48 protein-coding genes (1 of these 48 running past the window's edge) are annotated in these 57,671 nt (G+C 54.5%); 19 read left to right on the top strand and 29 right to left on the bottom strand.

What is annotated here, in order from left to right:
- The 6 genes from hsdR to QT231_RS14335 form a co-directional block, all read left to right on the top strand.
- Nucleotides 1-3,262, top strand: the 3' portion of a protein-coding gene (gene hsdR, locus QT231_RS14360; protein WP_308337536.1) for a type I restriction-modification system endonuclease. It extends 269 nt beyond the left edge of the window; 3,262 of the gene's 3,531 nt are visible here — the last part of the coding sequence; the start codon falls outside the window, past its left edge; the stop codon is at nucleotides 3,260-3,262.
- Nucleotides 3,263-3,327: 65 nt separating this feature from the next.
- Nucleotides 3,328-4,512: an ATP-binding protein gene (locus tag QT231_RS14355; RefSeq protein WP_308337535.1), complete on the top strand. Its 1,185-nt coding sequence runs from the start codon at nucleotides 3,328-3,330 to the stop codon at nucleotides 4,510-4,512.
- Nucleotides 4,513-4,518: 6 nt separating this feature from the next.
- On the top strand, nucleotides 4,519-5,055 hold the full coding sequence (locus tag QT231_RS14350; RefSeq protein ID WP_308337534.1) for a hypothetical protein: 537 nt from the start codon (nucleotides 4,519-4,521) through the stop codon (nucleotides 5,053-5,055).
- Nucleotides 5,056-5,096: 41 nt separating this feature from the next.
- Nucleotides 5,097-6,725, top strand: coding sequence for an N-6 DNA methylase (locus QT231_RS14345; RefSeq protein WP_308337533.1), 1,629 nt, complete (start codon nucleotides 5,097-5,099; stop codon nucleotides 6,723-6,725).
- Nucleotides 6,722-8,095 carry a restriction endonuclease subunit S gene (locus QT231_RS14340; RefSeq protein WP_308337532.1) on the top strand — a complete coding sequence of 458 codons (1,374 nt, stop codon included), beginning with the start codon at nucleotides 6,722-6,724 and terminating at the stop codon, nucleotides 8,093-8,095. The genes QT231_RS14345 and QT231_RS14340 overlap by 4 nt, the downstream gene beginning before the upstream one ends.
- Entirely contained in the window at nucleotides 8,092-11,643 is a 3,552-nt protein-coding gene (locus QT231_RS14335; protein ID WP_308337531.1) for an AAA domain-containing protein, read from the top strand. Before QT231_RS14340 ends, QT231_RS14335 begins: the two co-directional genes overlap by 4 nt.
- 102 nt (nucleotides 11,644-11,745) lie before the next feature.
- Here the strand turns inward: QT231_RS14335 and QT231_RS14330 are convergent, their stop codons facing one another.
- The 3 genes from QT231_RS14330 to QT231_RS14320 all read right to left on the bottom strand — a co-directional run bounded on the left by QT231_RS14330 (nucleotide 11,746) and on the right by QT231_RS14320 (nucleotide 14,614).
- Complete coding sequence (locus QT231_RS14330; protein ID WP_308337530.1) at nucleotides 11,746-12,603, bottom strand: DUF3883 domain-containing protein; 858 nt, start codon at nucleotides 12,601-12,603, stop codon at nucleotides 11,746-11,748.
- A 5-nt stretch (nucleotides 12,604-12,608) separates the two neighbouring features.
- On the bottom strand, nucleotides 12,609-13,487 hold the full coding sequence (locus QT231_RS14325; protein ID WP_308337529.1) for a YicC/YloC family endoribonuclease: 879 nt from the start codon (nucleotides 13,485-13,487) through the stop codon (nucleotides 12,609-12,611).
- 110 nt (nucleotides 13,488-13,597) lie between these two features.
- The gene (locus QT231_RS14320) at nucleotides 13,598-14,614 is read right to left on the bottom strand and encodes a substrate-binding domain-containing protein (RefSeq protein WP_308337528.1); all 1,017 of its coding nucleotides are present in this window, start codon (nucleotides 14,612-14,614) and stop codon (nucleotides 13,598-13,600) included.
- 298 nt (nucleotides 14,615-14,912) lie between these two features.
- On the opposite strand from QT231_RS14320, the gene QT231_RS14315 reads away from it, so the two are divergent.
- The 5 genes from QT231_RS14315 to QT231_RS14295 all read left to right on the top strand — a co-directional run bounded on the left by QT231_RS14315 (nucleotide 14,913) and on the right by QT231_RS14295 (nucleotide 21,006).
- Nucleotides 14,913-15,896 carry a substrate-binding domain-containing protein gene (locus tag QT231_RS14315; protein WP_308337527.1) on the top strand — a complete coding sequence of 328 codons (984 nt, stop codon included), beginning with the start codon at nucleotides 14,913-14,915 and terminating at the stop codon, nucleotides 15,894-15,896.
- A 76-nt stretch (nucleotides 15,897-15,972) separates the two neighbouring features.
- Complete coding sequence (locus QT231_RS14310; RefSeq protein ID WP_308337526.1) at nucleotides 15,973-17,460, top strand: sugar ABC transporter ATP-binding protein; 1,488 nt, start codon at nucleotides 15,973-15,975, stop codon at nucleotides 17,458-17,460.
- On the top strand, nucleotides 17,453-18,451 hold the full coding sequence (locus QT231_RS14305; RefSeq protein WP_308337525.1) for an ABC transporter permease: 999 nt from the start codon (nucleotides 17,453-17,455) through the stop codon (nucleotides 18,449-18,451). Before QT231_RS14310 ends, QT231_RS14305 begins: the two co-directional genes overlap by 8 nt.
- The gene (locus QT231_RS14300; RefSeq protein ID WP_308337524.1) at nucleotides 18,448-19,437 is read left to right on the top strand and encodes an ABC transporter permease; all 990 of its coding nucleotides are present in this window, start codon (nucleotides 18,448-18,450) and stop codon (nucleotides 19,435-19,437) included. The genes QT231_RS14305 and QT231_RS14300 overlap by 4 nt, the downstream gene beginning before the upstream one ends.
- 12 nt (nucleotides 19,438-19,449) lie before the next feature.
- Nucleotides 19,450-21,006, top strand: coding sequence for an FGGY family pentulose kinase (locus QT231_RS14295; RefSeq protein ID WP_308337523.1), 1,557 nt, complete (start codon nucleotides 19,450-19,452; stop codon nucleotides 21,004-21,006).
- Between the two features lie 118 nt (nucleotides 21,007-21,124).
- On the opposite strand, the gene QT231_RS14290 is transcribed toward QT231_RS14295, so the two are convergent.
- From QT231_RS14290 to QT231_RS14280, 3 genes are all read right to left on the bottom strand, one after another.
- The gene (locus tag QT231_RS14290) at nucleotides 21,125-22,018 is read right to left on the bottom strand and encodes a serine hydrolase (protein WP_308337522.1); all 894 of its coding nucleotides are present in this window, start codon (nucleotides 22,016-22,018) and stop codon (nucleotides 21,125-21,127) included.
- Nucleotides 22,019-22,050: 32 nt separating this feature from the next.
- On the bottom strand, nucleotides 22,051-23,763 hold the full coding sequence (locus QT231_RS14285) for a M10 family metallopeptidase C-terminal domain-containing protein (RefSeq protein ID WP_308337521.1): 1,713 nt from the start codon (nucleotides 23,761-23,763) through the stop codon (nucleotides 22,051-22,053).
- Between the two features lie 105 nt (nucleotides 23,764-23,868).
- Nucleotides 23,869-24,054, bottom strand: coding sequence for a hypothetical protein (locus QT231_RS14280; RefSeq protein ID WP_308337520.1), 186 nt, complete (start codon nucleotides 24,052-24,054; stop codon nucleotides 23,869-23,871).
- Nucleotides 24,055-24,433: 379 nt separating this feature from the next.
- On the opposite strand from QT231_RS14280, the gene QT231_RS14275 reads away from it, so the two are divergent.
- Together QT231_RS14275 and rph are read left to right on the top strand one after the other, a co-directional pair.
- On the top strand, nucleotides 24,434-24,760 hold the full coding sequence (locus QT231_RS14275; RefSeq protein ID WP_308337519.1) for a hypothetical protein: 327 nt from the start codon (nucleotides 24,434-24,436) through the stop codon (nucleotides 24,758-24,760).
- Nucleotides 24,761-25,057: 297 nt separating this feature from the next.
- The gene (rph, locus tag QT231_RS14270; protein WP_308337567.1) at nucleotides 25,058-25,780 is read left to right on the top strand and encodes a ribonuclease PH; all 723 of its coding nucleotides are present in this window, start codon (nucleotides 25,058-25,060) and stop codon (nucleotides 25,778-25,780) included.
- Nucleotides 25,781-25,884: 104 nt separating this feature from the next.
- Here rph and QT231_RS14265 read toward each other — a convergent pair whose 3' ends face one another.
- A complete protein-coding gene (locus QT231_RS14265) occupies nucleotides 25,885-26,652 on the bottom strand; it encodes an exodeoxyribonuclease III (RefSeq protein ID WP_088698281.1) in 768 nt (255 codons plus the stop codon).
- Between the two features lie 141 nt (nucleotides 26,653-26,793).
- On the opposite strand from QT231_RS14265, the gene pyrE reads away from it, so the two are divergent.
- The gene (gene pyrE / locus QT231_RS14260) at nucleotides 26,794-27,459 is read left to right on the top strand and encodes an orotate phosphoribosyltransferase (protein ID WP_308337518.1); all 666 of its coding nucleotides are present in this window, start codon (nucleotides 26,794-26,796) and stop codon (nucleotides 27,457-27,459) included.
- Here the strand turns inward: pyrE and QT231_RS14255 are convergent, their stop codons facing one another.
- Nucleotides 27,460-27,930 (bottom strand): tRNA (cytidine(34)-2'-O)-methyltransferase, encoded by a 471-nt coding sequence (locus QT231_RS14255; protein WP_308337517.1) that lies wholly within the window; start codon nucleotides 27,928-27,930, stop codon nucleotides 27,460-27,462.
- 79 nt (nucleotides 27,931-28,009) lie between these two features.
- Here QT231_RS14255 and rep point away from each other — a divergent pair, with 79 nt between their 5' ends.
- A complete protein-coding gene (rep, locus tag QT231_RS14250) occupies nucleotides 28,010-30,079 on the top strand; it encodes a DNA helicase Rep (RefSeq protein WP_308337516.1) in 2,070 nt (689 codons plus the stop codon).
- Between the two features lie 130 nt (nucleotides 30,080-30,209).
- Here the strand turns inward: rep and QT231_RS14245 are convergent, their stop codons facing one another.
- Together QT231_RS14245 and QT231_RS14240 are read right to left on the bottom strand one after the other, a co-directional pair.
- Nucleotides 30,210-31,091 (bottom strand): c-type cytochrome, encoded by an 882-nt coding sequence (locus tag QT231_RS14245; RefSeq protein WP_308337515.1) that lies wholly within the window; start codon nucleotides 31,089-31,091, stop codon nucleotides 30,210-30,212.
- Nucleotides 31,092-31,299: 208 nt separating this feature from the next.
- Nucleotides 31,300-32,229: a GNAT family N-acetyltransferase gene (locus QT231_RS14240; protein WP_308337514.1), complete on the bottom strand. Its 930-nt coding sequence runs from the start codon at nucleotides 32,227-32,229 to the stop codon at nucleotides 31,300-31,302.
- A 238-nt stretch (nucleotides 32,230-32,467) separates the two neighbouring features.
- Here QT231_RS14240 and QT231_RS14235 point away from each other — a divergent pair, with 238 nt between their 5' ends.
- The 3 genes from QT231_RS14235 (at nucleotide 32,468) to QT231_RS14225 (ending at nucleotide 35,262) form a co-directional block, all read left to right on the top strand.
- Nucleotides 32,468-33,148: a response regulator transcription factor gene (locus QT231_RS14235; RefSeq protein ID WP_308337513.1), complete on the top strand. Its 681-nt coding sequence runs from the start codon at nucleotides 32,468-32,470 to the stop codon at nucleotides 33,146-33,148.
- Nucleotides 33,145-34,530 (top strand): ATP-binding protein, encoded by a 1,386-nt coding sequence (locus tag QT231_RS14230; RefSeq protein WP_308337512.1) that lies wholly within the window; start codon nucleotides 33,145-33,147, stop codon nucleotides 34,528-34,530. Before QT231_RS14235 ends, QT231_RS14230 begins: the two co-directional genes overlap by 4 nt.
- Nucleotides 34,531-34,662: 132 nt before the next feature.
- Nucleotides 34,663-35,262 (top strand): CBS domain-containing protein, encoded by a 600-nt coding sequence (locus tag QT231_RS14225; protein WP_308337511.1) that lies wholly within the window; start codon nucleotides 34,663-34,665, stop codon nucleotides 35,260-35,262.
- Nucleotides 35,263-35,433: 171 nt separating this feature from the next.
- Here the strand turns inward: QT231_RS14225 and nhaD are convergent, their stop codons facing one another.
- The 5 genes from nhaD to QT231_RS14200 form a co-directional block, all read right to left on the bottom strand.
- Nucleotides 35,434-36,900 (bottom strand): sodium:proton antiporter NhaD, encoded by a 1,467-nt coding sequence (nhaD, locus tag QT231_RS14220; protein WP_308337510.1) that lies wholly within the window; start codon nucleotides 36,898-36,900, stop codon nucleotides 35,434-35,436.
- A 157-nt stretch (nucleotides 36,901-37,057) separates the two neighbouring features.
- Entirely contained in the window at nucleotides 37,058-38,884 is a 1,827-nt protein-coding gene (gene glmS, locus QT231_RS14215; protein ID WP_308337509.1) for a glutamine--fructose-6-phosphate transaminase (isomerizing), read from the bottom strand.
- 141 nt (nucleotides 38,885-39,025) lie between these two features.
- Nucleotides 39,026-40,396 (bottom strand): bifunctional UDP-N-acetylglucosamine diphosphorylase/glucosamine-1-phosphate N-acetyltransferase GlmU, encoded by a 1,371-nt coding sequence (gene glmU / locus QT231_RS14210; RefSeq protein WP_308337508.1) that lies wholly within the window; start codon nucleotides 40,394-40,396, stop codon nucleotides 39,026-39,028.
- A 1-nt stretch (nucleotide 40,397) separates the two neighbouring features.
- Nucleotides 40,398-41,501, bottom strand: a complete 1,104-nt coding sequence (locus tag QT231_RS14205; RefSeq protein ID WP_374694398.1) for an FAD:protein FMN transferase — start codon at nucleotides 41,499-41,501, stop codon at nucleotides 40,398-40,400.
- A gap of 108 nt (nucleotides 41,502-41,609) precedes the next feature.
- The gene (locus QT231_RS14200; RefSeq protein ID WP_308337507.1) at nucleotides 41,610-42,410 is read right to left on the bottom strand and encodes an undecaprenyl-diphosphate phosphatase; all 801 of its coding nucleotides are present in this window, start codon (nucleotides 42,408-42,410) and stop codon (nucleotides 41,610-41,612) included.
- A 249-nt stretch (nucleotides 42,411-42,659) separates the two neighbouring features.
- On the opposite strand from QT231_RS14200, the gene QT231_RS14195 reads away from it, so the two are divergent.
- Entirely contained in the window at nucleotides 42,660-43,853 is a 1,194-nt protein-coding gene (locus QT231_RS14195) for a cation diffusion facilitator family transporter (protein ID WP_308337506.1), read from the top strand.
- 14 nt (nucleotides 43,854-43,867) lie between these two features.
- Here the strand turns inward: QT231_RS14195 and mgtE are convergent, their stop codons facing one another.
- The 14 genes from mgtE to mnmG all read right to left on the bottom strand — a co-directional run bounded on the left by mgtE (nucleotide 43,868) and on the right by mnmG (nucleotide 57,043).
- Complete coding sequence (gene mgtE, locus QT231_RS14190) at nucleotides 43,868-45,250, bottom strand: magnesium transporter (protein WP_308337505.1); 1,383 nt, start codon at nucleotides 45,248-45,250, stop codon at nucleotides 43,868-43,870.
- Between the two features lie 159 nt (nucleotides 45,251-45,409).
- Nucleotides 45,410-45,838, bottom strand: coding sequence for a F0F1 ATP synthase subunit epsilon (locus QT231_RS14185; RefSeq protein WP_215095308.1), 429 nt, complete (start codon nucleotides 45,836-45,838; stop codon nucleotides 45,410-45,412).
- Nucleotides 45,839-45,862: 24 nt separating this feature from the next.
- Complete coding sequence (gene atpD / locus QT231_RS14180) at nucleotides 45,863-47,242, bottom strand: F0F1 ATP synthase subunit beta (protein WP_308337504.1); 1,380 nt, start codon at nucleotides 47,240-47,242, stop codon at nucleotides 45,863-45,865.
- A 73-nt stretch (nucleotides 47,243-47,315) separates the two neighbouring features.
- Complete coding sequence (gene atpG / locus QT231_RS14175) at nucleotides 47,316-48,203, bottom strand: F0F1 ATP synthase subunit gamma (RefSeq protein WP_186254312.1); 888 nt, start codon at nucleotides 48,201-48,203, stop codon at nucleotides 47,316-47,318.
- A gap of 65 nt (nucleotides 48,204-48,268) precedes the next feature.
- Nucleotides 48,269-49,813, bottom strand: a complete 1,545-nt coding sequence (atpA, locus tag QT231_RS14170; protein ID WP_308337503.1) for a F0F1 ATP synthase subunit alpha — start codon at nucleotides 49,811-49,813, stop codon at nucleotides 48,269-48,271.
- A 16-nt stretch (nucleotides 49,814-49,829) separates the two neighbouring features.
- Nucleotides 49,830-50,366: a F0F1 ATP synthase subunit delta gene (locus tag QT231_RS14165; protein ID WP_308337502.1), complete on the bottom strand. Its 537-nt coding sequence runs from the start codon at nucleotides 50,364-50,366 to the stop codon at nucleotides 49,830-49,832.
- Between the two features lie 11 nt (nucleotides 50,367-50,377).
- A complete protein-coding gene (locus tag QT231_RS14160; RefSeq protein ID WP_064232398.1) occupies nucleotides 50,378-50,848 on the bottom strand; it encodes a F0F1 ATP synthase subunit B in 471 nt (156 codons plus the stop codon).
- 77 nt (nucleotides 50,849-50,925) lie between these two features.
- The gene (atpE, locus tag QT231_RS14155; RefSeq protein ID WP_007112217.1) at nucleotides 50,926-51,153 is read right to left on the bottom strand and encodes a F0F1 ATP synthase subunit C; all 228 of its coding nucleotides are present in this window, start codon (nucleotides 51,151-51,153) and stop codon (nucleotides 50,926-50,928) included.
- 64 nt (nucleotides 51,154-51,217) lie between these two features.
- Complete coding sequence (gene atpB / locus QT231_RS14150) at nucleotides 51,218-52,045, bottom strand: F0F1 ATP synthase subunit A (protein WP_308337501.1); 828 nt, start codon at nucleotides 52,043-52,045, stop codon at nucleotides 51,218-51,220.
- 12 nt (nucleotides 52,046-52,057) lie between these two features.
- Nucleotides 52,058-52,453 (bottom strand): ATP synthase subunit I, encoded by a 396-nt coding sequence (locus tag QT231_RS14145; RefSeq protein WP_374694397.1) that lies wholly within the window; start codon nucleotides 52,451-52,453, stop codon nucleotides 52,058-52,060.
- Nucleotides 52,454-52,709: 256 nt separating this feature from the next.
- The gene (locus QT231_RS14140) at nucleotides 52,710-53,639 is read right to left on the bottom strand and encodes a ParB/RepB/Spo0J family partition protein (protein ID WP_308337500.1); all 930 of its coding nucleotides are present in this window, start codon (nucleotides 53,637-53,639) and stop codon (nucleotides 52,710-52,712) included.
- 15 nt (nucleotides 53,640-53,654) lie between these two features.
- Nucleotides 53,655-54,422 (bottom strand): AAA family ATPase, encoded by a 768-nt coding sequence (locus QT231_RS14135; protein ID WP_308337499.1) that lies wholly within the window; start codon nucleotides 54,420-54,422, stop codon nucleotides 53,655-53,657.
- Nucleotides 54,423-54,482: 60 nt separating this feature from the next.
- The gene (rsmG, locus tag QT231_RS14130; RefSeq protein WP_308337498.1) at nucleotides 54,483-55,142 is read right to left on the bottom strand and encodes a 16S rRNA (guanine(527)-N(7))-methyltransferase RsmG; all 660 of its coding nucleotides are present in this window, start codon (nucleotides 55,140-55,142) and stop codon (nucleotides 54,483-54,485) included.
- Nucleotides 55,139-57,043 (bottom strand): tRNA uridine-5-carboxymethylaminomethyl(34) synthesis enzyme MnmG, encoded by a 1,905-nt coding sequence (gene mnmG / locus QT231_RS14125; protein WP_308337497.1) that lies wholly within the window; start codon nucleotides 57,041-57,043, stop codon nucleotides 55,139-55,141. Before mnmG ends, rsmG begins: the two co-directional genes overlap by 4 nt.
- Nucleotides 57,044-57,671 lie beyond the last annotated feature (628 nt).

Below are 57,671 nucleotides of genomic sequence, written 5' to 3'. Positions count from 1 at the left end.
CCTGCGAGTTGAAGGCAACAAAGCCACTCACCAGTTCCGCACCCGCCATAAAGCAGCTATGGATGGCCTAAAGCTGGCTCGTGAACTGGCTATCTGGTTTCACCGCTCCTTTGGCAAGGCAGGCACCGCCTTCAAGCCCGGCCCCTTTGTCCCACCCGCTGATCCCAGCGCACAGCTGCGCCAGCTGCAGGCCGATATCGAAAAGCTCCGCCACGAACTTCAACACGCCAACAAGGCACTGGACAGTAGCCAGCAGCTTAGCCAGTTGGTCGAGCAAGAGAAGCAGGAGTATGAAGCACTGGCGTTGGCTATGGATGAAGAGTCCCGCGCCCTGGCCAAACAGGCACAAAGCCACGAACAAGCGTTGGCCCAACAGCAACAGGCTTACGAAGGCAAAATTCGCGCCCTGCAAACACAGCTCACCGCCCAGGGCGAAAGCAGCGTTAACCTGCAGCGCCAGCAGGTAGTCAGCAAAACCCAAGCCGCCAGCAACACTCTGGTACTGAGTGAAGAGCTAACGCGCCTACTGATTGACCAGCAACTCAATGAAGCGGGGTGGGAAGCTGACAGCCAAGAGATCAGCTATCAAAAAGGCGCCCGTCCCGAGAAAGGTACCTACCGCGCCATTGCCGAATGGCCCACTCAGCCCGCACAACAAACCAATGGCCAAAAAGAACGAGCAGATTACGTGCTATTTTGCGGCTTAACGCCGATTGCCGTGGTCGAAGCCAAGAAAGAGAACATTAATGTCGCGGGCAAGATTGATCAATCCGAGCGCTACAGCAAAGGCCTAAACGTTGGACCACCGCTGGTGGGCGCCTGGGAGCTTGCCGGACGCACCGTCGCCTGGCCCGCCGATGAAGAGGGCCACTTTAAAGTACCCTTTGTGTACTCCTGCAACGGTCGCCCCTACCTGCCTCAGCTAGCCGAACAGTCGGGCACCTGGTTTCGCGATGTGCGAGAACCCAGTAACACTCGCCGCGCCTTACCCCGCTTTCATACCCCCGGCGGCCTGTTAAACCTGCTGGAGCGCGATAGAGAAAACGCCGACAAGCTGCTTAAACACGAGCCTTTCGGTTACCTACGGATTAGGGAGTATCAGCAAAAGGCGATTCTGGCTACCGAGCACGTCCTGGCCCACGGTAGCCGCGCTGCCTTGCTGGCCATGGCCACGGGTACTGGCAAAACACGCACTATCATCGGCCTTATGTACCGGTTTTTAAAAACCGAACGCTTTCACCGCATTCTGTTTCTGGTCGATCGTACCGCCCTTGGCGATCAAGCCATTGATGCCTTCAACGAAGACCCGTTAGAGCAGAACCAAACCCTAAGCAAAATCTACAATGTGGCAGAGCTGGGCGATATGGCAGCAGAAGCCGAGACCCGCGTGCAGGTCGCCACCGTGCAGGCCATGGTGAAACGCATTTTTGCCAGCGATGCGCCGCCGCCGATTGATCAATTCGACTGCATCATCATCGACGAAGCCCACCGTGGCTACACGCTCGACCAGGAGATGACCGAAGGCGAGCTGGCCACCCGCGATGTCAGTCAGTACCTCTCCAGCTACCGCCGGGTGCTCGACTACTTCGATGCGATCAAAATCGCGCTCACCGCCACCCCGGCCAAGCATACCAGCGAGATTTTTGGTAAGCCGGTTTACACCTACTCCTATCGGGAAGCGGTAGCGGACGACTGGCTGATTGACCACGAGCCACCGATTCGCTATGAAACCCTGCTGACCCAAGAAGGCATCCAGTTTGAGAAGGGTAAACCCATCGAGGTGGTCAACACCCAAACCGGCGAAGTCGATACCACCGAGCTAGAAGACGAGCTGCGCTTCGACGTCGACGCCTTCAATCGCCAGGTCATCAACGAAAACTTCAACCGCGTGATCTGTGAGCAGTTGGCCGAAGAACTAGACCCGTTTGGCGACGAAAAAACGCTGATCTTCTGCGCCACCGACCTCCACGCTGATATGGTCAAACGGCTGCTGGATGACGCCTTCAAAGCGCTTTATAACGGCAGCTATCACCAGGCCGCGGTGGCTAAAATCACTGGTAAAAGCGACAAGGTCGACCAACTGATCCGGCGCTATAAAAACGAGCGCTACCCCAATATCGCCATTACTGTGGATCTACTCACCACCGGCATTGATGTGCCCAAAATCTGCCACTTGGTGTTTATGCGCCAAGTGCGCTCACGGATTCTATTTGAACAGATGATTGGCCGAGCCACTCGTCGCTGTGATGAGATCGGCAAGACCGTGTTCACCATCTACGACCCGGTGGATATCTACGCCGCCCTGGCGGAGGTCAACACCATGAAGCCGCTGGTGCGTGACCCCAATATCAGCCTTACACAGCTAGTCGATGAACTGACCGATGCGCACCAGCTAGAAAACGCCCTGAATAGCCCTGGCGAACAGCAAGGTGAAAGCCAGGCTGATGTAGTGCTCAGCCAGCTCAGCCAAAAAGTCATGCGCGTACTGCGTAAGGCCGACTCCAAAGCGGAAAACAAACCCGCGCTTAAACAAAAGCTCAATGAGCTGCACAACCTATGGGGCGTGGAGCCAAACAAGCTCCATGAGCACTTACATAAGTTAGGGCCAAGGCAGGCATCTGCGTTTCTTCGCCAGCATAGCGGCTTGATACACCAGCTAGCCGAGGTAAAACAGCTGGTGGGCAGCGACCGCATGCCGGTGATTTCCGACCACGACGATGAGATTCGCGAGCGCAGCCAGAGCTACGGTGTACATAAACGCCCGGAAGACTATCTGGATAGCTTCAATGCGTTTATCAGCGAGCAGATCAACCAGTCCGCCGCCCTGGCCGTGGTGGTTAACCAACCCCGCGATCTTACCCGAGCACAGTTGAAAGAGGTGAAAGTGCTGCTGGATAACCACGGTTACTCGGAAGCCAACCTGCAGAGCGCGGTGCGCAACCACACCAATCAGGATATCGCCGCCAGCATCATCGGCCACATTCGCCGCGCCGCCCTCGGCGAGCCGTTAAAGCCGTTTGAGCAGCGCGTCGCCGATGCCATGGATCGCCTCTACACCCAGCACGACTGGACGCCCAACCAGCGCAAGTGGCTGGGAAAACTGGCCAAACAACTCACCAAAGAAGTCATTCTCGACCGTGAGACGGTCAACCAGCTTCCCGCCTTCCAAGGCGGCGCAAAACAGCTGGATAAAGTGCTGGGGGAGCAGTTGGACAACGTGTTGGAAGAGCTGAATGAGGCCATGTGGCCAGAGACCGGCTGATTCCACCTTGAAATCACACCACCAATAGCGCAGTATCAACAAAATATTGTTGAAAACTGAAGAATATGATCAAAAACCTGAGTTTCAAAAATTTTTACAGCTTTGCTGATGATACCGTCATCGACTTTGCCTTGGGCAAAAAGCCCACGCCGTCTGGCTACGATATCGATATCAATGGCGAACGCTACAACAAAGCCATTGCGGTAGTAGGCGCCAACGGCTCAGGTAAAACGCAATTCCTTAAGCCGTTGGCATTTCTGAGCTGGTTTGCCTCCGAGTCTTTTTTAGGCAACGACCCTGATCTTGATATTCCTTTCGCTGTCCATCGGTTACATGCTAACGAACCATGCCGCTTTGAGCTTGAGTTTATGATCGGTGGCATCGACTACCGTTACCAATTGGAACTGACGCCACAAGAGGTCATTTTCGAGGCGCTCTATGAAAAAACGAGTGCTCAATACAGCTATTTATTTAAGCGTGAAAAAACACAGCAAGGATATAGCTTTAAACAAAAAGGCTTTCCGTTTCCTAAAGCCCAGGCCGAGAAGCTCCGAGGCAATACGTCACTGATCAGCGCTGCCCACAGCTACGATATCGCTGAAGCAAAGCCCTTCATCGTTTTTTTTGACCATCTTGAAACCAATGTTGTAAGCACTGGACGACGACATTTTCAGCACGGTGAGGTGGTGGGGGCCGCAGCAAAGTTTCAGAAAGCCCCCGAATTGCTCAAGCGTATGTCCGAGGCCATGAGTACGTTTGACCTCGGCCTCAGCAGTGTTGAAATACGCAAGCTGACAGGGCGAGATGAAGCAGGCAAGGAAGAAGATGTGTTTGTTCCTTTTGGCCTGCACAAAACTGACGATGGCCAAGCGTTTGAACTGCCCTTCTTCGAGGAGTCCAGCGGCACTCAATCTGCGTTTGTGCTGCTTCAGCCTATTTTGAACGCCCTACAAAAAGGTGGCATTGCCGTTATCGACGAAATCGACAATGACCTGCATCCACACCTGGTACCGCACCTGCTGGAGTGGTTTGAATTTGACCACACAAACCCTCATCAGGCGCAGTTGATTTTCACCTGCCACACCCCCGAGGTGCTAAATTTACTGCAAAAGCATCAGGTCTACTTGGTCGAGAAGCGCAACCAAAACAGCGAGGCTTGGCGGTTAGACGATATGACAGGCCTGCGTTCCGACGACAATCTGTATGCCAAATACATGGCCGGAGCCCTTGGCGCCACCCCGGAGCTGTAACCGATCATGGCAAGGAAACATACTCACCAGCGACGCCATCGGCAAACAAGTAAAACGGCCCTGTTGATTGTAGGTGAAGGCCCAGACGATCAAGCCTTTGTTAAACATATGCATCAGCAGTTTCGAACCGACTACGCAGACATTAAGCCGACGATAGAAAAACAGTCGGGGGGCTCGCCCGGCAATATCATTACCAATGCCACCAGAAAATATGGACACCTAGCATTCGACCAACGCTTTCTTGTGCTTGACGCCGATGTGCCACCTACCCAGCAGGATCGCGACAAGGCCATAAAACACGACTACAAGATTATCCTCTGGTCGCCTACTTGCCTTGAAGGGGCCCTACTAGATGTACTGGGTGAGGGGGTCAACGACCATGAAACCGCTCAGCAGCTAAAAAGTCGTTTACATCCTCGACTGGCCGGTACTCACACCCAGTCAGCAGCCTACGCGGTGCTATTTCCCCGAGCCGTGCTTCAAGCATCAGAAAATATCTCGGTCAATACAGTCCGCAACGCCCTTGCCGGACAACTCACTTAATCCCCCCCGCTCATTATTAAAGCGGGTTAAAAGGCTCCTCCATGACCCACAACGACATCGTTCAAAAACTTTGGAATCTGTGTGACGTACTGCGCGATGACGGCATCAACTACTCCGACTACGTCACCGAGCTAGTGCTCCTGCTGTTTATCAAGATGGTGCATGAGAACACTGAAGCGGGCACCCTGAAAAAGCACCCGCTACCGGAAGGCTGCCGCTGGACGGATCTGAACAGCAAAGATGGTCAGAACCTGCTCGAAACGTATAAACGAATTTTGCTCGCTTTATCGACGGGCAAAGACAGCCAAGGCAATCAAATACATAACGACCCATTGATAACAGCTGTTTATGCCGATGCACAAACTCGCCTCAGAGAGCCGCGGCATTTAAGACAGATGGTCGTAGCCCTTGATCAAATCGATTGGTTTAGCGCCCAACAAGATGGCCTGGGCGATTTATACGAAGGTCTCATGGAGAAGAACGCCAACGAAACCAAATCCGGTGCAGGCCAGTACTTTACGCCCCGCGCACTGATCAACAGCATGGTGCGCTGCCTAAAGCCCCAACACAGTGAAATTATTCAAGATCCAGCAGCAGGCACGGCGGGCTTTTTAACCGCCGCCGACCAATACATTAAAGAGCACACCGATGGCTTGGCCGACCTGGATGCCCCGCAGCAGCTTTTTCAGCAAAACAAAGCCTTTGTCGGCATTGAACTGGTGCCCGGCACCCGCCGCCTGGCGTTAATGAACTGCCTGCTACACGGCATGGAAGGCGATGACGAAGGCGTGGTGCATCTCGGCAACGCCCTGGGCCAAGCGGGCGCAAGCCTCGCCAAAGCCGATGTAATACTGGCCAACCCGCCTTTCGGCACCAGCAAAGGGGGTGACGCCAGCATCACCCGCGACGACCTGACGTACAAAACCAGTAACAAACAGCTCGCCTTTCTTCAGCACATCTACCGCAACCTCAAACCCGGTGGCCGCGCCGCGGTGGTACTACCGGATAACGTGCTTTTTGAAGCGGGCGTGGGAACCGATGTGCGCCACGACCTGATGGATAAGTGCAACCTGCACACCATCCTGCGCCTGCCCACCGGTATTTTTTACGCCCAGGGCGTGAAGACCAACGTGCTGTTCTTCACCAAGGGTAGTGCAGCGGATAAATACCAGGATACCGGCTGCACCGAGAACATCTGGATCTACGACCTGCGCACCAATATGCCTAGCTTTGGTAAGCGCACTCCCTTTGGCGAACAGCACTTGAAGCCGTTCGAGGCGGTATTTGGCGATGACTCTAACGGCCAAAGTAAACGCCAGGAGGGCGAATGGTCATTCAACGCCGAAGAAATCGCGGTCGATACTGACGCCACTGAGGAAAATCAGAACGTCAGCGATGACCGCCTCGCCAAATCCCGCTGGCGTTGCTTCAGCCGCGAGTGGATTCGTGACACCAAGGGCGACTCGCTGGATATCAGTTGGCTCAAGGACAAGGACAGCGTGGATGCCGCCAATCTGCCGGAACCCAGCGTGCTGGCTGGTGAAGCAATGAGCGAGCTGGTGCAAGCGATGGGCGAGTTGGATAGCTTGATGCGGGAATTGGGGGCTGAAGAAGAAGCGGATGGGCAGCGGGTGTTGTTGAAGGAAGTGATGGGTGGTGTTAAGCAATGACTGTAAAAGTTATTCCCCAGCAGTGGGTTAATGTGCCATTAGAGGAAGTGATTCAGCGAATCGTTGGAGGTGGAACACCAAGTAAATCGAAACCTGAGTATTACCAAGGTGATATACCCTGGATGAGCGTTAAGGACATGAACAAGCAAGTCCTTATAGATACTGTAGATCACATCTCGCCTGAAGCTGTAGAAAATAGCAGCACTAATATCATCCCTGCGGGCATCCCAATCATTGCGACACGAATGAGCTTAGGAAAGATCGTAACCGCTCATTTTGACTCGGCAATCAATCAAGATCTGAAAGCTCTCTTTCTCCCAGCTGAAATCCACCGGGATTATCTTGTTTACTGGTATAGATCTGTTGCGCGATTAATAGAACAAATGGGCACTGGCACCACGGTCAAGGGAATACGGCTAGAAGCTCTGAAGGGGCTGGAATTTTCGCTACCTCCTCTCGCCGAACAAAAAGTCATCGTCGATAAACTCGACACCCTGCTGATCCAGGTAGAAAACACCAAAGCCCGCCTTGAGCGCATCCCACAAATCCTCAAGCGCTTTCGCCAGTCTGTGCTGGCAGCGGCAGTGAGTGGGCGGTTGACAGGCTTACCTGATGATATATTTAAGCCAACGCCAGTTGAGCAACTAGCAAAAAAACAGAAGTATTCATTAGGAATTGGGCCTTTCGGTAGCAACCTGAAAGTTTCAGACTACCGTAAGTCTGGACACCCTCTAGTCTTCGTCAGAGAAATTCGAGCTATTCAATTCGGGGATAGTGCAACAAAGTTTGTATCCAGTGAAAAGTTTCAAGAACTGAAAGCCCACAGGGTTCTTCCTGGTGATATTTTAATCACTAAAATGGGAGACCCTCCTGGCGATGTTGCAATATATCCATTAAGTCGCCCCGAAGCGGTCATCACAGCTGATTGTATTAAGCTTTCTGTAGATGAGTCATTTGCTTGTAGAGACTACGTCGCCTACGCAATGCAATCCGAGCAATTCCGTCTCGCTGTATTGTCTATTTCAGCAGGCGTTGCTCAGCAAAAAGTGAATTTAACCAAGTTCAGAAAGCTAGAGCTGCAACTCCCTCCACTATTTGAGCAAGCCCGAATTGTCAGCCGAGTCGACCAGCTTTTCGCCCACGCCGACCGTATCGAGCTGCAGGTCAATCAAGCGCTAGCGCGAGTAAATAACCTCTCCCAGTCCATCCTCGCCAAAGCCTTTCGCGGTGAGCTGACCGAGCAGTGGCGCAAGGATAACCCCGAGCTGATCAGCGGCGAGAACAGCGCCGAGGCGCTACTGGAGAGGATCAAGGCAGAACGGGCGGCAAAAGCGCCAGCAAAACGCACAAGGAAGAAGGCAACGGCATGACTCAGGCAGAGACCACCACTCCCTCGGCCCAGCAGTGGCTTCGTTACTGGCGCAATTCGTTGGCAGACGCTGAGAGCGGCCGCGGGGCGCTGACCAAAAAGGAGCTGGGGCAAACTGAAAGCCTGGAAAGTACCTTTTATCGTGAAGGGCGTCTACCGCCCGACCATTCAGTGCTACAAAAGCTGTTCGAAGGTGAGCCAGAATCCGTCCAGCTGGTACGGGTAATGTTACGGCCGGCAGTTTACAAGGTGCTGCAGGAACACGGGGCTAAAAAGCAGGCGCTTTTCCCCGATGTTATAACACCCTTAATCTGTGGTTTGTGGGTGTCCCGCGACGGTCACTTGATTCCCGCCGAGCCGCCGGTCATCCCTCGTGATCTTCTTCGCCCCCAGGCCGATGACCGTTTTACGTTGGCTGACGTTGCGGATCAGGATCGCTTCTTGAGTAAGGCTGAACCAAAAGTCTGGTCAGAGAGCGAAGCGCAAACGCTGCTGGAGAAAAGCGAGCAAGACGAGCACCAGACACGATGGAAAACGTATTACAACATCTCGCGTCAATTGTTCGACGAGCTGTGCCCGAAAGAGTTGCTTAAAACGGCATTCGTGAGTGCGGATGAAGCGCGAATCGTCAAGGTTGATGAACAACTGGGCGCGGCGCACCATATCATTAAGCTCTATGACTGGCTTTCCACCACGGATAAGCCTTTGCCACTGCTAGACGCCTATGCCCTGGCGAAGGTCGAACAGTACCAATCTTGCGTAAAGCCATTGTCAGGCATGTCGAACCGTCTTGGTCACGCCAATACGCTATACCCCCTGGCAATCGCCCAACGCGATGCGTTGGCCCAGGTCATGGCGATGGAAGAAGGAGAGGTGCTGGCAGTCAACGGCCCGCCGGGCACGGGGAAAACCACGTTCGTTCTTTCGGCCGTCGCCTCGCTGTGGGTAAAAGCCGCGCTTGATCAGACAGAGCCACCGTTGATCGTGGCAGCCTCGACCAATAACCAGGCTGTCACCAATGTGCTTGAAGCCTTCGCCAAGGAGTTTGAAGAAACGGATGACGCCTTCGGTGGGCGCTGGCTGCCTGAGATCACCAGTTACGGCGGCTATTATCCGGCCCGTAGCAAGGAGAACGAGGCGGCAAAACACTATCAGACGCCATCGTTCTATCGCCGCATCGAATCGCCGGAGTATCTAGATAGCGCCGAACCGCTGTTTATGCAACATGCCCGGCAAGCCCTTGGTGATGAGACACTTGACCGTATAGATAGCGTCCGAGAGCGGCTCCATCAACGGCTAACAGACAAGCAAGCACAACTGTCTACCTTGCAACAGCACTGGACGGAGAGGGAAGCGCTTCAAACACAGCTGATTAAAACGCTGGGAGATACGCCCGAGGAAACACTGGCGCGCGAGCAGAAGGCACTCGCCGCGCTGCAAACGGAGCAAGATACCATTCAGGCTGATCTCAAGCAGTGGCAACGCTTCTGTGCCGAAGAGCCAATGTGGCTATCACTGCTAGCCGTGTTACCACCAGTGGCCAAAAAGCGCAGTTTGAGGCGAGAGCTGTTTATCGAAGAGCACCTGAGCGCTGATACGCAGCGGTTGATCGAACAAGCGTCAGCGGCGAGTGCTCCAGAGTCCGTGTTGAAACTATGGCTGGCCAAGCAGCGCGAGGCCATCGAGCAGAAAACAGCCTTTCTGGCAGAGTGCCAGCAATGGCAACAAGGGGTGGAACAGGCGGCGGCAAAGCTCGAATCCGCTTATCGAGCGCTGAGCCTCAATGAATTACCGGCGTCTTTTGACGCCTTTGATCAGAGACTGGATACATCGCTGCGTTTTCACCTCTTCCAGCTGTCCGTGCACTACTGGGAGGCGCGTTGGCTCGAAGAGTGCGCGGAGCGTTCAGAGGAGCTGGCTGAACAAACGGCCAAAGGGCGTGAAAAGCCGGGCCTGAGTAAAGTGCGCCCCCGCTGGCGTCGACGCATGATGTTGACGCCCTGCATCGTTTCGACGCTGCACTCGTTACCCTCGCACATGACCCACAGCGTATTTGAAGGCGAAGGACAGTATCGGAACGAGTACCTCATCAATGAGATCGACCTGTTGATTATCGATGAAGCTGGGCAGGTGGCCCCTGATGTGGCGGGAGCATCCATGGCGCTGGCCAAGCGTGTGCTGGCTATTGGCGATGTGCATCAGATTAAGCCGGTTGCCACACAATCACAGGCAGTCGATGTGGGTAATCTTTCCCATCAGGGTATTATGACTGCCCTGGATAGGTACGAAGGGCTGCGTGAGGGCGGGCGCTCTGTCGTAGACGGCAGCGTGATGCGGATCGCTCAGCAAGCCAGTCGCTACCATTACCTTGAGCAGGCTGAGCCAGGTATGTTCCTGCGCGAACATCGCCGCTGCTTGAACGACATCATCGCCTACTGCAATGACCTCTGCTATCGCGGGTTGTTGCAACCGCTGCGCACCACATTGGCTACTGATCACGAACTGCCGCCTTTTGGCTACGTGCATGTTGATGGCCGGGCTGAGACGCCGCCTTCAGCAAGCCGTGTCAACCGGCTCGAGGCAGTCACGGTAGCCGAATGGCTGGTGGAGCAGCGTAGCCGACTGGAAACGGTACATGGCAAACCTTTGGAAAAAATTGTCGGCATCGTTACACCTTTTAAAGCGCAGGCCACTCTGATCGAGAGTGAATGCCGCGCAAGGGATATCAAGATAGGCCGAGGCGAAGACGAAATGACGGTCGGTACCGTGCATGCTCTGCAGGGAGCCGAGCGCCCTATCGTTATTTTTTCAGCAGTCTATTCGCGGCACGACGATGGCAATTTTATCGACCAAGACCCTTCGCTGCTTAACGTAGCAGTATCACGGGCCAAGGATAGCTTCCTTGTATTTGGCGATATGGACGTTATTGACGCTGCACCGCGGGGAACACCGCGCCACTTGTTGGGGAGGTATCTGTTCAGTCGTGAAGAAAACGAACTGCTGTTTACTGCCAGCATTGCACGCCCCGATCTGCTCGAACTTTGTCGAAAGCCGCGAGTGATCAACGATGCCGAGGAGCATGACGACTGCATAAAAGAGCTGCTTGAACTCGTCAGCTCACGACTGGATATGGTCTCGCCCTGGATCTCCTACAGACGCTTGGATGAAACCGGATTACTGACGGCACTGCAAAAGGCGGCTGCCCGTGGTATTGCCATTACGATCTATACCGACCATCGCTTCAATACCGCCAATGGTGATCAGCCGGATACCCAGAAAGCGGCTCGCTTCGAAAGGTGCTGCAAAGCGCTTGCCGAGGATAACGTGACAGTGAAAGTAGTCGACCGGGTTCATAGCAAGCTCATCATGGTCGATGATCACGTCATGTGTGCAGGCTCCTACAACTGGGCCTGCGCTGCGCGTCACGGGCCGTACCGAAACATGGAAACATCGGTAGTTTACAGTGGCGAACTGATGGAGGAGTTGAAGCTTCAGCGCGCAGCCCTGGAGAAACGCGTCAAGAATCAGCATCTCGAAAACACTGTATAAGAAACCTGGTTTGGGCCGAGTCTCTTTTGATGAAACCAAATAGATGGGTTTAACGAAACGCCTTCTGCACCAGATACTCGTCGCTTTTCTCGATAATCTGGCTCAGCGTACGCCCGCGCGGTAGCTATCTGGCTCAAGCCAAAGTTGTTCGCGGAGATCGCCTTTCAAGAAAAAGAGCTTCGGCCCCTTACGAAAATTGAATAGCCGGAACAGATGGTAGTGTTCCGAATGGGCGCGCGAGCAGTCGAGCTCGTTGGGTGTAATGAAAAACGCGCTCTCCTTGGCAAAAGCGGTAGTCTTGACCTCGATCAGCCGGTCACGGCCGTCGGGCTCGAAGGAGCGGATATCGAACCCCAGCCCGTCACCCTGAGTCACCGCGATGTGCTCGACACGTGCGGCAAGTTTATCGAGCCCGGCCTGGATAAGACGGTGCTGCTCGAACCGCATCACTAGGTGCTCGCCCGCCAGCCCCAGCTCGCGATTGCGGGTTTCCCGGGCCAGGTAGTCGCGTTTTTGCGGCGGGCGCACTAAATAGTCGGCGTGAAATTCCCGAACGCCTTGTTGCGGTGGTGTCGTTCTAGGAGGTTCGACGATAATGCGCTCGTCTACAATGCCGGTGGTATCAACCACCGGGAGCTCAGCGGCCAAGCGCGCCGCACGATCAACGAGCTCGCTTCGCAGCAACAGCTCCTCGACAACCTCAACCAGGCTTTGCTGATAGTTGCTGCGCGGCTTGTAGCCATCGACATAGGGGCAGTTGGCATCGCGCAGCACCGCGCTGATGTTGCAGTGCTTAAACTCTATTGCACTGGCCGAGCGACCGTGAAGCTGTGCCATGAGCGCTCGATTGAGCTCCCGCTTGTTGTAGCTTTGCCCGCTTAGTTCCGCCACCAGCATCTGCCGGTAGGTGGCGACAGTCACCTCTACCTCGCTTGCACTCCAGGGTGTTGCTCGACTCATATCTCTCACTCAATATTCTGAATCTGCTCGCGCATCTGCTCGATCAGCACCTTCAGCTCTACCGCGCAACGGGTCGTCTCAGCCACCACGGATTTTGATGACAGCGTGTTGGCTTCGCGGTTGAGTTCCTGCATTAGGAAATCCAGTCGGCGGCCTTTGGGGCCTTTTTGGGCCAGCTGGTGGCTCACTTCTTCGATATGCGCGGTGAGGCGATCCAGCTCTTCATCTACGTCAGCTTTTTGCGCAACGAGCACCAGCTCAGCTTCCAGGCGTTGTGGGTCGAGTTCGGTTTTGGCGATCTCAAGGCGTTCCAACAGCTGGGTGCGTTGGCGCTCTAAAATCTGCGGCAGCAGGCTGCGCACGGCGGCGACCTGTTCACTTACAGCCTCCAGGCGGGTGGTGATCATCTCGGCGAGCTTGTCACCTTCACGGGCGCGGGCATCAATCAGCTCATTTAGCGCTTGGTCGAACAACGCTTTGGCAGCGGCTTTGATGGCGTCTTGATCAAGGTGCTGGGTCTCCATCACGCCGGGTTGGTTGAGTAGTTCCAAGGTTGTTGGTGGCACTGCGCTGGGCACCTGCTGCTGAATGGCGGCTAGGGCATCGGCAATCTCTTTTAACCGCTGGGCGTTCACCGCAGGCGCTTGAGCGGTTTCGGAACTCTCGAACCGAACGCTGCACTCGACTTTTCCACGCGCCAAGCGGGTGCGCAGCGCTTCACGCAGCGTTGGCTCCAAATCACGCAGGCTTTCGTGAAGGCGAAAATGGGGCTCTAAATAGCGCTGGTTTACCGAGCGAATTTCCACCTGAAGGGTACCGAAAGGCGCAGCCTGCTCGGTGCGGGCGAAAGCGGTCATGCTGTGTACGCGGCTGGAAGCGGCCATGGTTCATCCTAATAGGGAGTAATGGGTCTATAAAGCATTGCCAACATTCTTATCTAAATGGCTGGCCTATTTATTCGACGCAGTAAATTAATCCGGTGCAAAAGAGCCTATCAAACACCCATTATTTCTGGCTGAACTTCAATAAGAAGGCTGGATTCCAGCGATGGGGTATCAATCAGCTCAAAGACACGGTTGATCATCTCGATTACATTTTGCCGAACCATCATCAAGCGCGGATGAAAGGCAGCGGCAAGGGGATCCCAGTCAAAACAGCCAAAAATAATATCATCCAGGTAATACCCATTTAGCTGTAGCCCGCGAACGATGCCTTCAAGGGAAATCGTGGAGTTGACGAACATAGCGCTGGGCGGAGTTGACCGCTTACGCATGTATGTTTCCAATGCAGCCTGGGCCTTATCGGCAGCATAGTCACAGGGGAGAATATTCTCCTCAGCGGTCGCCAGTCCCATTTCGTCTCTAGCCTGTTTAAAACCGGCAATACGCTCCCGGGTATTGTGATCTTCATGACGACCACCAATGAATAGCACAGGGTCGTCCCTACGCTTTTCTTCAGCAAGTCGGTTAAGAATGGCATGGGTGAGCTGCCGCGCACCCTCACGGTTATTGGAAATAACCGATGGTGCCTTACTGCCAGGAAGATCCAGATTAATGCTTTGAACATCGCTCTCTGCACACATCTGCGCAATTGTATCGGGATCTGTTGCGCCGGTGCATACCAAGCATTCGACACGGTAAGCCAGCATCATACGAGCAGCTTCACACTCTTGTTTGGGATCTCGATTCGTACAAGAAACAATAGCAAACAACCCCCGGCTACGAGCCTCTGACTCGAAGTGTTGAGCTATCGAACTGAAATAGCGATTGTCGTACAGGGGCAAAATCATGCCAATAATACCAGAGCGCTCGCGCCGCAAGGCGCGGGCCTGCATGTTGGCCGAATAGCCCTCTGACTGGGCGAGCGAAAGAATTTTGCTGGCAAGTTTCTTGCTGATGCGACGGCGCTGCCAAGTACCGTTGAGCACGGCACTGACGGTACTAGGCGACGTTTCTGCCAACCTCGCCAGGTCGTAAATAGTCAGCCGCTTGGATGAAGAGTCGCTAACCACGTGGCAGCTCCTTGCGATTAGATAAAAGTAGCATTGACGTGATGGTGCGATAGATCAATGCTACATCGTGCACAACCGATTGTGCATGCTCAATTAAACAAAAAAGATAGCGATGATGCATCGCTTAAACACCACGCAACGTATCCAGCACTGTGTAAAGTTCCTATGCATTGTGAGGCTCGAAAGCGTCTGCGGCCATTTCATTTGGCCATGGCGCAACGTACAGCAGCTCTATTAAAGCGCTTCAATGCACTCTATTCCACTGACTGGGTCAGCCAACAGCAAGCAGGAAATCACAATGAAATACAAAGCACTTCTTACCGCAGCTACGCTAACAGGCATTATCAGCAGCACCGGCGCAATGGCTCAGGCGTCGCCTACTATAGCCGTGGTCGCTAAGGTGGGGGGCATCCCCTGGTTCAATGCCATGGAAATGGGCATTGAACAAATGGGTGAAGAGCTTGGAGTAGAAGCCTATATGGTGGGCCCTACCAGTGCTGATCCTGCCCTGCAGGTACGTGCAATAGAGGATCTTATCAGCCGTGGCGTTGATGTCATTGGTGTTGTTCCGAATGATCGAGAGGTTCTTGAGCCGGTATTGGAACGGGCACGAGATCAGGGAATTATCGTACTGACACATGAAAGCCCCGAATCGGTCAACATTGACTACGACTTTGAAATGATTTCAGCGCAGCAGTTAGGTGAGGAGCACGCCAAGCTATTGGCTGACACCACCGGCTGCGAAGGCTCTTATGCCGTTTACGTTGGCGGGCTCAGCGTGCCCGCTCACAACGCCTGGGCAGATGCTGCCGTGAACTGGCTCAATGATAACTGCCCGGGCTTAACCCAAGCCGCTGATCGTTTCGGCGTTGCCGAAAGCGTCGATGACAGCCGCAACACCACCCTGGATCTGCTGCGGGCCCATGAAGACTTGGCCGGTATTATGTCGTTTGGCAGTCAAGGAACCATCGGTGCTGCTCGGGCGGTGAAAGAGCGTGGGCTGGAAGGGGATGTGGCCGTCATGGGCCTATTCTCTCCGGGCCAGGGTCGCCGCCTGGTGCACGAAGGTGTGATTACCGGTGGTTTCCAGTGGAGCCCTTTGGAGGCGGGCAAAGCGTTCGTTGCCCTGGGTGAGATGCTCTATAACGGCGATGAGATTACCGATGGCGCCGACTTGCCGGTACTGGGTGAAATTACCCTGGACGGCAAGACGATCTTTGCTTCACAGCCACTCAAGCTAAGTAAAGATACCGTAGATGAGTTGGCAGAACTCGGCCTGTAAGACTGCGCTTATTGATCGTGTAGATACTGCCGCGCTCCTGAAGAGCGCGGCAGTGATGTTGAGAGAGGAGCCTCCAATGGGCGATATCGCGATTCGAGCGCGGCATGTCAGCAAAGTTTTTGGACAAAGCCGAGTCCTCGATGATGTCGAATTCGAACTTCGCCGAGGTGAGGTACTTTGCCTTGCGGGTGAAAATGGCTGCGGCAAAAGTACCCTCATTAAAATTATCAACGGCGTTTACAAGCCCGAGCCGGGTGTTGAGTTCACCTTTGGTGATGAAACCCTCTCTGCCATTAGCCCGCTGGAGGCGCGCGGCCGAGGCATTCACGTCATCTGGCAGGATCTGGCGCTCTTTCCACACCTCACTGTCGCGGAAAATATCGTCTTTGATGACTACGTTTCTAAGCCGTGGCAGCCCATTTCGTATAAAAAGGCGCTGCAGCAATCACGCGAGATTATTCAGCAGTTTGGTTTGAAACTGGATCCCACGGCCCGCGTTGAAGACCTTTCGATTGCCCACCGTCAGTTGGTCGCCATTTGCCGCGTGCTGCGTGCAGGGGCCAGCATTATTTTTATGGATGAGCCCACCGCCTCGCTCACCTACAAAGAGGTGCAGGCGCTGTTGGCGATTACCCGCTCGCTGGCAGAAAAGGGCCTTTCTATTGTGCTGGTCAGCCACCGCTTGGCGGAAGTGCTGGAGGTGTGCCAGCGGGTAACCGTACTGCGTAACGGCCAACTGGTGGGCACCTATCCCACCGAGGGGATGACCCAGGCGCGGCTCTCCACGCTGATGACCGGTCTTGAGCTGAAGCTCACCCCCCGGGCTGAAATGCATAAAGGCGCAACGGTACTGGAGCTTAAGCAACTGACTCGTGAAGGCGAGTTTACAGATGTCTCTTTTACCCTGCACCGTGGGGAAATTCTCGGCTTAACCGGCTTGCTGGGCGCGGGGCGCACCGAAATAGCCCACACCATTTTTGGTATGACAAAGCCCACATCGGGCGAGATGCACAAGGATGGTCAACCGCTCAAGCTGCACTCCAACCGCGACGCCGTGCGCCATAAGATCGCCTACCTCTCGGAAGACCGGCTCCATCTTGGCCTGGTGCAAAACCAGTCGATCAATATGAATACCGCTGTGACAGTGCTACCGACGCTTGAGCAACCGCGCTTTTTTCTCTCTCCCCAACGCATTAAGGCGCTCACCGCGCGCTGGATAGAGCGGCTTAAAACCAAGGTAAGTGATGCTGAACTGGCAGTCTCGTCGCTCTCTGGCGGCAACCAACAGCGCATTGCGCTTGCCAAGTGGCTGGCGACCGAGCCCGATGTGCTGGTTCTCGACTGCCCAACGATTGGCGTCGATGTGGGGGCTAAAGCAGGGATCTTCGAGATCATCCGCGATCTTGCCGACCAGGGCGTGGCGATTATTTTGATCTCCGACGAAGCGGGGGAAATCTGGATGAATACTGACCGCGCGTTGGTACTGCGCGAGGGGCGCATCGCTACCGAGGTGATCCCCTCTGAAACCACGGAAGAAGCGCTGGAGGCGATCATCAATGCGTAACCTGTTATCACGCCAACGTATCAGCACTGAAGGGGTGCTGCTGGGCATCATTTTTGCGCTCTCGGCGGTGCTGGCACTGATCACCGACAGTTTTTTAACTGTTCAGAACCTGTTTGACCTACTTAACAATCAGTCGGTCAATATCATTTTTGCCGTGGGGTTGGTGGTCGTGCTCATTGCGGGGGGCATTGATATCTCCTTCGCGGTGGCGGCTTCGGTGGTGCAGTACGTGGTGATGACGCTGCTCATTGACACCCTGGGCGGCGGCAGCTGGCCGATAGGCATTCTACTCTCAATGCTAGTGGGCACTCTGCTGGGGCTGTTTAATGCGCTGCTCATCCACCGTTTTCGCATTGTCTCGATTATCGTCACCATCGGCACCTTTAACCTGTTTTTCGGGCTATTGATGTACTTCACTGGCGGCGTATCGATCTACGCTATTCCTGACTGGCTCTACTACTCAATTCCTCTGCTCGACCTACCCGCCGAGCGCGGTTCGGCCACGCTCTACTTCCCCGCCGCCGTCATGGCCGTAATGGTCTTACTCACTTGGTTCATTCTGGCTCGCACTGGCTTCGGGCGTGCGGTATATGGCTTTGGCTCAAGCCCCGAGGCCGCGCGCCGTTCAGGAGTGAGTGTGTGGAAAATTCACGCCTTCGCTTACGGCTGGCTGGGGCTATGCGCAGGCATGGCAGGCCTTATGCAGGCGCATATTGTGCAAGAGGTGGTGCCCAACGCCTTGATCGGCCAGGAACTGCCGATTTTAGCCGCGGTAGTGCTCGGTGGGGCAACGTTAGGCGGTGGGCGCGGTTCGGTGCTGGGTGCGGTGCTCGGCGTGCTGCTGCTCGCCGTGGTGCAAAACGGCCTTAACCTGCTGGGCGTAACGCCCTACGCTTTCCGCATGATTGTCGGGTTGATTATTTTGATCGCGATCACGACCAGTAATCTGGGCAACCTGTTGCCCCGTTCAACCAGGGCGCAAAACGTATGAATAAGCCGCTGAACACGCCATCCAGTGCTGGCATACGCCTGGGTGGCGATACCATCGAAGTGATAGCCATGACAGCCCTTTTGATCATCAGCATCGTGTTTTTCTCGCTGCTGGCCCCGGGATTTCTCTCCGCGACTAATTTCCGTTCAATGTCGATGCAGTTGCCAGAGCTTGGGCTACTGTCGCTGGCAATGCTGGTACCGATTATTTCCGGCGGGCTCAACCTCTCAGTTACCTTTACCGCCAATATTGCCGGGCTCACCACCGCCTGGCTGGTGCAGGGGCTGCTGTCGGGGTTGGGCATACTCAATGTTCCCATGGCGATTATGGTCGGGCTCGTCGTGGGCGCTGCCGCCGGCTTTTTAATCGGCGTTATCGTCGCCTATGTGGGTGCGCATCCCATTCTGGTGTCGCTAGGTGCGATGATTTTTCTCCAGGGTGTGAGCGAGTTTTTAACTCGTGGCGGCGGCATTTCAGGTATGCCTGAGGTATTTCAAACCATCGGTAGCGGAAGCTTTCTGGGCGTGCCAATTCCCATGCTGATCTTTCTCGCCGCCGCCGCTGGGCTGATGTACGTGATGCACTTTACCCGCACCGGGTTCTCGATCTATATGCTCGGCTCCAATCCCCGCGCTACCGAGTACTCGGGTATTAACGTCAAGCGCGTGCTGATCACCGTCTACACGATTTCCGGTCTGCTCGCCGGCCTCGCGGGTATGGTGATGCTCGCCCGCTTTAACTCCGTACGTGTAGGCCACGGCGAGAGCTACCTACTGATTACCGTGCTGGCCTGTTTTCTGGCCGGGGCGAACCCCTTTGGCGGCTTTGGCCGCGTACTCCCCCTGGTATTGGGTTTGATGAGCCTGCAGGTAATCGCCTCGGGTATGAACCTGATGGGCGCCAGCCAGCATTTGTCCACCGCAGTATGGGGTGCTTTTCTAATTATTGTAATGGCACTACGTATGCCATTTATTAAACAGTCTTGAGTAAGGTTTTCCATGAATCATCAAGAACATGTTCTAGGCATCGATATCGGTACTGGCAGCGCCCGTGCGGGCATTTTCACGCTTGATGGAGTGATGCTGGCCGAAGCGAAAACCCCTATTGCGATGCATCGCCCTGCCGAGCACCACGTTGAGCAAAGCTCCACGGATATCTGGCGCGCGGTATGCAGCGCGACCCGCCGCGCCCGCGAGGCTACCGGTGTAGCGCCCGATTCCATCACCAGCATGTCGGTAAGCGCCACCTGCTCGCTCGTCCTTCTGGATGAGCAGTATCAACCGCTTGAGCTCTCACCCGGTGATGAAGCGTGGAATATCATTGTCTGGATGGATCACCGTGCAACCGCCGAAGCCGCTGAGTGCACGGCCACCCATGCCGCGCCACTGGCTAACTTAGGTGGTGTCATGTCCCCCGAGATGCAGATGCCCAAACTGATGTGGCTCAAGCGCCACCGCCCAAAGCTTTATGCCCAAATTGGCTACGCCGGTGATCTTGGCGATTGGCTGGGCTTCAAATGCACCGGCTCTCTTGAACGCTCGGTCTGCATGCTCTCCTGCAAGTGGACGTTTGACCCACGCCCTGGTCATGGCTGGGATCACGGCTTTCTAAAGCAGATCGATATGGAGGATGTACTCGAGTGCGCCCGTCTGCCCGACCAAGCCCTTCCGGTGGGCGTAGCACTTGGGCAGTTGACCGAAGAAGCCGCCGATGACTTGGGACTGACGACTCGGTGCACCTTCGCAGTGGGCATGATTGATGCCTATGCCGGTGCGCTTGGCACGCTAGGCAGAAGCCTCGCTGACGCTCCCGAGCGCCGACTTGCCGTGATTGGCGGCACGTCCACCTGCCATATTGGAGCCCAGCCCGTGCGGCGAGAAGTGCCCGGCGTGTGGGGCCCCTATCCAGGGGCGCTATGCGACGGTTTTGTTGCCAACGAAGGGGGACAAAGCATTACCGGTGCCCTTCTAGATCACCTGGCGGTGCTATTTTCAGCCAGCAGTGAATTCGGCGACGATCTTCACGGTGCGCTATCAGACCTTCTGCTAGAACGCTTGGCATCCGGCGACCCAGCCCCTGACACCCATGTTTGTCCTGACTTTATTGGCAACCGCTCGCCATTGGCAGATCCTGGAATTCGCGGCGCCATCACGGGATTGACCCTTGATACGCCTCGCGAGAGCTTCATCAAAGTCTATTGGGCGGCAGCCACCTCACTGGTTTACGGCACCCGCTCCATCATAGAGCGTATGAATGCCCATGGTTATGCAATCGATACCCTGCACCTCAGCGGAGGGCATGGGCGTTCAGCACTGCTACGCAAGCTCTATGCCGACGGAACCGGTTGCCGGGTTGTGCTGGCGGATGCACCTGAACCCGTACTGCTGGGAGTTGCTGTAGCGGCTTTGGCTGCTCAAGCCAATGGTGATGTGCTCAGCGTTGCCAATGGCCTCGCCCCAGGCGAACAAATACTAGAGCCTGACCAGGCGATGCAGGCACTGCACAATGCGCGTTATGCCGCTTTCAAGAAGCTTTACGAAGGTCGTCTCGACTGACGAACCTACTTGATGGGGTCATTAAATGAGTAGTGCGTAGGTGTCCGAAATCCGTGAACAAAACATAAACATCGTTCCCACCCGGAGCAATGATGCATTAGCGGTGCAAGGTACAGATTCAGACGGTGCCGCGTGCTAATTCATTACTGAGGTCAACCAATTTCAAATAGTCGTGGTATCGCTCCTCTACTGTTGGTGATCCAAGCGATACTGAGACACAGATCCCTCCGCTCTTAGCTGCCGAAACAGATGCTAGGTTGAATATAGCTGGCCAAAGCGTGCCCGTTTTCCCGCCAAGATATTGCGGAAGCGAGAATTCCGGTACAGCCCGTCGCGTTGAGGAGTGAAAAGCAGACTTTAAAACCAGCCTGCGCGGCACCGGCCCCGTTATTCCGATAGCAAAAGCTTTGATCCCCCAAACCCTCGTAATCGGGCTATATATCAGACATTTCTTCACCAGCAATGATAAATCTCGGGCGGTAGATCGTTGTCCGCGTACCGCCAACCCGTGTGGGTTCAGGAATTGCGATTTCGTCATCCCAAGATTTCGAGCGGTCGTGTTCATTTCCGCAACGAAGCGTTGCACGGCGTCGTGACTTGTGCCTGTCTTCGATCCCAGCATCATTTGGCCAAATGTCCGCGCAATCAGATTGGCTGCTACATTTGATGACGGCACCAAAAGGTTAGCGATGCTGTCGCCGAGTGAAAGGCGGTCTCCTGCATGAAGGTTACGACCTGATCCTTCGACATCATCTTCAGGAACCATCTCTAGCTTGAAGCTTTTCGGCAACTGGAAGTTACTTGCCATCTCGATAGCAACGATGGCCGTCATCAGTTTGACGATTGACGCAGGCGTCATTGCCTTGTCGGCATCCTTCTCATAGATGATGATATCAGAGCCAGTGGAGTTGTGGGGCAGCTGCAAACAGATCGCACCTTTCGCGGCGAGATCGGGCGTAGGGCCTATTGATTTGCGTTCATCGTACGGAGCATGATTAGTCAATTCCGTCATTCCCTACTGTTGTCGTCAATAGTCACGAGGATTCAGATGACAAAGATGTCGTCTGCGCTCAGCGACGGCGAATTTGTCAAAGTTGCAAACCAGATAGCAGTCATCGCTCCGTTGCCATCCGGGTCGTAGGATAGGTAGCCAGTCGCACTGTCGTAGAGGATGCGGTCATCCGCATCTTCCGCTGTTGTTCCAACCTGAAATACGTCTTGTGCGAGTGAACCCGTCGATCCCAAGGCGGTAAAAACGGAGTTCTCTAGCTGAACCTGATCCTCATTCGCCGTGAAATCAAGAATCTGATCGATGTTTGGCAAGCCGTTGATTTCTGAATCGAACCGAAAGACGTCTGCGCCTGCATGTCCCCAGAGACTGTCGTTGCCAAGGCCGCCGCGCAGAATATCATTGCCTGCGCCACCAAGCAGACTGTCGTTGCCCGTTCCGCCGAGCAAATGATCATCTCCGTTGCCGCCATAGAGCAGGTCAATGCCATCGCCCCCGATCAGAAGATCTGCTCCGTTTTCACCTCTGAGTGTGTCATTGCCGGCAGCACCGGCCAAATAATCGTCGCCGTCGCGGCCGTAGAGCGTGTCATCGCCAGCGCCGCCATTGAGTTTGTTCCGCGCGTTGTTTCCTATGATCTCGTTGGCCAGTGAGTTGCCAGTGCCGTCTATAGCCGCGCTCGATATAAGCTCTAGATTTTCGATGTTAGAGCCCAAAACAAAACTTACGCTCGATAGGATCTTGTCCGTTCCCGCATTCAACTCTTCAAAGATTACATCGGATGTGTCGTCGACGTAATATGTATCGCTGCCCTTGCCGCCTGCCATTGCGTCGGAACCAGCACCACCATCGAGTACGTTGTTTAGATCATTACCGGTGATGGTGTCATTACCGGATCCGCCAATCGCATTTTCGATCCAACTGGTGAGGTAAATTCCGATGTTCTGAACGTTTCCGCCAATGTTTGACCAAGTGCCAGGCCGCAGGTCAATGATCTGATCATTTGAAAAGCCTGAGACGTCGAACACGTCTACACCACCCGTGTCGTAGATGACAAAGCCAGGCTGGTAATGGAAGGGATTTGCATCGCCCTGATAGTATGTAAAATCGTAGACGCTGCCTGCGGTGCTAGTCGACGTGTTGAAGCCATAGACATCGTTCCCTGGGCGCGCATAATTTGCGCCATAGCGATCGATTGCAGCCTTGATATCGGCCATCTGTAAGGTCGTAGGCGGAAGCGTGGTCGCACCCTCATAATTCGACTGTTCAAAATAGGAAAGAATCGTGAACTGCCGTGTATCGTTGGCGAAGGCTCTGTCCTCGTCATAGACGGCGCCAGAGCCATACGTCGCAGGATGGCGGAAGACCAGTACATGGCCGATCTCATGCATTAAGCTAACCATGGTGTTGCTAACTGGCAAGAATGAACCTTGTAAAACGAAATCGGGCACGTTGATCACACCAGGGCTCTGTGTTGCAAGGTTAGGGGGCGTGCCGTGGAACTGCGGATCGGTCAAACTAAATACAATATCGGGGTTCTCATTGGATGTTACCTCTACAAATGTGACATCGATGATGTCACTCCAAGCCTTGAACGCCGCAACGGCTAAATCTTTCCGGTAATTCTCTGCCAAACCTGCAAGGCTATATGTGATCTCAGCCCGACCAACAGCCCATGTCACGTTATCATTTGTGATTGCATCCGCGATCTCTTCAATTGTGGCGACGTAGTTTGGATCGAATGACATGATCTGTTGCCTCTGCTGCGAAATCGATAATCGCCATACCAACGCTGATTTTGCGCAAGGCTGGTTGCTTATGCAATGTTGAATAGACGACGTTTCCCGTATTTTCTAGGACGTCTTGGCTTGGCGATTTCCTTTCCCTTGGCTCCAAGCAAATACCACCAGAGGCTCAGTCTTGTCGCCAGAAGCAACCTCCTCGAATATCTTCTCGTCCCCAACCTTTGCCATGGTATCGCGTTGCAAGATGAGATCCTGTGCGTCGGTGGAAACACTCGCATAGCCGATCAAGGGCATGAAGGGACGATCCTTGTCCGTTTTATTGTCCGGCAATCAATCTGTCCGCTTTGCCATTGTCAAGGCGCATTGACGGACATATTCTGTGGAGGCTGCCAAATCTTCCTTTGACGGACAACGCTGCAGCCCTCCCTATTGTCCGTGGCTCCAGCGGAACACGGGAAATAATGAATGGCGCAAAGACCTTTGCTCAAACCCGATCGGTGGTCTGCCTTGCTTGGTGTGCCCGCGGAAGAAGAGACGTTGATCCGCCACTACACGCTTGGGCAAGCAGAGTTCGATCTCATCCGGATCAAGACGGCGGCGCGCGACGGTTGCAGCCCAACTCTTCGAACTCCATGGTCAGCTGACAGATGCGACAGTCACTATGTTCTGCAAAATGGTCGCGAAAATGTTCTCTCTCTTAAAGATCCGCCGTGATCGGCGTCATCTCGTTGCCCGTAAGGACACCGTACCGCTGCTGAACCTATTTCGCGACACATTGCATACCCTCAACGAAGCAAACGTGACCGGCGAGGACGCCATTGACCTGTTGGATCGAAAGATCCGGTGGCATCAATTGCTGCGGGTGAAAATCGACCTTGAGACACTCACCAGGAAAACCGATATCGATCCGTTGGCGGGTGCAGCCGAGCGTTCCGAGGTTGTCCGCCGCTCGGCACGCACAATTTCACTTTTCTTTCGGCACGCCACCACATCAATTTGATAGGAACCTACGATTGGAGCGGCAAGGCAAGACCGCCAGAAGGAGGGTTTCGACCAGTTAGCACGACACGACCCGTATTCCTGGCGGCGTGAGCCGGAAAAACCATTCGTCCATAAGTTCCTATTTCGCTCACGGATTTCGGGCGCCTACGTACTACTCTTGTAACGCCCCTTTCATGACGCCAGTTGGACGTTTAGCCAATCAGTGCACCCTCAGACGTGTACAATGGTCGGCTTTTCCTTGTTACGCGTTTATCGAGAGGTACTATTTGTGAGCAGTGCTAAGCGTCCTGATGTTGTGCGTCCCAGCGGTCGCGAAGCCGACCAGCTCCGTGAGATTCGCCTGACCCGCGACTTTACCCGCCATGCAGAAGGCTCGGTACTGGTGGAGTTTGGCGATACCAAGGTGCTATGTAATGCCAGTGTAGAAGCCACGGTACCACGCTGGCTGCGTGGCAAAAATCAGGGCTGGGTAACCGCAGAGTACGGCATGCTGCCCCGGGCGACGCACTCGCGCAGTAATCGCGAAGCGACCCAGGGCAAACAGGGTGGCCGCACGCTGGAAATTCAGCGCTTGATTGGCCGCAGCCTGCGCGCCGCGGTTAATTTGAAGAAGCTGGGTGAGTTCACTATTACCGTGGATTGCGATGTGATTCAGGCCGATGGTGGTACTCGCACCGCGGCGATTACCGGTGGCTGCGTGGCGCTAATGGATGCGATCCGTTATCTGCAGCGTGAGAAGAAAATTAAAAGCGACCCCTTCAAGCAGTTGGTCAGCGCCATTTCCGTGGGCATTTATAAAGGCGTACCGGTACTGGATCTGGACTACCCGGAAGACAGTAAAGCCGACACCGACTTAAACGTGGTGATGACCGAAAGCGGCGAGCTGATCGAAGTACAGGGTACCGCCGAGGCAGGTGCGTTTACCCGCGCCGAGTTGAACGCGATGCTTGATCTGGCCGAAAAAGCCGGTGATGAGCTGCGCGAGAAGCAGCGCGAAGCGCTGGGTATTCGAGGCTAAACGCGAGCGAGCGCCGCAACGCAACAAGCCGACCCAAGGGTCGGCTTGTTGCTTATTACCACTGCTGACAGACTGCGACGCGGGAAAAGTGCGTTGCCTAGCGCTTAAAGCGCTAAGTCGTACTCAACGATTAGCGGTGCGAACTCGGAGAAGGTCGCATCGTAATCGATCCACGCGTCGACCACGTGGCGGCGGAAGTTGGGGCCGACTAGCTGGTAGTCGATCCGCCAGCCTTCCTGGCGTTCACGGGGTACGTCTTGGTCGAGCTTGGGCCACCAGGTGTACTCACCTGCATCGCGGTTGATTTCGCGGAAGGTGTCGATAAACCCAGTGGGGCCAAGCACCTGATCCATCCAGGCGCGCTCTTCGGGGCGGAAGCCTGAGGTCAGTTGGTTATCCGACCAGTTGGCCAAATCGACGGTTTTATGGGCAATATGCCAGGTACCGCAGAGGATATATTCGCGGCGTTTGCGCGACATCTTCGTCAGGTACTCTTGGTACTGCTCCATAAATGACTGCTTGGCTTTTTGGTCACTTCCGTCAGGCATCAGGAAGGAGACGATACTGAAGCGTTCATAATCCGCCTGCAGAAAACGTCCTTCATGGTCACACTGAGGAAACCCAAGGCCATACATAATCGCCTTGGGAATTTTGCGGCAATAGAGTGCCACACCGGAGAAACCATCCTCTTCGGCATCCAGGAAGTAGCCTTCATAGCCTTCCGGGTACAAAATGTGGTCACCCAGTTCAAAACTTTTTGCCTTGATGTTCTGCACGCAGACCACGTCGACATCCTGCTGAGCCAGCCAGTCCAGGAAGCCACGATCGACGGCATCACGAATACCATTGACATTGATGCTGGCAATTTTCATAAATCGTCCCTTTTGCGTCGCTGCTGTATGATACCCGACGTTTAGACGTTTGGGTAAAGGCAGCGAGTAAAACTTGCCATTTACCCTACTTTTATTGTTGCTTTCGTGCCGATTTAAACCTAACTCCTAGTGAGGAATGCCGTGGCCACCACTCTACAACCCTACCAGCGCGATTTCATTGCCTTTGCCATTGAGCAAGGTGTGCTTAAGTTTGGCGAGTTTACCCTGAAATCCGGCCGCGTTAGCCCCTACTTTTTCAACGCGGGGCTGTTTCAAACCGGGCGGGCGCTGGCCAAACTGGGGCGTTTTTACGCCCAGGCGATTGTCGATAGCGATTTAAACGCCGATGTGCTGTTTGGCCCGGCCTATAAGGGTATTCCGCTGGCAGCCGTTACAGCGGCGGCCTTGGCCGATCATCACGATCTGGATATGCCCTACTCATTTAACCGTAAAGAGGCCAAAACCCACGGTGAAGGGGGCAATATCGTTGGCGCACCTTTAGCAGGCGATATTTTGATCATTGATGATGTGATTACCGCAGGCACCGCGATTCGCGAAGTGATGACGCTGATTGAGCAGAGCGGTGCCCGCGCCGCTGGCGTTATCATCGCGCTTGATCGCCAGGAGCGCGGTCAAGGCGAGCAGAGCGCGATTCAGGAAGTCCAGGCCCAGTACGGCATGCCGGTGGTCAGTATCGTCACCTTAGAGCAAGTGCTCACTTACCTTGAAGAGCATGCCGGTGGCGAAATGCTCGCCTACGCCGAAGCGATCAGGGCGTATCGTGACCGCTACGGTATTACTAGCTGATTAGACCGAACCTGCGCCAGCAAAACCTTGCTGGCGCCACGCCTCGTAGCTCACAATAGCCACGGCGTTGGAGAGGTTCAGGCTACGGTTGTTGGGCTGCATGGGCAGGCGCAGTTTGTGCTCGGCGGGGAGCGACTCATGCACTTGGGGTGAAAGCCCGCCGGTTTCCGAGCCGAACAGCAGCACATCGCCGGGAGCAAAGTCGGCATCGCTGTAGCTGCGCGTACCTTTGGTGGTGACCGCCCAGATGCGCCGCCCCTGCATCGCCTCTTGAAAGGCGCTAAAATCCGCGTGGCGAGTGACGTTGGCCAGATCACGGTAATCCAGCCCGGCCCGGCGCAGCTTCTTCTCTTCCAGGTCGAAGCCAAGCGGTTCAATCAGGTGTAACCGGCAGCCATTATTGGCCACCAAGCGCATGATATTGCCCGTATTGGGCGCCATGCGCGGTTCAAAAAGCGCTACTTCAAACATCTCCACCTGCCTGTTTATCATGCATTCGACGATTGTAATCGAAATAGCCTAGCAACACTTGTAGAGGATCACCCACGCCATGACGCCCGCAACGCCCAAAAGCATTCTTAGCCGTATTAAAGGGCTAAACCCGCGCCAGCAGGAAGCGGTGCGTTATATCGATGGCCCCTGCTTGGTGCTGGCGGGCGCAGGTTCCGGTAAAACCAGCGTGATCACCACCAAAATTGCCTACCTGGTTCAAGAGTGTGGAATGAGCGCGCGCAGGATCGCCGCAGTGACCTTTACCAACAAAGCCGCCAGGGAGATGAAAGAGCGTGTGGGTCAGATGCTCCATGGCAAAGAGGGTCACGGGCTGACGGTCTCCACCTTCCACACCCTGGGGTTGAATATTATCCGTGGCGAGCTTAAAACCCTGGGCTATAAGCCGGGCTTTTCACTCTTCGACCCGGAAGACGCCAAGGCGCTGCTGCGGGATTTGATGAACAAAGACGCCCAGGTGGATGCCGAGCAGATCAACGCGGTGCAGAGCAAAATCTCCACCTGGAAGAACGATTTAGTGCTGCCCAGCGATGCGCTTTCGTTTGCCTCGGATGACGATGAGCACTTCGCCGCTCGGGTATACGAAGCCTACGTGCGCCATTTAAAAGCTTACAACGCGGTGGATTTTGACGATTTGATTCTGCTGCCAGTGGTATTGCTACAAAGTGATACTGAGGCGTTAGAGCGCTGGCGGCGCAAAATCCACTACATGCTCGTCGATGAGTACCAGGACACCAACGTCTCCCAGTACCTGCTGGTGAAGCTACTGATGGCGGAGCGCTCCACCTTCACCGTGGTGGGCGATGATGACCAGTCGATCTACGCCTGGCGTGGCGCCCGGCCTGAAAACCTGATTACCCTGGGCGAAGATTTTCCACGCCTGAAAGTCATCAAATTGGAGCAGAACTACCGCTCTACTGCCACCATACTGCGCGCCGCCAACACGCTGATCGCCAATAATCCCCACGTCTATGAGAAGACGCTGTGGTCGGATATGGGCGATGGTGCGCCCATCCGGGTGATCGTCAATCGCCATGAAGAGGCTGAGTCCGAGCGGGTCGCCAGCGAAATGCTTACCCGGCGTATCAAAGAGAAGGCCGAGTGGCGGGACTTTGCGGTGCTTTATCGAGGTAACTTCCAGGCCCGTTTATTGGAGCTTAAGCTGCAGCACTACCAAATTCCTTACAAGCTCTCCGGCGGCACGTCGTTTTTCTCGCGCAACGAGATTAAAGACACCATGGCCTACCTGCGCCTACTGATTAACCCCGCCGACGATAACGCCTTTTTACGCATTGTGAACGTGCCGCGCCGTGAAGTGGGCCCTGGAACGGTCGAGAAACTCGCCAACTACGCCACCGAGCGCTCGATTTCGCTATTTGCCGCCTGCCATGAGCTGGGCTTGGAACAGGTGCTGCCGACCCGAGCCGTGGAGCGGCTGTCGCGTTTCACACACTTTATCGACGGCGTGCGTAAGCGTATGGATCAGGGCGATGCCATTGCCGCCATACGCGACATGCTGCGGGATATGGATTACGAGGCGTGGCTGTACCAAAACGCCAGCGCGCCCACCGTTGCCGAACGGCGCATGGCTAATGTATGGATTTTGATCGACCAACTAGAGAAGTCCCTTAACCGCGATCCGGAAGAGGCTACCGACTCCACCGAGACCGAAACCGACGGCGTGGAAGCGGCTATTTCACGCTTGGTGCTGCGCGATATTCTGGAGCAGCAGGCGGAAGAGGATGATTCTGACCGCGTTCAGCTACTCACTATGCACGCCTCAAAAGGGCTGGAATTTCCCCACGTTTATTTGATGGGGCTTGAGGAAGACCTGCTGCCCCACCGCAACGCCATTGAGGTAGGCACCGTTGAGGAGGAGAGGCGCTTGGCCTATGTAGGCATTACCCGGGCGCGGCGTACGCTAACCTTGACGCTTGCGCGCCAGCGCAAAGCCTACGGCGAACTAATGGACTGCCAGCCAAGCCGTTTTTTGGACGAGCTGCCCGGCGAGGATTTGGAGTGGGAAGGCCGTGCGGATAAAGAGGATCCGGATAAGAAACAGGCCCGCGGCAAAGATGCCATTGCCGGGCTGCGCTCGCTGCTAGGCTGATCAAGCGAACGTTATAAACGGGGGGTTCTAAAAACGCGGCTTCAAAGCAAAAATATCCACAGGGCGGTAACTCAGACACCCTGTGGATAAGATAGAGACACTATTTAAGTGGCATGCTTATTACTAGCGATTACTCAACTTCAGCAACCATGTAATCAACGACCGCCATCACTTCTTCATCGGAAAGGTTCGGGTTGCCACCTTTGGCTGGCATTGCACCAATTCCATTGATCGCGCTGGCATAAAGTTCCTCAGTACCTTTCTCTAGACGCGCAGCCCACGCATCCGCATCCCCCAACATGGGCGAACCGGCTACGCCCGAAGCATGGCAAGCCACACAGCCAGAGCTTGCGTATAGGGCCTCGCCGTCTAAGCCGCTGCCGCCACTCGCTTCTTCAGAGGCGGCCGCATCTTCTTCACTCGCCGCGTCGTCATTGGAAGCCATTGCTTCTTCACTTGCCGCTTCTTCGCCTTCTGCAGCAGCGGTCTCTTCGGCAGCAGCCTCATCGGAGGCACCTTCATCGCTAGAAGCTTCGGAGTCTGCAGCAGCTTCGTCTCCACTACTCAACTCGGGTACTTCCATGACAGGCTCGACCATGTAGGCAACAGCCGCTTCCACTTCCTCATCGGAAAGATTGGGATTACCGCCTTTCGCCGGCATGGCGCCAATACCGTTGATAGCGTGGTCTAACAGAGTGGCGAAACCTTGTTCAGCACGTTCAACCCAGGCCGCTTCTTCACCACGGATAGGAGCGCCCGCAGCGCCCGATTCGTGGCACGCGCTACACACATTGCCGTAGATGCCCTCGCCGTCGATATCACCGCCACTGCTAGCGGCTGCCGCCGGTGCCGCCGCGGTGCCACAGTCTTGGCCTTGTAAACAGAGTTGCCCTACCGGCGCTAAACGCTCGGCAATCGCATCACGTGCGGCGTCATCTTGGGCATAAACACTGGATGTGCCCGCCATGAAGCCGAGGGCCGCCAGCCCGCTCATGATCAGCTTAGCTTTCACTCTCACCACCTCTTGAGTATTGTCATAAAACGTTTTTTATCAAACTCTGTCTCAACTGCTGTCTCAAACCCTATGCGCGGTGACGCCAACATCGATGATGCACCGCCGAGACGCCAAGACGTGCGTATAGAACTAGTATACCGGCAACGTAAAGCGCAAGAAAATGCTACTAAGCGCGCTGATGTATCCAATAGTCGCTATCAAGCCTTTATTTGGGTGCTTCGCCCCGCTCGTCACCCCCTTTCCACGCTAATAAACGCTGCTGTGTATAGCGTATAAAACCCGCCTGCAGGTAGAGTCGTTTGGCTGGGAAATTAACGTCATCAACTCCCAGCGCCATTTCCTGTGCACCTGCCTGCTGGGTGAGCTCCAGGGCTTTATTCAATAGCGAACGACCCAAGCCTTTGCCACGCCAAGGCGGTTTTAGTCCCATCAACATTAACTCCCAGCGCCCTGACGCCGGGCGAGGCGCAAGTAGTAGCACGCCTACTACGGCATTTTGATAGCCAACGGCATACCAGTGCTGTGGCGCTTGGGGATCCTGATGATAAAACCCGGCTAATAACTCTTTAATCGAGAGTACCTCCCGCAAGGGGCGGCTATCCAGCGAATCCTGCCCTACTGCGGCCAACAGACTCAGTTGCTCCGTCTGAGAAAGATCGCCAAACGGCTGCAGGGAGAGCGGCATCGCTTCATTCATCGCTAAGCGGCGGTGAGTGCTACCGATTAAATACTCCAAGCAGACTAACCGCTGCATACCGTGTTTAACCAACAGCCCTTCTGTTTCGGAGGCTTCGGAAGAAAGCTCCAGATGACATAGGCGAATATTCTGTGTTTTCACCCATTGGCGCGCCTTATCTAACAGCAACTGAGCGGGCGTTTCCACTACCTTCGGTAAACCTGATTTTGGTAACACTGTATTTGGCCCCCCTGTATTGGGCGACCCTGCAATTGGCAACCATAACTGAGCCATGTTCATGGGTAGAAGTTGTACCCAAATAGCGGCCGTTATCTCTCCCGCCTCAAACGTTACCCATAGACCATCCCAGTGCTCATCGGATTGGTGATACATCGCCTTGATGGCGGCGCTCAAGGCTGCTTGCTGTGCAGGGTCATGGGCAGCAGCAAGCTTCAGCAAGGCCTCGCGTCGCCGATCGGGCGGACAACGCATTGCATACGGGGTGTTTGTTGGGTAACGAGTCGTCATGATTGCACAATCAAATGTAGAGCTCCGAAGGAGGAATAAAGCGTGCTACGTTATTAGCCTACAATTTATAACCTCATCCTGACGGCCTAAGCCTTTGCACGCCACCCTTATCACTGCTTATTTCAAGGTTTAGTGGTGGCGATGGATTTAAAGGAGTAACCAACCCGCCATGCGTATATTGTTGGTAGAAGACGACCCAAGCTTAGCCTCGGGTATTCGTTTGGCATTAAAGCCCGAGAACTTCACGGTGGATCACCTTAGCGATGGCGTTACCGCCCTGGCCGCCTTAAAGGAAGGCGAACCCTTTGATGTGGTTATTCTCGATCTGGGGCTGCCGCGCATGGATGGTATGCAGGTACTGGAAGCCGTCCGGCGGCAGGGCAATCGCGTCCCCATTTTAGTGTTAACCGCCCGGGATGCCGTTGAAGAACGCATCGCAGGGTTAGATGCGGGTGCCGATGACTATTTAACCAAACCGTTTGAAGTCGCTGAATTAAAGGCACGCTTACGCGCCTTGTTGCGCCGGAGCAGCGACCAGGTAAACAGTGCTTTGGAGTGCCGAGGTATTCGCCTTGATCCTTTGACCATGCAGGTTAGCTACCAGGGAAAACTCGTGGCGTTATCGCGCCGTGAGCTAACCTTGCTGCAAGAGTTTATGAGCCACCCAGGACGAGTATTCACCCGCGATACGCTAACGCGCCTGGTCTATGGCTGGGATGAAGACGTAGAAAGCAATGCCATTGAAGTCCATGTGCACCACCTTAGGCGCAAATTCTTTCCTCACCTGATTCGCACGCTGCGCGGCATTGGTTACGTAATGGATAAAGCGGATCAGGATGAGCCCTCATGACCTCTATTCGCCAACGCACCTTGGGACTGGCGCTGCTGGTATTTGGTATTAGCATGCTGGTGATTGGCTTTATCAGTTATCGCTATGCTGCCCATGAAATTGAAGCACTGTACGACGCCAGCCTTGAGCAAGACGCACGCTTACTAAAAGGTTTACTGCAAGCTCCCCTACCGGAGGAGGCACGCGATGGGCTGCTCAGCAGTCTGGAAAATGCCTTAGGGAATGCGGCGAGATCCGGTCGCCGCTTTGCAGGACACCGAACGGATAGCCAAATGGGCTTTCAGCTATGGGAAGAGGGCCACCTCTTGCTGCGCTCAGCCAATGCCCCCGAGTCGCCGTTGGCGAACCTCCCCGCCGGCTTCAATAGTCAGTCTATTGATGAGGTCGAATGGCGCGTTTATGTGCTTGATGTCAGTAACTCCACCCAGCGAATTGTCGTTAGTGAGCGCGAAGACGTACGCGGCGAACTGATCAGAGCGGTAGCTCTTCGCACCCTCTTGCCCGACCTCATTGGCCTGCCGCTCCTCACTGCCCTGCTTTGGTGGTCGATTGGCTGGGGTTTAGCACCGTTATCACGCATGGCTGAGCAGATTCGCAGTCGTGATCCGCACAATTTACAGCCTTTGACGCTTAGCCCTCTGCCCCAAGAGTTAGACACTATTGCCGGGGCGCTCAACCGTTTGTTAGAACGAATTCGCATAATGCGCGTACGCGAAAAGCGTTTTATTGCCGATGCCGCCCATGAACTACGCACGCCCTTAGCAGTACTGGATCTACACGCTCAAAACGCCCTGACTGCCGATAACCTTGAAGATCGTCAGGAAGCACTCAACCACCTGCGCGGTGGCGTCGCACGGGCAACGCGTTTGGTCACCCAGCTCTTAACACTGGCCCGCCTGGAGCCTGAAGAGGAGTCAAAGCCAGAGTACCGCACCAGCCACCTGCTTAGTGAAGTGCGTGAAACCTTGGCCAAGATTTCGCCGCTGGCCGCTGAACGCGAACAACAGCTGCTGCTAAACGCGGATGACCAGGCGGACTGGTCAATATTAGAAGAACCAGGCGCCATTGAAACCCTGGTACAGAATTTGGTAGGTAATGCCATCCAGCACTCGCCAAGACAGGGCACTATCAGCGTCACGCTATCAACGACGCCACATGGCTTTCAATTAATAGTCGACGATCAAGGCCCCGGCATACCTATCAATGAACGCAAAAAAGTGGTTGAGCGCTTCCAACGTGCGGGTTCCAGCGCTGGCTCAGGTTTAGGCCTTTCCATCGTTGAGCGATTGGTGACACGTCACGGCGGCACCCTCCAGCTTGACGACGCTCCCAGTAAGGGCTTGCGCGTACGAATTCACCTCCAGCGCCCAACAGAGGACTAACACTTTCTTTGTGTACTCAGTGGCAGTTTACGCCTCCCTTAAGGTTGCGATAAGAATTGCGTGCAACTGTGGAGATGCATGGTGAGCCAGATACCCACGGCTCCCCCTTTTCTCCATATGGAGGTTCCCCTGATGAACCAAGTTACCTTTTCACCGAAACCCTTGATTCAACTCGATTCAGCACCGCTACTCGCCAAACCTGCGGCGCGTCGGCTGCAGCCTACTAGCCCAGCCATGACCGTGCTGACCGACTTTTCCCAAGTAATGCCTCAATCCGTCGATGCCGATACCCCCATCGATGAAGCCCACCTGAAGATGCGTTATAGCGGCGTAAGACTGCTGTTCGTGATGGATCATCAAGCGCACTGTATCGGTATTATTACCTCGAAAGAAGTGATTGGTACTCGGCGTATTAACATAGCCATGCAGCAGCGTAACCTCTCCCGCAACGAGGTGACTGCCGAAATGATCATGACGCCGTGGCACAAACTTAGCGCCATGCCCGTCGCCCAGTTGGCCTCGCTGACCATTGAGGATCTGGTACTGTCGATGGAAGCGGTGACCGATCAGCACCTGTTAATCACTGAGCAAAATGATCACCGCGAACTCAGAATTCGCGGCATTATTTCAGCCAGCGATATCCAAAATGCGGTGGGCAAAGAGATTAACCCAGTGCCTATGGCGAAAAGTTTCGCCGACATTTGCCAAGTCATTACCGGCCACGACCTCTAACGTCTCACTACTGAACGTTTTAAGTTAATCGCCTTTAAATGCCGGATGCATAAAACAAACGCCCTTCACCGATTCCTCGGTGAAGGGCGTTTTAGATTGCACATAACAATTGTTTAGAGCATACCGTCTATAATTTTTTCTTCTAAAACATGCTCTTATAAAACAATTATTCTAAAACAATGAGGCATTGACCCATAGATGAGTAGCGATACTGGCAGCATAGCCTAATAAAATCGCGGGCACCCAGCGCAGGTGAACGGCAAAGGTATAGATACCGCGTGCCTGGCCCATAAGGGCAACCCCAGCGGCGGAGCCCATGGAGAGCAAACTCCCCCCCACGCCTGCGGTTAACGTTATTAGCAGCCAGTTACCCTGGGACATATCCGGGGCCATGGAGAGTACCGCGAACATCACCGGAATGTTGTCCACCACCGCGGAGATAAGCCCCAGCACCACGTTGGCCCACACCGGGTTCCAACCGCCGTAGAGCGTTTCGGAAAGCAGGCTCAGATAGCCCATAAAGCCCAGGCCACCAACACACATCACCACCCCGTAGAAGAACAGCAGCGTATCCCACTCGGAGCGCGCAATACGGCTAAAAATATCAAAGGGAACGACGCTACCCAGCTGCTCCAGCTTCTTCCAGTCACCCCGGCGGGAGTAGCGCTCGCGCTTGCGTTCAAGGGAGCGTGGCAGGCTGCGGCGCAAGTAGTAGCCAAAGAACTGCAGCAGGCCCAAACCAAACATCATGCCCATGGCAGGCGGTAGGTAGAGAATCGAGTGACACAGCACCGAGATCGCTACGGTGATCAAAAACAGCACGATAATGCGCCGCGCGCCCCGCTTGAGCCAGACGTTTTCCTTAAGGGAGGCAGGCTGACGGTTAACAATAAAGAAGTTCATGATCACCGCAGGCACCATGAAATTAACTATCGCGGGAAGCAGCAGCGCGAAGAAGTCTTCGAACGGTACTTGTCCTGCCTGCCACACCATCAGCGTGGTGATATCGCCAAACGGACTGAAGGCACCACCCGCGTTAGAGGCGACCACCACGTTCACGCAGCAAAGGCCGATAAACTTATTGTCACCCTCGGCCACTTTGAGCACTACGGCACACATCAGCATGGCGGTGGTCATATTGTTGGCGATCGAAGAAATACCGAATGCCATGACACCGGTAATCCAGAACAGAGTGCGGTAGCTAAAGCCTTTGCGCACTAGCCAAGAACGCAGCGCATCAAATACCCGGCGCTCTTCCATGGCATTGATATAAGTCATCGCCACCAGCAAAAACAGCAACAGTTCAGCGTATTCAAGCAGTGTTTCGCGGAAGGCGGTTTCCGCCTCTTCCGGCATCCCCGCTTGTACGTAGACCCAGGCCACTAGCGCCCAGATAAGCCCTGCCGCGACAAGTACCGGCTTAGACTTACGCATATGCAGTAGCTCTTCACTCATCACCAACGCATAGGCGAGCACGAAGATCACGACAGAAGAGATACCGGCAAGCGAGAGAGTAAGATCAAGGGGCCCGGCGGCGGCATAAGAGAGAGAAGGAAAGACAAAAAGCGTGCAGGCGAGCAACAACCAAGCGACCCGGCTAGCATAATGCCGGGTTACGAGGACGTTTGGTGGTTTCATGGCAATGTTATCCAGTCAGGAGGGAGAAAGACCGCCACGATAATAAGCACCCTAACCACATGCTGCAACGCAACGGTTGCGCATAAGATGCGACGTATTGCCGCATCTTGTAAAGCGTTTTTATTGGCTTAACTAAATATAAAGTCTGACGCCTAAATCACTCTACCGTCACGCTCTTGGCCAGGTTACGGGGCTGATCAACATCGGTGCCTTTAAGCACTGCCACGTGGTAACTCAATAGCTGTAGCGGCAAGGTATACAACAGCGGCGCGAGCGCTTCGTGCACGTGGGGCAGGGTCAATACGCGAATATCTTCCTGCGTATCGATACCCACACTCTCATCGGCAAACACAAACAGCTGGCCGCCGCGAGCGCGGACTTCCTGAAGGTTGGATTTAAGCTTTTCCAGCAGGTCATCGTTGGGGGCAACCGAAATCACCGGCATTTCGCTGTCCACCAACGCTAATGGCCCATGCTTTAACTCTCCGGCAGGATACGCCTCGGCATGGATATAGGAGATCTCTTTAAGCTTAAGCGCGCCTTCCAGGGCAATTGGGTAGTGAGCCCCGCGCCCCAAGAAGAGCGCGTGCTGTTTGTCAGCAAACGCCTGGGAAAGCGCTTCAATTTGGCTATCCAGCGCCAGCACCCGCTGACACACATCGGGCAGCGTGCGTAATGCAGCTATAATATTCGGGTATTCGGCCTGGTCTTTGGCTTTACTGACCGAAAGCGTTAGCAGCATTAGCGCTATCAGCTGAGTGGTAAAGGCTTTAGTGGAGGCCACGCCAATTTCTGGTCCTGCGCGGGTCATGAGGGTAATGTCAGACTCACGCACTAGCGAACTACCGGGCACGTTACAGATCGCCAGCGAGCCGATGTAGTCGAGGGTTTTAGCAAAGCGAAGCGCGGCCAGCGTATCGGCGGTTTCGCCAGACTGGGAAAGGGTGACAAACAGCGTGCCTTCAGGCACCACCGGATGGCGATAGCGGTACTCGGAGGCCACTTCGACCTGCACCGGTACGCCTGCGTAACGCTCTAGCCAGTACCGCGCCACCAGCCCTGCATGGTAGCTAGTGCCGCAGGCGATGATATGTACCTGACGAGTGCGCTGGAAAAGCGCCTGGGCATCCGGGCCAAAGCTTTCGACCAACACGCTTTGGGCGCTCAGCCTACCCTCTAATGCTGCCTCGATAACCGTTGGCTGCTCAAAAATTTCCTTAAGCATATAGTGGCGGTACTCGCCCTTACTGGCCGCGCCATCGCCATGTTCAAAGGTATGAATAGGGCGATCAACGTCGTTACCCTGACGATCCACGATGCGAATCGCGCCCTGCTCACGCAGCTCAACCAAATCGCCCTCTTCAAGATAAATAAAGCTATCCGTCACCGGCAGCAACGCTAGTGGGTCAGAGGCTAAAAAGGCCTCATTAATCCCTACCCCGACCACCAGCGGACTACCCTGTCGAGCGCCAACCACCACTTCCGGCTGTTGAGCGCACATGACTCCCAGAGCGTAGGCACCGCCTAAGCGGTTAACGATCTGCTGGGTAGCATCAAACAGTGTTAGGCCGTCAGCCAGTTTTTCGGAAAGTAAGTGAGCAATCACTTCGGTATCAGTTTCAGAGCTAAAAACATAGCCGCTGCGCTGCAAGCCTTCTTTTATCGGCTCGTAATTCTCAATAATGCCGTTGTGTACCACGGCAACCTGATCACTGCTGTGATGCGGATGTGCATTGGCCTCAGAGGGTTTACCGTGGGTTGCCCAGCGGGTGTGGGCAATGCCCGAAAAACCCGGTAGTGAGGCAGTATCCAACCGTGCAGCAAGCGCCGCCACTTTACCAAGCGCACGATGACGGGTTAATACACCCTCACTCAACACCGTCATACCAGCCGAATCGTAGCCGCGATACTCCAGGCGCCTTAGTCCTTCTAATAGAATTTCTTGGACGTTGCGCTGGGCAACGGCGGCCACAATGCCACACATAATGACTCTCCTGAGTTTTTTACGAACCTATAAAAACACTAAAACGGTATTATCCTGGCGGTAAGATAGGAATACGGCTTTTTAATGATTCTTAGCACTATGTTTTTTAGAGCTATGTTTTCAGAGCTACGTTTTTTAGAGCTATGGCTCTATGCGTTTGCTAGGGCGCAGCCAGTCAATTTTTTCTAACTGACGGCCGCGGGTAACTGCCAAGGCGTAGTCGGTGACATCTTTGGCAATGGTAGACCCAGCCCCGATAGTGGCACCTTTACCTATCGTAACAGGTGCTACCAACGCAGAATTAGAGCCAATAAAGGCATTATCACCAATCTCAGTGCGGTGTTTATTGGCACCATCGTAGTTGCAAGTGATGGTACCTGCCCCTACGTTCACATCCCGCCCTAAACGTGCATCACCAACGTAGCTTAGGTGATTGATTTTGCTACCTTCACCCACATCGGCGCTTTTGGTTTCAACAAAATTCCCGACTTTGGCTTTTACCGCGAGTCGCGTGCCGGGGCGTAGTCGCGCAAAGGGGCCTATCTGGTTTAAGCCCGCTGCCACGGTGCCGTCTATTACACTATGGGTATCTATCACGCTTTGCGCACCAATGGTGCTATTTTTAATCACGCAGTAAGGGCCAACCCGCACGCCTTCGCCTAGCTCAACCTCGCCCTCAAATACGCAGCCCACATCGATAAACACATCGTGCCCACAGGTTAGATACCCGCGTACATCAAGCCGTTCAGGGTCGGCGAGCGCCACCCCCTGCGCCATTAACTTATCGGCCATCTGGCGTTGATAAACACGCTCCAAGCGGGCCATTTGCGCTCGGTTATTGACGCCTTCCACTTCGACGGCGGTAGCCGGTTGGGTGGTGCAGACCTTGATGCCTTCCGCCGCTGCCATGGCAATCACATCGGTTAGGTAGTACTCGCCCTGGGCATTATTGGCTGAGAGCTGTGGTAACCAGCGCTTAAGCTGGGCGCTGGTCATGGCCATGATGCCGGTATTGCATTCAGTGATGGCGAGTTGAGCGCTACTGGCATCCTTTTGCTCAACGATCGCCACGGCATCGCCTGCATCATTGCGCTCGATCCGTCCATAGCCGGTGGGATCAGCTAGCGTTACCGTTAACAGCCCCATGTGTTGCTCATCCACATAGGCTAACAGCTCACTCAGCGATTCCCGCTGCAGCAGGGGCACATCGCCGTAAAGTACTAACACCTTGCCGCTACCCAGCTGTTCAAGCGCTTGAGCCACCGCATGCCCAGTGCCCTTCTGCTCGGCCTGCATGGCAAACTTTACGGGCTGTTCTGCCAGCGCTTCGCGAAGCTGGTCAGCGCCATGGCCAATCACCACATGGGTACGATCAGGTTGCAACCCAGAGGCTGTCTCCATCACATGCTGAACCATGGGCTTGCCCGCCAAGGGGTGGAGCACTTTAGGAATTTGCGAATGCATCCGCGTGCCTTTACCCGCAGCGAGAATGACAATATCCAGTTCTTGCATGTTATTCACCTGTTAGCGGTTGGTCGTCGGGGGTAGTGGCTGTTAATGGAGCAACTGAAAATTGCTCAATACCCAACTCATCGACCAATGTTTTACCGAAGTAGTTACCAAATTCAGGGCTGGCAATACTGCGCCACTGCTCATCATCCCGAACCAACATCAGCACCTTCAGATTATTTTCAATCGCCATCTGCATAGCGTCCTGTTCGCCTACTACCAGGAGCGCTGTCGCCCAGGCATCCGCCCAGGTATTGGAAGGGTGGAAAACAGACACCGACGCAAGCTGATGGGTCACTGGCCGCCCCGTACGCGGATCAATAGTGTGCGAGAAGCGTTGGCCGTCGACTTCAAAATAGTTGCGGTAATCACCCGAGGTGGCCACTGACATACTCTCTAGTGGAATAATATGCTGGGCTCGCTGCTGACCATCCTCGGGTACCTCAATACCAATTCGCCAAGGTGTCTGTTCGTCTTCATCGCGCACTCCACGGGCAATCAGATCACCGCCTAAATTAACCAAGTAGTGCTCTATGCCCTGCTGATTCAGGTAAGCGGCTACCCGATCGGTGGCATGGCCTTTCGCGACGCCAGACAAGTCGACAAACACATCGCGAGTACGCCGAGCCTGCATGTTTTGCGTATCGACCTCCACCGCATCAAACCCTACCTGAGCAAGTCGCTCAGCCAGAATATCATCAGCGGGCACCTCTTCTGGCCTCGCGCCAGGGCCAAAGCTCCACAGATTAACCAGGTCGCCCACAGTAATATCAAAGGCACCATGGCTGGCTTCAGCCACTGACTGGCTAATCGCCAACACCTCAATCAGTTCATTAGAGAGCGGTTGCCACTCCCCTAACGGTGCATCGTTAAACGCGATCAGTTCGGCATCATCGCGGTAGGTGGACATCGCCTGGTCAACACTCTCCAGCTCTGCTTTGAAGCCCTCTTCCAGCTCAAGAGACTCGCCCTGCGTGAGCGCATCCATAACGGTTACCTGATAGAAGGTGCCAAAAATATTGCCCTCAAAGCGTACCGGTGGTTCCAACGGGCGATCGCTCTCTGAGCAGCCTGTCATCCCTATCACAGCCCCCACCAGCGAGCCCATCACGACTAGAGCACGCCCCCACCTTGCCGTGCGCCCATGACGCAATTTACCGATCATTTTTTTCATCGTTGCCTTGCCTAAAAATGAAGCCCTTATAAAGTGGAGCTCTTAAAAATGAAAGAACCACAGCAGCCAGGCGCCAAACAGCACGCGATAAATCACAAAGGGCTGCATGCCTAATTTTTTTATAATCACCAGGAAGTAGTGAATACATAAATACGCACTTACCCCTGACAGTAACGTACCCAGTAGCATCGCGCCCCAGTCGACCGACTGCGGCGCATTAACAAGGCCTATGGCTTCCAAACCACCGGCCAGCACAATCACCGGAATCGATAGCAAGAAAGAGAAGCGCGAAGCCCCTTCTCGGCTCATCCCAACCATGAGCGCCGCCGTAATGGTTATCCCCGAGCGCGACGTGCCGGGAATCAGCGCCAATGCTTGAGCACCACCAATAATCAGCACATCCTTTAATCGCAGTTGGTATTCGCTGCGCGTTCCCCGTTTGCGCCAGTCGGCGTAGCCTAACAATAGACCGAAACCAATTAAGCTAACGCCGATAATCAATGTAGAACGCATATAGCCAGAAATAACGTCGTGCAGCAGCAAGCCAACAACCCCAACGGGAATGGTCGCCAGCGTTACCCAAAAGGCGAGCCGCGCGTCTTCATTCACCCCTTTACCGTTGATGGCAGCCAGACTGCTTACCACCATCTGCCAAATTTCCTGGCGGAAATAGATAATCACCGCAGAGAGACTGCCTAAATGCAGTGCCACATCAAAGGCTAAGCCTTGATCTTGCCAATCTGTCAGAACGGGCACCAAAATCAGGTGGGCAGAGCTCGAAACGGGTAAAAATTCTGAAATTCCCTGAACAATCGCTAACACCACCACCTGGAACCAATCCATAAAAAAACATCCTGTGTAGTAGAAACAATTTGATGGTTTGCAATGGAGCTTAAGGATACACATCCGCTAATTCGTTGTCCGCCACTGCTTTTGCTGACACGCTTTTACTGACATGCTTTTAATAACACTACCCGCCACTGGCACTCACAAATGCCGTTTCGCAGTTTGAACGCAGTGGAGGCTATAGCGGATATAAGGAGTGCGCTACAATAAACGCCTATTGAATGCGTGCGTTATTGCAAGGTACCCATGACTCAGACCATCGAAACGCCAGTGGTTCACGACCAAGCGCAACTTAGCCAGGAAGCTAAGCGCGTCACCTACATAGGTGCGTGGTTGGATGGCCTGTTGAGCATTGTCAAAGTCACGATCGGTTTTATGGTCGGCTCAGCGGCATTGATCGCCGATGGCATTCACTCCCTGTCTGATTTAGTCACCGACGGCTTTGTGCTGGCGGCCATTCACTATGGGCGCCAGGAACCCGATAAAGATCACCATTACGGCCACGGCCGAATCGAAACGCTGACTACGCTGCTACTGGGTAGCGTGCTGATTTTCGTGGCTGGCGCGATTGCCTGGTCGAGCCTGGATCGCCTGTTTAGCGGTGCCGACGTTAACGCCCCCGGCGCACTGGCAATCGTCATTACCGTGATTGCGCTGTTTAGCAAAGAGTGGATTTTTCGCTACACCATGCGGGTCGCCAAGCGGGTAAAGTCTAAATTACTCGAAGCCAACGCCTGGCACTCCCGCAGCGATGCACTATCCACCGCCGTGGTGCTGGTGGCATTGGTGGGCGCCCAGTTTGGTTTGGGTTGGCTGGATGCCGTGGCCGCCATCATCGTGGGCTTATTGGTCGGCAAGGTTGGTTTGGACTTGCTGTGGGAGTCTGCTCGCGAGCTAGTCGATACCGCACTGCCGGAAGATGTACAGGATCAAATGCATGACGTTGCGTGCAGCGTACCCGGCGTAGATAGCGTCCACGACCTGCGTACCCGACAATCGGCTGGCTGGGTAATGGTCGATTTGCACGTGGTGGTGGGACCAAAAATTACCGTCTCGGAAGCCCATGAAATCGGTAACGAAGTGAGCCGCCGCCTGCGCCACGAGTTCCCCGCGCTGACCGACGTGATATTTCACGTTGATCCCGAAGACGATGCCGGTGCAGGCGACCCCAGCCGCCTTCCCGGCCTACCACTACGCCCTGAAGTGGAAGCTGCTCTGGATGCTCGCTGGTATAAACACCCGGTATGGCGCACGCTGAACGAACTACAGTTGCACTACCTGGACGATAAGGTATCGGTATCGCTGATCATCGATGACGCGGTGCATCAACCACCCCAGTGTCTCGCCAGCCAGCTAAAAGCTCTGGCTAGCGATATTGAGTGGCTCGGTCATGTAGAAGTGCTGTTTATTACCCGCGCCGCCAGCAGTTCGATGCGCTAGGTTTAACCGCTGGCTTACAATCCAGATAGCATTAGCGTGGCGATACTGAAGTAGATCACTACCCCAGAGGCATCAATCAGCGTTGTCACCAGCGGTGCCGATGCGGTTGCCGGGTCGACCTTAAAGCGTTCCAGCACAAACGGCAGACACATTCCCAACAAGCTGCCGAACAGTACAATAACCACCATGCTAAAAGCGACCACCATGGCCAGCGCCTCGCCGCCGCGCATGATGCCGATAGGCGTTACCGCAATCGCCATGGTAATACCCAACGAACCCGCCACGAGTAACTCACGGCCAAGCAGTTTGCCCCAATCTTTAACGCCTACATCACCGGTCGCCATACCGCGCACCATCAGCGTGGCTGCCTGAGCCCCGGCGTTACCGCCACTGCCGATTAGTAGCGGTAAAAAGAACACCAGTGCCACCTGGGCGGCAATGGTCTCTTCAAAGTAGGCAATCCCGGCGCCAGAAAACAGGTTGGCGAAGACCAGCAGAACCAGCCACGTTACCCGCTTGCGATAAAGGCTCCACAACGGTACACGGCTAACGCCATCCTCCAGTTGGCCAATCGACATCCCTTTGTGGAAATCCTCGGTGGCCTCGGATTCAGCCACGTCCATGGCATCATCGTGGGTCACAATGCCGACCATACGGTCATCGCCATCAATCACTGGTAGGGCTAACAGGTCGTACTTCGCCACTATACGTGCGACATCCTCCTGGGCATCATCGACCCGGGTGCTGATAACATCCTTGATCATAATGTCATCGACAATGGCGCCAGGGCGCGCCACCATCAGTTGGCGTAGCGACATGGTACCGATCAGTTGGCCATCGCTATCCAGGATATACAGCTGGTAGACCGTTTCCGCATCTGGGGCGGTTTGGCGTACCCGCATCATCGCTTGTGACACCGTCATGCCACTGGCTATGGAGACATAGTCAGAGGTCATGATGGCGCCTGCGGTGCCCTCTTCGTAGCTTGCTAGCCGCTTTAGGTCTTCACGCTCGCGGTGGGCCATGCGACGTAGCAGTGCTTCACGGCGGTCTTCACTGAGCAGATTAAACAGATCGGCACGCTCGTCCGAGCCCATCTCTTCCAGCAGCTTGAGAACCTGGCTGTCATCCAGCTTTCCAACCACCTCAAGCTGGCTCTCACCGGGCAAATAGCCCAACACGTTAGCGGCACGCTCGGCAGAGAGAATATCCAGTAGCGAGAGCGCCGCAGGCAGCTCTTCGTCGTCCTCAATCATCTCTTCGAGGACTTCGCCAATATCCGCTGAGCGAGTTTCGGCCAAACGCAAAGAGAGCAGCGTTTTACTCGGTACCTCCTTGGCCAACTCATCGAGCAGTTCGGCTTTTAACTCCTGTAGGCTTTCATCATTCAGTGCCATAGCTCTCCCCTTCACGCAGGCTGATGTCGTGCTGCCGACTTAATTCTACCCACTTACTAATTCCATATATTTACTTATCATACTGCCAGATAAAAAAACGCCCCTTAAACCCTAATAGCGGGTTTAAGGGGCGTTGGACACACGCCAAGTGCGTGAGTGTTAGCCTTTACCCGCCTTTTTGCGCAGTTGCTGAATCGTTCGCAGCTGTGCAACGGCTTCGGCAAGTTCAGCGGCAGCGCGAGTGTAATCGAGCTCCGATGACTTCTCATTAAAGGCTTTCAGCGCCTGCTGACGCGCTTCTTCTGCAGCAGCTTCATTAAGATCACTGGCACGCGATGCGGCGTCGGCTAGTATCGTCACCACATCCGGCTGGACTTCCATGAATCCGCCTGAGACAAAGAAGTTCTCTTCCTTGCCATCATCAAAAATCACGCGAACCGGCCCCGGCTGAAGCTCGGTCAGCAGCGGAGCGTGACCGGGTAGAATACCCAGGTCACCCATCATCCCGGAAGCAATCACCTGCTCAACGGTACCTGAGAAAATGGATGCTTCAGCGCTGACGATATTGCAAGTAAAGCTATTCGCCATAGCGAATCCCCCTAATGGACGGGATTACTTCTTCATCTGGTTGGCTTTCTCGACGGCTTCGTCGATGGAGCCGACCATGTAGAAGGCCTGTTCCGGCATATCGTCGTATTCGCCAGCAAGAATGCCCTGGAAGCCACTAATCGTGTCTTTCAGTGAAACATACTTACCTGGTGAACCGGTGAATACCTCAGCCACGAAGAACGGCTGCGACAAGAAGCGCTGGATTTTACGTGCGCGGGATACGGCCAGCTTATCTTCATCAGACAACTCGTCCATACCCAGAATCGCAATAATATCCTTAAGCTCTTTGTAGCGCTGAAGAACGTTCTGCACACCGCGCGCGGTAGTATAGTGCTCTTCACCTACCACCAACGGATCCAACTGACGCGAGGTGGAGTCCAGCGGGTCAATCGCCGGGTAAATACCCAGTTCGGCGATAGAACGTGCCAATACCACGGTAGCGTCCAGGTGCGAGAAGGTGGTTGCCGGCGACGGGTCGGTCAAGTCATCCGCAGGTACGTAAACGGCCTGTACGGAAGTGATTGAACCGGTTTTCGTCGAGGTAATACGTTCCTGCAGAACGCCCATCTCTTCGGCCAGGGTCGGCTGATAGCCTACCGCTGATGGCATACGACCCAACAGTGCAGATACTTCGGTACCGGCCAGGGTGTAGCGGTAGATGTTATCGACGAACAGCAGAACGTCGCGGCCTTCATCACGGAATTTCTCCGCAATGGTCAAGCCAGTCAGTGCTACACGCAGACGGTTACCCGGCGGCTCGTTCATCTGACCATATACCAGCGATACCTTATCGATAACGTTGGATTCGGTCATTTCATGATAGAAGTCATTACCCTCACGCGTACGCTCACCAACACCGGCGAATACAGAGTAGCCGCTGTGCTCGGTGGCGATGTTGCGGATAAGCTCCATCATGTTAACGGTTTTGCCCACACCGGCACCGCCGAACAGGCCAACTTTACCGCCCTTCGCAAACGGGCAGACCAAGTCGATAACCTTGATACCGGTTTCCAGCAGCTCGTTAGAAGCCGCTTGGTCGGCGTAGCCCGGTGCTTTGCGGTGAATCGGCATACGTTCTTGCTCGCCGATCGGTCCCGCTTCGTCAATCGGCTCGCCGAGTACGTTCATAATACGGCCCAGCGTTTCCTTACCAACCGGTACGGAAATCGCGGCACCTGTGCTGGCCACGTCCATGCCACGCTTCAAGCCCTCAGTGGAGCCCATGGCGATGGTGCGCACCACGCCGTCGCCCAGCTGCTGCTGGACTTCGAGGATGGTCTCTACATCAGAGACCTTCAGCGCGTCGTAGACCTTGGGCACAGAGTCCCGCGGAAACTCTACGTCAATCACCGCGCCGATGATTTGTACGATACGTCCGCTCATCTTGGTTCCTCTCAAAAACCTGCAAATGAAACCTGTCTGCCAGGAGCCAATGGAATGGCTGGCTCCCTAGGCGTTATACGGCGGCAGCGCCGCCGACGATCTCGGAAATTTCCTGGGTAATGGCGGCCTGACGGGCCTTGTTATAAACCATTTCCAGATCGTCAATCAGATTGCCCGCGTTATCGGTAGCACTCTTCATAGCGATCATCCGGGCGGCTTGTTCGCACGCCACGTTTTCCACGACCGCCTGATACACCTGCGACTCAATGAAACGAATCATCAGGCTATCCAACAACGCCTTGGCATCCGGCTCATACAGGTAGTCCCAGCTTCCGGGACGGGCGTTTTCGTCGTCTTGCTCTGCGTCTTCACCAATATCGGTCGACAGCGGAAGAAGCTGACGTACCACCGGTTTTTGCGTCATGGTGTTGATAAACTCGTTATGCACCACGTACAAGCGGTCGATATTGCCTTCATCGTACGCTTCGAGCATGACCTTGATACTGCCAATCAGACCCTCGACCGATGGCGCTTCGCCTAGCCCGCTCTTGGCGGCAACCAGGTTGCCCCCATAGTTGCGAAAGAAGCCACTGGCCTTCGCGCCAAGGGCGCAGAAGTCCAGTCCAGCGCCTTCCTGATGCCAGGCCTTGGCGTCCTTCACCACCGCCTTGAACAGGTTATGGTTCAGGCCACCGCACAGACCGCGATCGGTGGAGACCACGATATAGCCAACGCGCTTGACCTCGTTACGCTCGACCATATAGTCGTGCTTGTACTCGGGGTTGGCGTCGGCAAGGTGGCTGACCACGTTGCGAATCTGCTTGGCGTAAGGCTGACTCGCCTTCATCCGCTCTTGTGCTTTACGCATTTTCGACGCAGCGACCATTTCCATGGCGCTGGTGATCTTCTGCGTATTTTTAATGCTCCCGATCTGGGTGCGTATCTCTTTTGCAGCTGCCATAGCGATCTACCCTTCGTTCGTGGCTCTCAGAAAGCATGCAAACCCGCCCGAAGGCGGGCCAGACATTACCAGCTCTGAGTCGCCTTGAACTGCTCGAGACCCGACTTCAAGCCGTCCTGGATCTCACCGTTGTAGTCGCCGCTCTGGTTGATCTTGTCGAGTAGATCGCCATGCTCAGACTTCATGTAGTCGTGCAGGGCACGCTCGAAGTCCAACACCTTGTTCACTTCGACATCATCCAGGAAGCCTTCGTTGGCGGCATACAGCGACAACGCCATTTCAGCGATCGACATCGGCGAGTACTGGTTCTGCTTCATCAGCTCGGTAACACGCTGACCGTGTTCCAGCTGCTTACGCGTGGCTTCATCAAGATCAGAGGCAAACTGCGAGAACGCCGCCAGTTCACGATACTGAGCCAGGGCCAGACGTACACTACCGCCGAGCTTCTTGATGATTTTGGTCTGCGCCGAACCACCCACACGGGAAACCGACAGACCGGCGTTAATCGCCGGACGAATACCGGAGTTAAACAGGTTGGTTTCCAGGAAGATCTGACCATCGGTGATCGAGATCACGTTGGTCGGAACGAACGCAGAAACGTCGCCACCCTGGGTTTCGATGATAGGCAGCGCGGTCAAGGACCCGGTTTTACCTTTCACTTCACCGTTGGTGAACTTCTCAACGTAGTCAGCGTTAACCCGTGCTGCACGCTCTAGTAGACGCGAGTGGAGGTAGAACACGTCACCGGGGTAAGCTTCACGACCCGGCGGACGGCGCAGCAGCAGCGATACCTGACGGTAGGCAACGGCCTGCTTGGAAAGATCGTCATACACGATGAGCGAGTTCTCGCCGCGGTCGCGGAAGTATTCACCCATGGTGCAGCCTGAGTAGGCAGCCAGGAACTGCATAGGCGCCGGATCGGCAGCGCCAGCGGCGACGACGATCGTGTGCTCCATGGCGCCATGCTCTTCGAGCTTGCGCACCACGTTGGCAATGGTCGACTGTTTCTGACCAATGGCGACGTAGACACAGGTCACGCCTTTGCCTTTCTGGTTGATGATCGCATCAATGGCAATGGCGGACTTACCAATCTGGCGGTCACCGATGATCAGCTCACGCTGACCGCGGCCGATCGGCACCATGGCGTCGATCGACTTAAGACCGGTTTGAATCGGCTCATCAACGGATTGACGGGTAATAACGCCCGGCGCCACTTTCTCAACGGCGTCGGTCATTTTAGCGTTAATCTCGCCTTTACCATCGATGGGGTTACCCAGCGCATCGACCACGCGACCAATCAGCTCAGGGCCTACCGGCACTTCAAGAATACGACCGGTACACTTGGCGGTCATGCCCTCTTCAAGCTGTAGGTAGTCACCCAATACCACGGCACCTACGGAGTCACGCTCCAGGTTAAGTACCATGCCGAAAATGCTGTTGGGAAATTCAATCATTTCACCAAACATCGCGTCTTCGAGGCCGTGAATTTTCACGATACCGTCGGAAACAGTGACGATGGTGCCCTGATTACGGGCTTCGGATGCGACGTCAAGCTTCTCAATTCGCTGCTTGATGATGTCGCTGATCTCGGAAGGATTCAGTTGCTGCATGCCATGTCCCTCAGACTCAAGCGGTTAGCGCTTCGGAAAGGCGGTTCAATCGACCACGTACCGAACCGTCAATGACGGTGTCACCAGCACGTAGGATGACGCCACCGATAAGCGACTTGTCCACTTGAGTAGTAATGGAGATTTCGCGATTCAGACGTTTCTTGAGCGCGTTCGCTAGCTTGGTCTTCTGCTTACTATCTAATTTGTAAGCAGAGGTGACACTCACTTCTACACGCTGCTCGTGTTCGGCACGTAGGTGCTCAAACTCCGCAGCGATTGATGAAAGTGACATCAAACGACCTTGGTCTGCCAAAACATCTAAAAAACGCTGTAAAGCGTCGTCTTGTTCGCCTGGTGTCATATCGGCCAACAACGATACTTTTTGTGCATTCTCGAGTTTTGGGCTGCCCAGCAAACGACGAACATCGCTGTCAGCGACGGCTAAGCTTAAAAAGCCCAGCGCCTGTGACCAGCGATCAAGCGCCTCATGATCACGCGCGTATTCAAACGCTGCTTTAGCGTAAGGACGAGCGACGGTCAGTAATTCCGCCATAATTCACCTCCCTACAGTTCAGCAGCCAGCTCATCGAGTAACTTGCGATGGGCTTGTTCGTCGACCGAAGCTTCAAGAACACGCTCGGCACCCATAACAGCGAGATAAGAGACCTGGGCACGAAGTTCGTCTTTGGCACGATTCACTTCTTGCTCAATCTCTGAACGTGCGCTGGCTACTAGGCGTTCGCCTTCGGCACGGGCTTGCTCGCGGGCTTCTTCAATCATCTGGGCAGAGCGTTTGTTGGCCTGCTCAAGAATCTGAGAAGCTTGCTCCTTGCTTTCACGCAGTGTCTGCTCAGCGCGCTCTTGAGCAAGCTCAAGGTCACGGTTAGCACGGCTGGCTGCGTCCAAGCCATCAGCAATTTTTTTCTGACGCTCATGAAGCGCGTTGCTGATCGGAGGCCACACATACTTTATGCAAAACCAGACAAAGATCGCGAAGGCGATCGTCTGCCCGATTAGCGTCATGTTGATATTCACAGGAATGTACCTCTGACAAGTTCGTGGCGACCGGAGTGAAACAAAACCGAGCGGGAAGCCGCTCGGCTAAGCTGTCATTAACCGGCAACAACGAAAATCAGGTACATCGCAATACCAACACCGATCATCGGAACGGCGTCAAGCAGACCGGCCATGATGAAGGTTTTGGTTTGCAGTTGGTCACCCAGTTCAGGCTGACGTGCAGTTGACTCAAGCAGTTTGCCGCCCAATAGAGCGAAGCCAATGCCGGTAGCCAGTGCGCCCAGACCGATGATGATGGCAGCTGAAAGATAAACCATTTCCATGATGAAGCTCCTGAGTTTAAGTTTTGGTTAAGGGTTGAGGGTTAATGAAAACGTTATTGCCAGGTTAATGGTGTTCGTGCGCAGCGCTCAGGTATACAACCGACAGCGTTGTAAAAATGAAGGCCTGCAGAGTGACCACCAAGATGTGGAAGATGGCCCACGGCACATCCAATAGCCAGATAGCCCAGAACGGCAGTAGGGCGATTAGAATAAAGATCACTTCACCGGCAAACATGTTGCCGAAAAGACGTAGACCGAGACCAAGCGGCTTCACTAGCAAGCCGATGATTTCGAGGACTAGGTTGAAAGGAATCAGCGCCCAGTGATTGAACGGTGTCAACGATAGCTCTCTGGCAAAACCACCTGCGCCTTTGACCTTAATGCTGTAATAAATAATCAGACAAAACACACCCAGTGCCATACCAAGTGTGGCATTGGGGTCAGTGGTCGGAACAATCTTCATATAGTCGACGCCAAGCTTGGCGAACAGAACAGGGAAGTAGTCCACTGGGATGATTTTCAGCGAGTTCATCAGCAAAATCCAGACAAACAGCGTCAGCGCCAATGGCGCAATCATTGGGTTTCTGCCATGGAAAGTAGCGCGAGTAAGGTTCTCAATAAACTCAACGACCATCTCTACCGCATTTTGTAGCCCGCCAGGCACCCCGGTAGTCGCCATTTTACCGGCCTTACGGAATAACCAAATAAACAGCACACCCATGGCGATAGACCAGCCCATGGTGTCCAAGTGGATGGCCCAAAAGCCCATTTCACGGGCCTCTTCAGCAGAGTGTGCCAGCGACCAGCCATTTTCGGGATGGTTGCCAAAGGTCAGGTTCTGCAAGTGGTGCTGGATATAGTAAGTCGAAGAGACTTCGTTTCCTGCGGCCATGGACATGTCACCTCAATTAGTTGTGCGATCTCTAGGCATCAGCCAAGGCGTGAGCCAATGCGTTAGAACAACCGCGACGTAAGCGTAAAAAAATAAAGCAGGGTTTGAGGGGGGCGCTGCTACAAACACTGCAACAAACAGTGCCACCGTCAAACCAAACTTGCCTGCTTCAGCACGAAACAGGTGCATCGCTCCTCGTGTTCGGCGCCTAGCGTTAAAAATCCCCATTCGCTGAATAAAAAAGGCGTGCGGCAGTAAGGCTACCAAAGCGCCTTTAAATACCGATGACATGCCTTTAACGTCTGCAACTAGGTAGGCTGCCAGCATGCCTACCAACGTAATTATCAGCTGCGCGATTACGAGTCGAAGGGTATAGGTTTTTCGCCGCTGGGGTTCGTATCGCTGCATAGCTTTCTAAATAGCTCGTTGAAGTAGCTGCTTGAAAATACCCTGCCCTAGCTGAAAAACCGTAATACCTCGACATGCTAATCATTTGGCAGGCCAATATTTGACAAACAGAGGCAACCTGCACAAATCTTGCGCGATTATAGGGAAGCGCTATCACACCTTCAACCGAAGTCGCACCGATTTTGCCCGCTTAAGGGCTGAATTGCGACCAAAGGGGGAAAACGTGTTCGCTTCTTACGCGATATTGAATAGCCTGCTATTTAATATGGTTTAAGATACCGTCCAACTCTTCCAGGCTTGTATAGCGTATGGTGAGTTTGCCTTTGCCTTTTTGTCCATGGTCAATGGAGACAGGAGCACCGAGCAGCTCACCAAGATGAGTTTCAAGCTTTGCCACATCGGGCTGCTTGATTTGCCGACTTGGTGTTTTGGTCGGCACTTGGCTGGTTTGGACTTTTTTTACCAGCGCTTCGGTGGCGCGCACGGTCATGTCGTTATTGACCACCTCGTGAGCTACTTGCCGCTGCTGAGTGCTATTCAGCGTTAGTAACGCCCGTGCGTGGCCCATATCCAGATCACCGCGTTCAAGCAGGGTTTGCACTTCGGGATCCAGCGCCAACAGCCGTAATAGGTTAGCCACCTGAGTACGCGACTTACCCACAGCATCCGCAATCTGCTGCTGGGTAAGTTCAAACTCTTCACCCAGCCGCTTGAGCGCCATGGCTTCTTCGATGGCGTTGAGGTTTTCACGCTGAATGTTTTCGATCAGCGCCAGTGCCAAGGCAACTTCATCGCTGACTTCGCGGATCACTGCGGGGATAACGTCCAGCTCAGCAAGCTGTGCCGCCCGCCAACGGCGCTCACCGGCAATGATCTCGTAGCGGTCTACGCCGATGGGGCGCACTACGATGGGCTGCATCACGCCCTGGGCACGAATGGAGTCCGCCAGCTCTTCCAACGCTTCGGGCTGAATATCCCGGCGCGGCTGGTATTTACCGCGGGTTAATTGCCCTAACGGCAGGCGCTCAAGGCGATCCTCGGTAACGTCGTCAACCGCAGCATTTCGCGCTGCGTCAGTCACTTCCAAAGGAGTGCCGCTACCGGCGAGCTCTAAGCTATCACGGCGACGGGCACCGGCACCAATCAGGGCATCCAGGCCACGTCCCAGCGCGGGTTTACGCGTCATTCGCTTTTCCTCATTTTATAGCGCCAGGCGACGAATCATCTCTTTGGCCAGCACACGATAGGCCTGGCTACCCCGGGAGAACCGGGCGTATTGCGTCACGGGTAACCCGTGGCTCGGTGCCTCGGCGACTTTTACGTTGCGGGGGATGGTCGTTTTTAACAGCATATCGCCAAAATAGTCACGCAGTTGCTTATCCACTTCCCGTGTTAGGCTGGTGCGCTTGTCGTACATGGTGCGCAAAATGCCTGCAATCGCCAGATCAGGATTCACATTTTGCTTAATCTGCTCAACGGTATCGAGCAGTGCCGATAGCCCTTCCAGTGCATAAAACTCACACTGTAGAGGGATCAGCACGCTATCGGACGCCGTTAATGCATTGACAGTCAGCATGTTTAAAGAGGGCGGACAGTCGATCAACACCACATCGTACGCATCTGAGACCGAAGCAAGCGCAGTGGTTAAGCAGCTTTCACTTTTTTCGCGGTCTAAAAGTTCGACTTCAGCGGCGGTAAGATCACCGTTCCCCGGCAGTACGTCATACTTGACCGCCAGCTTTTTAACAATGGCATCAGCGGCCGTTGCTTCGCCCAGCAGAACGTCAAGCACGCTTTTATCAAGCTCATATTTGTCGATGCCACTGCCCATGCTGGCATGGCCTTGGGGGTCAAGATCCACCAACAGTACGCGACGGTCGAGCGCAGCGAGACTGGCCGCCAGGTTAACGGCCGAGGTGGTCTTGCCCACGCCGCCTTTTTGGTTGGTCAGGGCAATGATCTGGCTCACTTACTCAACTCCTTCTGGGGTCAGAATCAACGTTCAGCTCTCAACATTCAGCTTTCACATTTAGCTCTCAACATTCAAGATCAGCAGCTGCCGCTGAGCCGCTTCAAAGGGTACTTCCAATAGGTGACGCTGGTGTAAACAAATACCCGCTGGTAGGTCGCGCAGCTCATCATCCGCCCCCGGGCCTTTCATGGCCAACCACTGACCGTTGGCGCTGGGTAGCTGGCGGGTCAAGGTGACAAAATCAACCAGACTGGCAAAAGCCCGGGAAATCACCTGATCGAAAGGGGCGGCCTCAAACTGTTCCACCCGCGCCTGGACGGGAGTGACGTTTTCAAGCCCCAGTTCCATTACCGCCTGACGCTGAAAGCGCACCTTTTTGCCATTGCTATCCAGCAGTGTCACATCAAGCTGGGGAGCTAAAATGGCCAATACTATGCCTGGTAACCCAGGGCCTGCGCCCACATCCAGCAGCCGCGGCCCCTGTACATAGGGCAACACAGCGGCGCTATCCAGCATGTGACGCGATACCATGTCATCCACATCGCGTACCGCTGTGAGGTTATAAGCCCGGTTCCACTTGTGCAATAGCGCTAACAAGCCTAGCAACTGTTCGCGTTGGTGACCGTCAATGGCGATGCTTAGCTGGCTAAGCCCTTGATCGAGCCTTGGTGCAACGCTTGCTGGCAAAGTTTTCAACAGTGGGTTCAGCGAACTCATCCGTTAACTACCTCAGCCGCTGCTACTAATCGGCGCTTCTTCAGATGCACCAGCAAAATGGAAATGGCCGCTGGGGTGACGCCTGAAATCCGCGCCGCATGGGCAAGGGTTTCCGGCCGTGCTTCCGCCAGTTTCTGACGAATTTCGTTAGACAGGCCTTCCACTTTCAAATAGTCCAGCTCTGCAGGCAGTGGCGTAGCTTCGTGGCGTTTGAGCTTGTCTATCTCATCCTGCTGGCGATCAATATAGCCTTGATATTTAGCCTGAATCTGCACCTGCTCGGCAACGGCTGGATCACTAACCAGAGTGCCCTCAATACCGGGCAGGTTGGCCAAATCGCTGTAGTTCAGTTCGGGGCGCTTAAGCAGATCACTCAGGCAATATTCCCTCGATAGCGGTGCTCCGGTTTTTTCGGCTACTTGTTTAGCTGCCGGACTGCCGGGCTGAATCCAAAGTGTGCTCAGGCGCGCAGTTTCCTGCTCAATGGCTTCGCGTTTTTGACTAAACGCGGCCCAGCGGTTGTCGTTGACCAACCCCAGCTTGCGGCCGGTTTCGGTCAAGCGCAAATCGGCATTGTCTTCCCGTAGCAACAAGCGGTACTCCGCCCGCGAAGTAAACATGCGGTACGGTTCTTTGGTACCCATGGTAATCAGGTCGTCGACCAGTACACCCAGATAGGCCTCATCACGGCGGGGATACCAGGCATCCAGTTCCATAGAACGGCGAGCGGCGTTCAAGCCTGCCAGCAAACCTTGCGCACCCGCTTCTTCGTAGCCAGTGGTGCCGTTGATTTGACCGGCAAAAAACAGGTTGTGGATAAATTTGGTTTCCAGCGAGTGTTTTAAGTCCCGTGGATCAAAAAAGTCGTACTCAATGGCATAGCCAGGCCGAGTGATATGGGCGTTTTCCAAACCTTTGATAGAGCGCACCACCTGAATCTGCACATCAAAGGGCAGCGAGGTCGAAATACCGTTGGGATACAGCTCGTGGGTATCCAGGCCTTCGGGCTCTATAAACACCTGGTGACTGGATTTATCGGCAAAGCGATGAACCTTGTCCTCAATCGATGGGCAGTAACGCGGTCCAATGCCTTCGATCACGCCCGAGTACATCGGTGAGCGGTCGAGGTTGGCCAGAATCAGATCGTGAGTATGCTGATTGGTGTGAGCAATATGGCAACTCACTTGCTGCGGGTGCATTTCCCTCGATCCCAGGTAGGACATGACGGGTGTCGGTGTATCGCCTGGCTGCTCTTCCAACTGCGAAAAATCTACTGTTTTGGCATCAATACGTGGCGGTGTGCCGGTTTTCAGGCGATCAACGCGGAATGGCAGTGCGCGCAGACGTTCTGCCAGTGCATTGGAGGGCGGATCACCGGCGCGGCCTCCCTTGCTTTGATCCAAGCCAATGTGAATCACGCCGCCTAAAAATGTGCCGGTACACAGCACGACGCTGTCGGCATGAAAGCGAATGCCGGTTTCTGTGACGACCCCTCGTACGATGTCGTTATCCACAAGCAGATCGCCAGCAGCCTGCTGGAAGATCGTCAAGTTGGGCTGGTTTTCCAGCATTCCGCGGATCGCTGATTTGTAACGAATTCGATCAGCCTGGGCACGGGTGGCCCGAACGGCAGGTCCTTTACGGGCGTTAAGCACGCGAAACTGAATGCCACCCAAGTCCGTGGCAAGACCCATGGCACCGCCCAGGGCATCAATTTCCTTGACCAAGTGGCTTTTGCCAATCCCGCCAATCGCAGGGTTACACGACATTTGGCCCAGGGTTTCGATGTTGTGGGTGAGCAGCAGGGTCTGACAGCCCATGCGAGCAGAGGCCAATGCGGCTTCAGTTCCCGCATGGCCACCGCCGATGACAATCACGTCAAAGCGGTCGGGGTAATTCAAGAGACACCTCGTCTTGTGCCCATCGGCACGGATGATGTGGCCAGTGCAGTCGGTTTAGACGCAGCCACCATAGATCAATGAGGCGGCAAGTATAAACCCCCTGTGGGTAACCGTCAGGTTTTTCCACACCCATCATCTCTAAACAGCCTCTATTAATAACAACATAAATATAAAATAAGAGAAGTTCTGTAGATGTTGTAACTACTAGTGTGGACAATTTCTGTGTATAAGCGATTAATCTACAATATTTTCATATACTTAAATTGTTGACTTCTACATGATTGAAAGCGGGAGTGCCTGGGCAGAAGGGGTGTTAAGCCTGTGGATGGAATAGCGCCTTATCCACAGATGTCATTGAGCACGGCTTATCCACCGGCCAGTACCTGGGTTGTTACCGCAGCTGTGAACAACCACCGTTTGATGTGGAGATAACCCTAAAAGACGCCCATGGCAGGCGTTACAGAGATAAAACCGGTCAATATAAAAATAGTTTATCCACAGGATCGAGTAGGAAGGGGAGTCGCCTCCCCTGTCCTCTCACACCACCGGGCATACGGTTCCGTACCACGGCGGTTCATGAAGAACGCTTGAGCCATCTTACCGCGTCCAGTATCGAGATCAGTCCCTG

Source organism: Halomonas sp. SpR1 (assembly GCF_031010175.1).
Lineage (GTDB): Bacteria > Pseudomonadota > Gammaproteobacteria > Pseudomonadales > Halomonadaceae > Vreelandella.
Note: the sequence above shows the minus strand (reverse complement) of the source record. Positions and strands in the feature narration are given on the sequence as shown.

What these genes read in the sequence shown, in the direction of transcription:
- rsmG (WP_308337498.1), bottom strand. Translation starts at nt 55,142, where the DNA reads ATGAGTTCGCTGAACCCACTGTTGAAAACTTTGCCAGCAAGCGTTGCA.
- nhaD (WP_308337510.1), bottom strand. Translation starts at nt 36,900, where the DNA reads ATGAAACCACCAAACGTCCTCGTAACCCGGCATTATGCTAGCCGGGTC.
- atpB (WP_308337501.1), bottom strand. Translation starts at nt 52,045, where the DNA reads ATGGCCGCAGGAAACGAAGTCTCTTCGACTTACTATATCCAGCACCAC.
- atpA (WP_308337503.1), bottom strand. Translation starts at nt 49,813, where the DNA reads ATGCAGCAACTGAATCCTTCCGAGATCAGCGACATCATCAAGCAGCGA.
- QT231_RS14275 (WP_308337519.1), top strand. Translation starts at nt 24,434, where the DNA reads ATGGTCGCGAAAATGTTCTCTCTCTTAAAGATCCGCCGTGATCGGCGT.
- glmS (WP_308337509.1), bottom strand. Translation starts at nt 38,884, where the DNA reads ATGTGTGGCATTGTGGCCGCCGTTGCCCAGCGCAACGTCCAAGAAATT.
- QT231_RS14200 (WP_308337507.1), bottom strand. Translation starts at nt 42,410, where the DNA reads ATGGATTGGTTCCAGGTGGTGGTGTTAGCGATTGTTCAGGGAATTTCA.
- QT231_RS14285 (WP_308337521.1), bottom strand. Translation starts at nt 23,763, where the DNA reads ATGTCATTCGATCCAAACTACGTCGCCACAATTGAAGAGATCGCGGAT.
- QT231_RS14350 (WP_308337534.1), top strand. Translation starts at nt 4,519, where the DNA reads ATGGCAAGGAAACATACTCACCAGCGACGCCATCGGCAAACAAGTAAA.
- QT231_RS14305 (WP_308337525.1), top strand. Translation starts at nt 17,453, where the DNA reads ATGCGTAACCTGTTATCACGCCAACGTATCAGCACTGAAGGGGTGCTG.
- QT231_RS14235 (WP_308337513.1), top strand. Translation starts at nt 32,468, where the DNA reads ATGCGTATATTGTTGGTAGAAGACGACCCAAGCTTAGCCTCGGGTATT.
- QT231_RS14345 (WP_308337533.1), top strand. Translation starts at nt 5,097, where the DNA reads ATGACCCACAACGACATCGTTCAAAAACTTTGGAATCTGTGTGACGTA.
- QT231_RS14325 (WP_308337529.1), bottom strand. Translation starts at nt 13,487, where the DNA reads ATGGCCGCTTCCAGCCGCGTACACAGCATGACCGCTTTCGCCCGCACC.
- QT231_RS14140 (WP_308337500.1), bottom strand. Translation starts at nt 53,639, where the DNA reads ATGACGCGTAAACCCGCGCTGGGACGTGGCCTGGATGCCCTGATTGGT.
- QT231_RS14145 (WP_374694397.1), bottom strand. Translation starts at nt 52,453, where the DNA reads ATGCAGCGATACGAACCCCAGCGGCGAAAAACCTATACCCTTCGACTC.
- glmU (WP_308337508.1), bottom strand. Translation starts at nt 40,396, where the DNA reads ATGCAAGAACTGGATATTGTCATTCTCGCTGCGGGTAAAGGCACGCGG.
- QT231_RS14355 (WP_308337535.1), top strand. Translation starts at nt 3,328, where the DNA reads ATGATCAAAAACCTGAGTTTCAAAAATTTTTACAGCTTTGCTGATGAT.
- QT231_RS14205 (WP_374694398.1), bottom strand. Translation starts at nt 41,501, where the DNA reads ATGGGCTCGCTGGTGGGGGCTGTGATAGGGATGACAGGCTGCTCAGAG.
- atpE (WP_007112217.1), bottom strand. Translation starts at nt 51,153, where the DNA reads ATGGAAATGGTTTATCTTTCAGCTGCCATCATCATCGGTCTGGGCGCA.
- atpG (WP_186254312.1), bottom strand. Translation starts at nt 48,203, where the DNA reads ATGGCAGCTGCAAAAGAGATACGCACCCAGATCGGGAGCATTAAAAAT.
- rep (WP_308337516.1), top strand. Translation starts at nt 28,010, where the DNA reads ATGACGCCCGCAACGCCCAAAAGCATTCTTAGCCGTATTAAAGGGCTA.
- QT231_RS14335 (WP_308337531.1), top strand. Translation starts at nt 8,092, where the DNA reads ATGACTCAGGCAGAGACCACCACTCCCTCGGCCCAGCAGTGGCTTCGT.
- QT231_RS14290 (WP_308337522.1), bottom strand. Translation starts at nt 22,018, where the DNA reads ATGACGGAATTGACTAATCATGCTCCGTACGATGAACGCAAATCAATA.
- QT231_RS14330 (WP_308337530.1), bottom strand. Translation starts at nt 12,603, where the DNA reads ATGAGTCGAGCAACACCCTGGAGTGCAAGCGAGGTAGAGGTGACTGTC.
- QT231_RS14230 (WP_308337512.1), top strand. Translation starts at nt 33,145, where the DNA reads ATGACCTCTATTCGCCAACGCACCTTGGGACTGGCGCTGCTGGTATTT.
- QT231_RS14255 (WP_308337517.1), bottom strand. Translation starts at nt 27,930, where the DNA reads ATGTTTGAAGTAGCGCTTTTTGAACCGCGCATGGCGCCCAATACGGGC.
- QT231_RS14185 (WP_215095308.1), bottom strand. Translation starts at nt 45,838, where the DNA reads ATGGCGAATAGCTTTACTTGCAATATCGTCAGCGCTGAAGCATCCATT.
- QT231_RS14165 (WP_308337502.1), bottom strand. Translation starts at nt 50,366, where the DNA reads ATGGCGGAATTACTGACCGTCGCTCGTCCTTACGCTAAAGCAGCGTTT.
- QT231_RS14340 (WP_308337532.1), top strand. Translation starts at nt 6,722, where the DNA reads ATGACTGTAAAAGTTATTCCCCAGCAGTGGGTTAATGTGCCATTAGAG.
- QT231_RS14300 (WP_308337524.1), top strand. Translation starts at nt 18,448, where the DNA reads ATGAATAAGCCGCTGAACACGCCATCCAGTGCTGGCATACGCCTGGGT.
- QT231_RS14315 (WP_308337527.1), top strand. Translation starts at nt 14,913, where the DNA reads ATGAAATACAAAGCACTTCTTACCGCAGCTACGCTAACAGGCATTATC.
- QT231_RS14310 (WP_308337526.1), top strand. Translation starts at nt 15,973, where the DNA reads ATGGGCGATATCGCGATTCGAGCGCGGCATGTCAGCAAAGTTTTTGGA.
- mgtE (WP_308337505.1), bottom strand. Translation starts at nt 45,250, where the DNA reads ATGGCACTGAATGATGAAAGCCTACAGGAGTTAAAAGCCGAACTGCTC.
- QT231_RS14195 (WP_308337506.1), top strand. Translation starts at nt 42,660, where the DNA reads ATGACTCAGACCATCGAAACGCCAGTGGTTCACGACCAAGCGCAACTT.
- QT231_RS14265 (WP_088698281.1), bottom strand. Translation starts at nt 26,652, where the DNA reads ATGAAAATTGCCAGCATCAATGTCAATGGTATTCGTGATGCCGTCGAT.
- QT231_RS14280 (WP_308337520.1), bottom strand. Translation starts at nt 24,054, where the DNA reads ATGCCCTTGATCGGCTATGCGAGTGTTTCCACCGACGCACAGGATCTC.
- QT231_RS14225 (WP_308337511.1), top strand. Translation starts at nt 34,663, where the DNA reads ATGAACCAAGTTACCTTTTCACCGAAACCCTTGATTCAACTCGATTCA.
- atpD (WP_308337504.1), bottom strand. Translation starts at nt 47,242, where the DNA reads ATGAGCGGACGTATCGTACAAATCATCGGCGCGGTGATTGACGTAGAG.
- QT231_RS14295 (WP_308337523.1), top strand. Translation starts at nt 19,450, where the DNA reads ATGAATCATCAAGAACATGTTCTAGGCATCGATATCGGTACTGGCAGC.